The organism is Pseudomonas sp. PS1(2021) (genome assembly GCF_020405165.1).
In the GTDB taxonomy this organism is placed as follows: domain Bacteria; phylum Pseudomonadota; class Gammaproteobacteria; order Pseudomonadales; family Pseudomonadaceae; genus Pseudomonas; species Pseudomonas aeruginosa.
This window is the reverse complement of record NZ_CP084484.1, coordinates 1,633,151-1,690,821: the sequence shown is the minus strand read 5'-3', so window position 1 is coordinate 1,690,821 and position 57,671 is coordinate 1,633,151. Positions and strand designations below refer to the sequence as shown.

39 protein-coding genes and 2 pseudogenes are annotated in these 57,671 nt (G+C 64.6%); 20 read left to right on the top strand and 21 right to left on the bottom strand.

All coding sequences use genetic code 11. The features are described 5' to 3' along the window. Nucleotides 1–344: 344 nt before the first annotated feature. The 7 genes and pseudogenes from LE197_RS08110 (at nucleotide 345) to LE197_RS08080 (ending at nucleotide 8,561) form a co-directional block, all read left to right on the top strand. The gene (locus LE197_RS08110) at nucleotides 345–1,475 is read left to right on the top strand and encodes a DUF6531 domain-containing protein (protein WP_405045809.1); all 1,131 of its coding nucleotides are present in this window, start codon (nucleotides 345–347) and stop codon (nucleotides 1,473–1,475) included. A 155-nt stretch (nucleotides 1,476–1,630) separates the two neighbouring features. Further along, nucleotides 1,631–3,151 carry a DUF6531 domain-containing protein gene (locus LE197_RS08105; protein WP_226033974.1) on the top strand — a complete coding sequence of 507 codons (1,521 nt, stop codon included), beginning with the start codon at nucleotides 1,631–1,633 and terminating at the stop codon, nucleotides 3,149–3,151. Nucleotides 3,152–3,165: 14 nt separating this feature from the next. After that, a complete protein-coding gene (locus LE197_RS08100) occupies nucleotides 3,166–5,940 on the top strand; it encodes an RHS repeat domain-containing protein (protein ID WP_196752483.1) in 2,775 nt (924 codons plus the stop codon). Further along, complete coding sequence (locus tag LE197_RS08095; protein ID WP_071533930.1) at nucleotides 5,924–6,310, top strand: ankyrin repeat domain-containing protein; 387 nt, start codon at nucleotides 5,924–5,926, stop codon at nucleotides 6,308–6,310. Before LE197_RS08100 ends, LE197_RS08095 begins: the two co-directional genes overlap by 17 nt. A 182-nt stretch (nucleotides 6,311–6,492) precedes the next feature. After that, nucleotides 6,493–6,630: pseudogene (locus LE197_RS37270) on the top strand (RHS repeat-associated core domain-containing protein); the annotation flags it as partial. Nucleotides 6,631–7,003: 373 nt separating this feature from the next. After that, complete coding sequence (locus tag LE197_RS08085; RefSeq protein ID WP_128529062.1) at nucleotides 7,004–7,423, top strand: hypothetical protein; 420 nt, start codon at nucleotides 7,004–7,006, stop codon at nucleotides 7,421–7,423. Between the two features lie 760 nt (nucleotides 7,424–8,183). Continuing rightward, a complete protein-coding gene (locus tag LE197_RS08080) occupies nucleotides 8,184–8,561 on the top strand; it encodes a hypothetical protein (RefSeq protein ID WP_171885451.1) in 378 nt (125 codons plus the stop codon). A gap of 225 nt (nucleotides 8,562–8,786) precedes the next feature. On the opposite strand, the gene LE197_RS08075 is transcribed toward LE197_RS08080, so the two are convergent. The 11 genes and pseudogenes from LE197_RS08075 to LE197_RS08025 form a co-directional block, all read right to left on the bottom strand. Beyond that, nucleotides 8,787–9,338 carry a DUF6990 domain-containing protein gene (locus LE197_RS08075; protein WP_058135073.1) on the bottom strand — a complete coding sequence of 184 codons (552 nt, stop codon included), beginning with the start codon at nucleotides 9,336–9,338 and terminating at the stop codon, nucleotides 8,787–8,789. A 295-nt stretch (nucleotides 9,339–9,633) separates the two neighbouring features. Further along, nucleotides 9,634–10,089: a DUF6911 family protein gene (locus LE197_RS08070; RefSeq protein ID WP_128529064.1), complete on the bottom strand. Its 456-nt coding sequence runs from the start codon at nucleotides 10,087–10,089 to the stop codon at nucleotides 9,634–9,636. A 422-nt stretch (nucleotides 10,090–10,511) separates the two neighbouring features. After that, the gene (gene cdiI / locus LE197_RS08065; protein ID WP_058135072.1) at nucleotides 10,512–10,880 is read right to left on the bottom strand and encodes a ribonuclease toxin immunity protein CdiI; all 369 of its coding nucleotides are present in this window, start codon (nucleotides 10,878–10,880) and stop codon (nucleotides 10,512–10,514) included. 11 nt (nucleotides 10,881–10,891) lie between these two features. Then, nucleotides 10,892–27,870: pseudogene (gene tpsA1, locus LE197_RS08060) on the bottom strand (two-partner secretion system exoprotein TpsA1). Between the two features lie 112 nt (nucleotides 27,871–27,982). Then, nucleotides 27,983–29,680, bottom strand: coding sequence for a two-partner secretion system transporter TpsB1 (gene tpsB1 / locus LE197_RS08055; protein ID WP_023093482.1), 1,698 nt, complete (start codon nucleotides 29,678–29,680; stop codon nucleotides 27,983–27,985). A 311-nt stretch (nucleotides 29,681–29,991) separates the two neighbouring features. Next, nucleotides 29,992–30,516 carry a hypothetical protein gene (locus LE197_RS08050; protein WP_031692891.1) on the bottom strand — a complete coding sequence of 175 codons (525 nt, stop codon included), beginning with the start codon at nucleotides 30,514–30,516 and terminating at the stop codon, nucleotides 29,992–29,994. Between the two features lie 46 nt (nucleotides 30,517–30,562). Continuing rightward, nucleotides 30,563–31,711 (bottom strand): PepSY-associated TM helix domain-containing protein, encoded by a 1,149-nt coding sequence (locus tag LE197_RS08045; protein ID WP_019486300.1) that lies wholly within the window; start codon nucleotides 31,709–31,711, stop codon nucleotides 30,563–30,565. A 117-nt stretch (nucleotides 31,712–31,828) separates the two neighbouring features. Next, entirely contained in the window at nucleotides 31,829–34,291 is a 2,463-nt protein-coding gene (gene foxA / locus LE197_RS08040) for a ferrioxamine receptor FoxA (protein ID WP_023091724.1), read from the bottom strand. 143 nt (nucleotides 34,292–34,434) lie between these two features. Beyond that, nucleotides 34,435–35,421, bottom strand: a complete 987-nt coding sequence (foxR, locus tag LE197_RS08035; protein ID WP_031692890.1) for an anti-sigma factor FoxR — start codon at nucleotides 35,419–35,421, stop codon at nucleotides 34,435–34,437. An 8-nt stretch (nucleotides 35,422–35,429) separates the two neighbouring features. After that, the gene (locus LE197_RS08030) at nucleotides 35,430–35,948 is read right to left on the bottom strand and encodes a sigma-70 family RNA polymerase sigma factor (protein WP_003089775.1); all 519 of its coding nucleotides are present in this window, start codon (nucleotides 35,946–35,948) and stop codon (nucleotides 35,430–35,432) included. A gap of 88 nt (nucleotides 35,949–36,036) precedes the next feature. Next, complete coding sequence (locus LE197_RS08025) at nucleotides 36,037–36,951, bottom strand: LysR family transcriptional regulator (RefSeq protein ID WP_003089777.1); 915 nt, start codon at nucleotides 36,949–36,951, stop codon at nucleotides 36,037–36,039. Nucleotides 36,952–37,075: 124 nt separating this feature from the next. Between LE197_RS08025 and gtdA the strand changes: the two genes are divergently transcribed. From gtdA to LE197_RS08000, 5 genes are all read left to right on the top strand, one after another. Next, nucleotides 37,076–38,137, top strand: coding sequence for a gentisate 1,2-dioxygenase (gtdA, locus tag LE197_RS08020; protein WP_031692889.1), 1,062 nt, complete (start codon nucleotides 37,076–37,078; stop codon nucleotides 38,135–38,137). 12 nt (nucleotides 38,138–38,149) lie between these two features. Further along, nucleotides 38,150–38,848: a fumarylacetoacetate hydrolase family protein gene (locus LE197_RS08015; RefSeq protein WP_031692888.1), complete on the top strand. Its 699-nt coding sequence runs from the start codon at nucleotides 38,150–38,152 to the stop codon at nucleotides 38,846–38,848. Between the two features lie 77 nt (nucleotides 38,849–38,925). Then, complete coding sequence (locus LE197_RS08010; protein ID WP_031639319.1) at nucleotides 38,926–40,272, top strand: MFS transporter; 1,347 nt, start codon at nucleotides 38,926–38,928, stop codon at nucleotides 40,270–40,272. 12 nt (nucleotides 40,273–40,284) lie between these two features. Next, entirely contained in the window at nucleotides 40,285–40,929 is a 645-nt protein-coding gene (maiA, locus tag LE197_RS08005; protein WP_023106598.1) for a maleylacetoacetate isomerase, read from the top strand. Between the two features lie 41 nt (nucleotides 40,930–40,970). Beyond that, nucleotides 40,971–41,882, top strand: coding sequence for a transporter (locus tag LE197_RS08000; protein ID WP_031631208.1), 912 nt, complete (start codon nucleotides 40,971–40,973; stop codon nucleotides 41,880–41,882). Here the strand turns inward: LE197_RS08000 and LE197_RS07995 are convergent. The 4 genes from LE197_RS07995 to dsbD all read right to left on the bottom strand — a co-directional run bounded on the left by LE197_RS07995 (nucleotide 41,864) and on the right by dsbD (nucleotide 46,643). Then, complete coding sequence (locus LE197_RS07995) at nucleotides 41,864–43,198, bottom strand: cytochrome P450 (RefSeq protein ID WP_031692887.1); 1,335 nt, start codon at nucleotides 43,196–43,198, stop codon at nucleotides 41,864–41,866. The genes LE197_RS08000 and LE197_RS07995 overlap by 19 nt on opposite strands. Before the next feature lie 72 nt (nucleotides 43,199–43,270). Further along, nucleotides 43,271–44,041: a thiol:disulfide interchange protein DsbG gene (dsbG, locus tag LE197_RS07990; RefSeq protein ID WP_003089790.1), complete on the bottom strand. Its 771-nt coding sequence runs from the start codon at nucleotides 44,039–44,041 to the stop codon at nucleotides 43,271–43,273. Further along, nucleotides 44,038–44,874 carry a TlpA family protein disulfide reductase gene (locus LE197_RS07985; RefSeq protein ID WP_023106595.1) on the bottom strand — a complete coding sequence of 279 codons (837 nt, stop codon included), beginning with the start codon at nucleotides 44,872–44,874 and terminating at the stop codon, nucleotides 44,038–44,040. Before LE197_RS07985 ends, dsbG begins: the two co-directional genes overlap by 4 nt. Next, nucleotides 44,874–46,643 (bottom strand): protein-disulfide reductase DsbD, encoded by a 1,770-nt coding sequence (dsbD, locus tag LE197_RS07980; protein WP_003109558.1) that lies wholly within the window; start codon nucleotides 46,641–46,643, stop codon nucleotides 44,874–44,876. Before dsbD ends, LE197_RS07985 begins: the two co-directional genes overlap by 1 nt. 163 nt (nucleotides 46,644–46,806) lie before the next feature. Between dsbD and LE197_RS07975 the strand changes: the two genes are divergently transcribed. Both LE197_RS07975 and LE197_RS07970 read left to right on the top strand, forming a co-directional pair. Next, nucleotides 46,807–47,487 carry a response regulator gene (locus tag LE197_RS07975; protein WP_003103570.1) on the top strand — a complete coding sequence of 227 codons (681 nt, stop codon included), beginning with the start codon at nucleotides 46,807–46,809 and terminating at the stop codon, nucleotides 47,485–47,487. Continuing rightward, entirely contained in the window at nucleotides 47,484–48,806 is a 1,323-nt protein-coding gene (locus tag LE197_RS07970; RefSeq protein ID WP_003089798.1) for an ATP-binding protein, read from the top strand. Before LE197_RS07975 ends, LE197_RS07970 begins: the two co-directional genes overlap by 4 nt. A 188-nt stretch (nucleotides 48,807–48,994) precedes the next feature. On the opposite strand, the gene LE197_RS07965 is transcribed toward LE197_RS07970, so the two are convergent. The 4 genes from LE197_RS07965 to LE197_RS07950 all read right to left on the bottom strand — a co-directional run bounded on the left by LE197_RS07965 (nucleotide 48,995) and on the right by LE197_RS07950 (nucleotide 52,401). Then, nucleotides 48,995–49,870 carry a c-type cytochrome gene (locus LE197_RS07965; RefSeq protein WP_023125879.1) on the bottom strand — a complete coding sequence of 292 codons (876 nt, stop codon included), beginning with the start codon at nucleotides 49,868–49,870 and terminating at the stop codon, nucleotides 48,995–48,997. Beyond that, nucleotides 49,867–50,520: a c-type cytochrome gene (locus LE197_RS07960; protein ID WP_031692886.1), complete on the bottom strand. Its 654-nt coding sequence runs from the start codon at nucleotides 50,518–50,520 to the stop codon at nucleotides 49,867–49,869. The genes LE197_RS07965 and LE197_RS07960 overlap by 4 nt, the downstream gene beginning before the upstream one ends. Nucleotides 50,521–50,634: 114 nt before the next feature. After that, the gene (locus LE197_RS07955; protein ID WP_003089806.1) at nucleotides 50,635–51,636 is read right to left on the bottom strand and encodes an LLM class flavin-dependent oxidoreductase; all 1,002 of its coding nucleotides are present in this window, start codon (nucleotides 51,634–51,636) and stop codon (nucleotides 50,635–50,637) included. 150 nt (nucleotides 51,637–51,786) lie between these two features. After that, nucleotides 51,787–52,401, bottom strand: a complete 615-nt coding sequence (locus LE197_RS07950; RefSeq protein ID WP_003089808.1) for a TetR/AcrR family transcriptional regulator — start codon at nucleotides 52,399–52,401, stop codon at nucleotides 51,787–51,789. A 187-nt stretch (nucleotides 52,402–52,588) separates the two neighbouring features. Between LE197_RS07950 and LE197_RS37070 the strand changes: the two genes are divergently transcribed. Further along, a complete protein-coding gene (locus LE197_RS37070; RefSeq protein ID WP_003116878.1) occupies nucleotides 52,589–52,708 on the top strand; it encodes a PA2485 family small membrane protein in 120 nt (39 codons plus the stop codon). Between the two features lie 16 nt (nucleotides 52,709–52,724). After that, nucleotides 52,725–52,919 (top strand): type III secretion system co-regulatory protein PtrC, encoded by a 195-nt coding sequence (gene ptrC, locus LE197_RS07945; protein ID WP_003089814.1) that lies wholly within the window; start codon nucleotides 52,725–52,727, stop codon nucleotides 52,917–52,919. A gap of 26 nt (nucleotides 52,920–52,945) precedes the next feature. Here the strand turns inward: ptrC and LE197_RS07940 are convergent, their stop codons facing one another. Further along, on the bottom strand, nucleotides 52,946–53,218 hold the full coding sequence (locus tag LE197_RS07940; RefSeq protein WP_003089816.1) for a hypothetical protein: 273 nt from the start codon (nucleotides 53,216–53,218) through the stop codon (nucleotides 52,946–52,948). 97 nt (nucleotides 53,219–53,315) lie between these two features. On the opposite strand from LE197_RS07940, the gene LE197_RS07935 reads away from it, so the two are divergent. The 3 genes from LE197_RS07935 to LE197_RS07925 all read left to right on the top strand — a co-directional run bounded on the left by LE197_RS07935 (nucleotide 53,316) and on the right by LE197_RS07925 (nucleotide 55,377). Next, entirely contained in the window at nucleotides 53,316–54,080 is a 765-nt protein-coding gene (locus LE197_RS07935) for an AraC family transcriptional regulator (RefSeq protein WP_004349975.1), read from the top strand. Nucleotides 54,081–54,106: 26 nt separating this feature from the next. Then, entirely contained in the window at nucleotides 54,107–54,922 is an 816-nt protein-coding gene (locus LE197_RS07930; RefSeq protein ID WP_019485210.1) for an AraC family transcriptional regulator, read from the top strand. A gap of 80 nt (nucleotides 54,923–55,002) precedes the next feature. Next, the gene (locus LE197_RS07925) at nucleotides 55,003–55,377 is read left to right on the top strand and encodes a cupin domain-containing protein (protein WP_031692885.1); all 375 of its coding nucleotides are present in this window, start codon (nucleotides 55,003–55,005) and stop codon (nucleotides 55,375–55,377) included. A 58-nt stretch (nucleotides 55,378–55,435) separates the two neighbouring features. On the opposite strand, the gene mexS is transcribed toward LE197_RS07925, so the two are convergent. After that, on the bottom strand, nucleotides 55,436–56,455 hold the full coding sequence (mexS, locus tag LE197_RS07920; RefSeq protein ID WP_003103552.1) for an oxidoreductase MexS: 1,020 nt from the start codon (nucleotides 56,453–56,455) through the stop codon (nucleotides 55,436–55,438). Between the two features lie 220 nt (nucleotides 56,456–56,675). Here mexS and mexT point away from each other — a divergent pair, with 220 nt between their 5' ends. Next, nucleotides 56,676–57,590, top strand: coding sequence for a multidrug efflux system transcriptional regulator MexT (mexT, locus tag LE197_RS07915; RefSeq protein ID WP_003089829.1), 915 nt, complete (start codon nucleotides 56,676–56,678; stop codon nucleotides 57,588–57,590). Nucleotides 57,591–57,671 lie beyond the last annotated feature (81 nt).

Sequence of the window (57,671 nt, the reverse complement as noted above, 5' to 3'; positions counted from 1 at the left end):
CATATCCAGATAGGCGACAACCCTCGCTCGAAGCCGCTTGCGCGGCCAGCGACAGGTACTATATAGATAGCAATCTGAAGGGTGGTCACGTAGTTCTAGGGTACATCAGCAGAAAAACACTTATAGATGCCCGATACAATTCATTTTTTTGCAGCATCAGCATATTCAGAAAGTCTCCGCTAGCAGCTACATCCGGCACTGCTACCTACGGAAATCCTAACTGGTGGGGGGCCTCCGGCACGGCTGTAAACGTTACTCAGGCTCCTCCAACTGGCTGCCCATACAACCTTTTCAATGGCCGGTACGAGTGCCCCACTGACGTCTCCGATCGAAAGAACGCGGGAATCCCCAACGAGAACGGATGCCAAGGCCCCTCATCTTTCCAGGGAAACCCTATAAATGCCAGTATCGGCAATAAACTTCAACGTGAAACCGATATAGATCCGTCGCACTCCCCTCTCCAGTTCGAGAGATACTACAACAGCATTACCGGAATGTGGACGAACACCTTCCAGGAAGGCTTAAAAATAGTAGGCGAAAATATATCCCTATCTCTACCCGATGGTCGCCAGGAACTATTCAGGCTGACTGACGGCGCAATATCGTCCGACGCAACGACGGGTACACTTTCAAAAGACCAAGCAGGCTGGAGGTATGACTATAGGGACGGAACCAGTTCACTTTTCGATGTCCAGGGCCGGCTTATCCAGAGGAAAGTCAGGGGGCAGGTCATCACGATAACCTATCCGAACCTCTCCACCACCAAGGCTAAAGATGGGTTCGGAAACACCCTAACCGTTTCCTGGAACGCAACGAAACAACCCTACCTCGTCGATTACAACGGTTCCCTGAAAGTGGAATATCTATATGACGGGGGCGCCAGGCTGGTTTCGAAGAAAACCACGTCCCAAGGACTCAACCGCACCCGGAAGTATCTCTATGCTGACAGTGGCAATGCCGGGTTAATGGTTGGAATCATCGACGAACAAGGCACGCGTTACGCCACCTGGACCTACGACGACCAAGGCCGCGCCATCTCCAGCGAACACGCCAACGGCGCCGAAAAGGTCACCCTCGCCTACAACGATGACGGCTCCACCACCGTCACCAACGAATACGACAAGCAGGCCACCTACCGCTTCCAAGTGATCCAGGGCATCAAGCGCATCGTTGCCATCGAAGGCGAACCCTCTCCCAACTGCCCCAGCAGCAATTCCACCTTCACCTACGATGACCAGGGTCTGCTCACCAGCAAACGCGACAACAACGGCAACCTGACCACCTACCAGTACAACGCCCGTGGCCTGGAGACCTCGCGCACCGAGGCCGCCGGCACTGCGCAGGCACGCACCATCACAACCGACTGGCACCCGACCCTGTTCCTCCCGGTGCAGGTCAGCGAGCCCGGCCGGATCACCCGTTACCAGTACGACACCGAGGGACGGAAAACTGGCGAAACGGTTATTGAAAATTGAAGCTTCACACGGAGGAATCTGAAATGAGGTCTTACCCCTCATTTCCTTATTCTGCCAAAGGCAGAAAAAATTCCAGTAAAAGGTCCGAGCGCAGAAACCAAATCCGCGACCTGCCGGTTGCGTGTTTACGGACCCTATTGAGCGGAAAAGGAAGCATGAAAATTAAAAAATATACATCATCTATAAGAGTCTATTTTTTTACCATTTTCTTCCCGGCATTTATAATTTCTCCAAGCGCTAATGCAGAACTCTATCAGTGGTGGGTATTTCCGTATGGTGAAGCAGGCAGGGGCTTTCCTGATCCGGTGTCAGCGTGTGAATGGGTATACAGTCTAATCTCCATAAATTGGAAAAAGAAAATGGAGCCGGGCAAAGGTAGTGAAAAGGGCAAGGTACTACACTGCAAATACACCGGCAACGGTGTTTATTGGGAAGTAATTTCAGCAGTACTTAGGGGAAGCGCTTGTCCAGCGGGGGCGAGTCTTAATAATGAGACAGGAAGCTGCGATTGTCGCCCCGGTTACGAAATGGATGACGCTGGCTGTAAGCTTCCAGATAAAAATGGCCCCGACAAGGGGGCTCCGCCGCCGGAGGGTTGCGCAGGAAACCCGGTCAACATCACCAATGGCAACAAATATCAGGTCGAGCATGACTTAATAACCCCGATTCCGCTTGCCCGACACTACAATGGCCTGGACGGATTATGGCGTCATTCGTTCTCTGCGCGCATAACACGCAAGGATGATAGCTACCTACTTTACCGCGAAGACGGAAAGGTCTCGGAGTTCACTGGGGCCGGGAGAGATCTAACTTCCCTCACGGATCTGGGAAAGCTTAGTCGACTAGCAGGAAGATTTTTCTATACCTCGGAGCTCAACGAAATTATAGAGTTTGACCCGTATGGAAAACTCGCCAGGCTCACGACCAAGGAGGGTCGAAAGTATCGTGTAGAGCGAGGCGCTAGTCTTACGATTAGCGACGAGCATGGCAACAAGCTCGTTCTCTCGGAGGGAACCAACCATCAACTCCTGCGCGCTCAGACAGGGGGTATATCCATTGAGTACACATACGACAAGGAACAGCGACTCACTTCGGTAACACGAACAGATGGGCAATACAGCACGAAAATACAGTACCTCTATGACGACCCGAGGAACATAAAACTACTTACAGGCATCCAGGATAACAACAATCGCCGCTTCGCCACCTGGGCCTACGACAACCAAGGCCGCGCCATCTCCAGCGAACACGCCAACGGCGCCGAAAAGGTCTCCCTCGCCTACAACGATGACGGCTCCACCACCGTCACCAACGAATACGGCAAGCAGGCCACCTACCGCTTCCAAGTGATCCAGGGCATCAAGCGCATCGTTGCCATCGAAGGCGAGCCCTCGCTCAACTGCCCCAGCAGCAATTCCACCTTCACCTACGATGAGCAGGGTCTGCTCACCAGCAAACGCGACAACAACGGCAACCTGACCACCTACCAGTACAACGCCCGTGGCCTGGAGACCTCGCGCACCGAGGCCGCCGGCACCCCGCAGGCGCGCACCATCACAACCGACTGGCACCCGACCCTGTTCCTCCCGGTGCAGGTCAGCGAGCCCGGCCGGATCACCCGCTACCAGTACGACGCCGAGGGACGCAAGACCGGCGAGACCGTCACCACCCGCTGACAAGGACGACACCCATGCGCATCCCCCCATACTTCCCCCGCCTCGGCGCCCTCGCCCTGGCCTGCGCCCTCGCCCTGCCCGCGCAGGCGGCCGAGCGCGCCTGGAGCTACAGCTACAACGCCCTCGGCCTGATCGAGCGCGCCGACGGTCCGCGCACCGATGTGCAGGACGTCACCCTCTATGCCTACGACAGTCGCGGCAACCTGGCCCAGGTGACCAACGCCCTCGGCCAGGTCACCCGCCTCGGCGACTATGACGAGCGCGGCAAGCCCGGCAGTATCACCGATGCCAACGGCGTCACCAGCAGCCTCGCCTACACCGGCGTCGACGGCTGGCTGGCCTCCGTCAGCACCGCCGGCAGCACCACCCGCTTCGACTACGACGCGGTCGGCCAGATCACCCGCGTCACCCGTGGCGACGGCAGTTGGCTGAGCTACGAATACGACGACGCACGGCGCCTGGTGGCGATCGGCAACAACCTCGGCGAACGCCTCGAATACGACGTCGACACCAAGGGCAATCGCACCGCCCAGCGCATCAAGGACGCCAGCGGCAGCCTGGTGCGCCAGCAGCAATGGACCTACGACGAGCTTGGCCGGCTGCTCCGCGCGGTCGGCGCCGGCGGCCAGACACGCAGCTTCGCCTACGACCTCAACGACAATCCGGTCGGCGAAACCAACCCGCGCCAGTTCGCCCACAGCCAGGCCTTCGACGCCCTCGACCGGCTGGTCGGCCAGAGCGATCCCCTCGGCGGCAAGACCCAACTCGCCTACGACGCCCAGGACAACCTCACCGAGGTCAAGGACCCGCGCGGCGTCACCACCCGCTACGAATACGACGGCTTCGGCAACCTGACCCGACTGGTCAGCCCGGACAGCGGCACCACCACCTTCGAGCACGACGCCGCCGGCAACGTCATCCGCCGTACCGACGCTCGCGGTGCGGTCACCGAGTATCGCTACGACGCCCTCAATCGCCTGATCGAGCGCCACTCGCCGAGCGACCCGAGCCTCGACGTACAGTACCGCTACGACCTCACCGCCGACGGCAACCAGGGCATCGGCCGCCTGGGCGCCATCGAAGGCGCTCGCGACAGCCTGGTGTACCGCTACGACGAGCGCGGCAACCTGGTCGAGCAGGTACGCAGCATCCGCCTCGACCAGCAGACCCTGCTCGACCGCGTGACCTACCGCTACGACGCGGCCAACCAACTGCTGGAGATCGGCTACCCCTCCGGCCTCGCCATCGGCTACCCGCGCAACGCCGGCGGCCAGGTCGCCAGCGTGACCCTGGCAGTGGGCGACAAGGCGCCGAGCACCCTGGTCGGGCAGATCGCCTACCTGCCCTTCGGCCCGCTGCTGCGCCTGACCTGGGGCAACGGCATCACTCTCAGCCGCGAGTACGACCAGGACTACCAACTGCTGCGGCAGAAGGTCGGCCCCTGGCAGAGCGACTACCAGCACGATGCCAATGGCAATATCCAGCAGCACCGCCACAGCCTCTGGGGCACCCTGGACTACCAGTACGACCCGCTGGACCGCCTGACCGAGGAACGCGGCGTCCAGGGCGGGCGCAGCTATGCCTACGACGCGGTCGGCAACCGCACCCAACGCAGCGACAACCCCGCCTCAGGCGGCACCACCAGCAGCCAGGACTACCAGTACGCGCCCGGCAGCAACCGGTTGACCGCCATCGGCGCGCAAGCGGTGACCAGCGACGCCGCCGGCAACCTCACCCAGGACCGCGCCGCACGCAAACTGGCCTACGACGCCCAGGGCCGCCTGCAAAGCGTCAGCCTCGACGGCCAGCAGGTCGCCGAATACCGCTACAACGCCCTCGGCCAGCGCATCGTCAAGCTCACCCCCGAGAGCGTCACCACCTACCTCTACGGTCCCGACGGCCAGTTGCTCGGCGAAGCCGAACACGACGGCAGCGGCCGGAAACTGCGAGCCCAGTACTACCTGTGGCTGGACAGCCTGCCGCTGGCCACCATCGACGCCGACTACGACGCCCAGGGCAAGGTCGGCAACCCGACCCTGCTCTACCTCCATGGCGACCACCTCGACACCCCGCGCCTGGCCACCGACGCCAGCGGCCAGATCGCCTGGCAGTGGCAGTCCGACGCCTTCGGCCGCGGCGAAGCGCTGAGCCAGGGCAGCACCCAGGTCAACCTGCGCTTCCCCGGGCAGTACTACGATGCGGAGAGCGGGCTGCACTACAACTACTTCCGCGACTATGATCCGGAGACTGGGCGGTATGTGGAGAGTGATCCGATTGGTCTAGATGGCGGGCTGAATACTTACGCCTATGTTGGGTCCAATCCGGTAGGGCTGGTTGACCCTAACGGACTGAGTCCTACAGCTACTGCAGGCGCAGGAGCTGGTTTTGTTGTCGGTGGGCCTCCTGGTGCAGTGGTTGGGGGGCTTATTGGTCTTGGGTTGGGCGTCTGGGGAGCAAATGCTGCTTGGGATGCCTATCACGACGAGGCTAGTGAGGGTGGCAGTGCATCAGCTGGCACTAGCCCAGGAACTGCGGCAGAAAAGGCTAGGGAGCGGAAGGAATACAGCCGGATTTGCAAGACTCCCATACCGCCGACAGGGGACCAATGCAAAGACGCTAAGGCTAACTTAGAGAGGCTTCAGCAGTGTTTGGCCTTGCGTGAGAACTTCAGCAAGAAATGGTTTAACGATAATGATGCAGGCCACGTTACAGAGATTAATAACACTAGGCAGGCCATTGAAAATCTGAAGGACTTCCTGCGGAGGGTTTGCGGTGAGCAATGCAACTAATCAAGAGAAAGTTTCTCTACTGCTCGCAGAGTATTCGACTCTTCCCGAGTTCAGCGGGCTGGAGTGCGCAGATGTTAACAGCCTTAGTTTATTCGGGGATAGACCAATCCACATTGCCGCAACGCGCGGTGACATTGATGAAATTCAGCTGATATTGGGTCATGGAGCTGACATCAACTGCAAAGGAGAACATGGATATACAGCCCTGCACGATGCAGTCGAGCAGGGGCATAGCGCAGCTGTCGAATACCTTCTAAATCAGGGTGCAGACCCCGAATCACTAAATGATGATGGAGTCTCGCCTGCCGAACTTGCCAAGCTGCTCGATGAGGGTGAAATCCTTCACTTATTTGAGCGAGGAGCCAGTTAACGTGGGAAAAGGGGACAGATTTATTTTTACTACCATAATCTCAGCAACCGCTCACGCTAAACCATTCAAAGCGAATAACTCGCTAACGCCCTTACCGAGGCATCGCGGAGTCCCCCTACGGCGTCTAGAACCTCCTTTTCAGAGCATTAGAGCAGGGAAAATAAATCTGTCCCCTTTATTCCTACAACTACTTCCGCGACTATGATCCGGAGACTGGGCGGTATGTGGAGAGTGATCCGATTGGGTTGGCAGGAGGACTGAACACATTTAGTTATGCGTATGGGAATCCAGTAAATCTTATTGATCCTAATGGATTGGCAGGTACGACAGTCGATGCTTACTGCCTGAGATATGGACCACAAGCATGTGCTGATGTAACCGGCGGGTCAGCCACATCAGGATCAATCAATGCAACAGGAATCAGTCTATGGTGCTTGCTTACTAAAACCTGTTCTGCAAATGAAAGCTCCGCCCAAAATGAAAAAAAACCAAAAGACTGTCCACCTGGAACGAAAGATATCGATAAAGCCAAGAATGACTATGGCTGGGACAAAGACACACTTCATGGAATAAAGTCGGGAGCCCATGCGGGATGAGCAATGGAAAGTCCTGGACAGGAATAACACCAGACGGAGAGGTTGGAATAAATGAAGGTGGAAAGTGGCAACCTCAAGGACACTGGGAGGATCTATTGTGAATAGCTCTACATACCGGCTTACCTTTCATATACAACACCCCACTATACCCGCCTCTGAAATAGAAGCATCTCTCAGCTTTCCCACACGAATTTCTCAATCTTCAGGAGCGCGCAGAAAGACAAAATCCGGAAAGATTTTAGAGGGAACCTACGCTTGCACTAGCATTATTTTTCTTTTACATAGGACACCTTTAAAATTCGAAGAAACCCCCATAGAAAAAAAAATAGAAGAATCCATAGATAAATTAGATACCGACTACCTGAAAACCCTTGCCAACTCAGGTGGAAAATGCAGTTTTATTGCAGGAGTTTATTCCGATCAAAACATTGCCTTCTCATTAGACCTGAGAATCATTGAGAGACTGGCTGCCGATAAAATAGGTTTAAAATTCGACTTCTATGGAGGTCCAGAGTAAGGACGCTTCAAAAGGGAAAAGGGAAGATTTATTTTCCAGTTCCAACTTGGCAAAATAAATCTTCCTATTTTATTTTTTATGACTCAGGATCGAGACCTAGGCATGTATAAAGCTGACAACTTTATCAAGGATAATCCAAGTAATTAGCTTCCTTGATTTGACCATGAATGGTGACTTTCTTGACAACATAAAAGCAAAAACACTTGATGCCATCGAGAGAGAGAGCCATGGCTAAAAGAGCCTGATTTTGGAGAAAAGGGCACAGAGTTATTTTCCCTACTCTGATTTTCTGAACATGGAGGCTCCAGCGCAGACGTCGTAAGTAGGTTCACGATGCTTAGGCAGGAGCGAGTGGTTTACCGAACTACCCGCTTCACGAGAGGAAAAAGGGGACACGTGGGAAAGGGGACAGATTTATTTTTACTACCATAATCTCAGCAACCGCTCACGCTAAACCATTCAAAGCGAATAACTCGCTAAACCAATCGCCCTTACCGAGGCATCGCGGAGTCCCCCTACGGCGTCTAGAACCTCCTTTTCAGAACATTAGAGCAGGGAAAATAAATCTGTCCCCTTTCCCACGTAGTCCCCTTTCCCACGTGTCCCCTTTATTCCTTAGCCCAATTAATGAAGTTTTAGATTCAATACCGCCTCTAATACTCCCTCCTGGCGTTGAGGAAGCGTGCGAAATTAACCCTACAATGTTTGGCTGCCCAAAGCCCAAAATACCCATGTGCTAAAATCCACAGGAAAGAAGACAATGTCATTTGAGTGCACTTTAGAAATAACCGCAAACTCTAGCCAAAATTTCAGTTCATCTAAATTTCATGTAAGCCTACCTAAACAATATGCATACAAAGAAAATCAAAAGAATGGAAATATTTCAGTGTCTTCAAACGACTTTAGCTTCTCAAGCTGGCCAGAGTTTGAAAAGAACACTTACGATTTCCTTGAAAATCTAAATTTTATGAGCAGTGAAAAAGAGCTTGATGCTCTGGCTTTAAGAATTGCCATTTACTATGACATCGAGGAAACCGTCATATTTCCTTTCTGTTTTTCTAACGGCTTAATTAAAAAAGCTTACGAAATGAAACTATCTCTGGAAATCAATGGCTATCCATGCTCCAGAGAGAGCTAACAGAAGAAAAGGGAGAGGAAAAAAGGGGACAGATTTATTTTTACTACTATAATTTCAGCAACCGCCCACGCCAAACCACTCAAAGCGAATAACTCGCTAAACCAATCGCCCTTACCTAGGGCATCGCGGAGCCTCCTCACGGTGTCTGCACTGGAGCCTCTCTGCTCAGAGAATTAGAGTAGGGAAAATAAATCTTTCCCCTTTATTCGCTTTGGGTAATTAGCGTCAACGCACATTTCGCGCAATCAAGAGAGCGCGCTCTATCATGTCTTGGGTGATATACGGAACAAACCCTAATCTGTCACCCTGCTCGAAGCTGAATTGATAACTTGCAAGACAGCTAACATCTCCAGCTATCGCCAAAGCTGCCAAGTGCCGCAACGGCATAGCACCCTTCGAATTTGTTGGCAAAGCTCTATAAGCTGCCAAGCCTTTTTCTATATCTTGAGCAGAAGCCCAAGATATAGCACTTTGAGAAAGTCTAACGACATCATCCAGTGAGAAATCGACTATTTTCTCCGGCACGTCATTACTCACAATAATCGGCACATAATTACTGGCCTCACCCAAAACGAATGCAACTGCCGCCGTAAAATTCTTCGTAGAAACAGATGGCATTAATGAAACCCTAAAATGATCAGAGCGCTTCCCTATAGTCGGAATAATCTGAATCTGGACTTCACCAATGTCCATTAGGCAAAAATAATCCCCAGCCTCATCTTTGTCGCATCTCCAGCCAAGCCCTTCTAGAGCTGACAATATCTCTATTTCTTTCACTACTTAGCACCTGGAAAATTCATGACCTCAACCGGAATTCCATTGGGATAGCCTTGCTGAGAAAAGGGGACAGATTTATTTTTCCTACTCTAATTTTGACTAGTGTTTATATTTTTCATTCCCACTGTATACCACTGCCGATCTTACCACACTGAACCACGTGAAGCGGATAGTTCAGTAAAACCACTCGCCTCTGCCTAGGCCTCGCGGAGCCTCCTTACGGCGTCTGCACTGGAGCCTCCCTGCTCAGAAAATTAGAGTAGGGAAAATAAATCTGTCCCCTTTATGTATGTGGTCATGGCCTGGGGTTCCAGGGCGAACGCATTTGAGCCAGACCTACATCCAGGCCACCTGTTTCATAAAGCTCTTTAAAGACCGCTTCAGCTATTGAAATATCTGCACACACAGTTCTAGAGTCGAATTCATCATCACCAAATCTTACACCTCCTCTGAAAGGAGAGCCCCCAGACTCCCACCATTCAAGATACTCTTCTTTAGGGTTAGGTGAACTTGTTAGAACTGCCAATTTGAACCTCCCTGGCAAAGAGTCCATCGAGAGCTCTCTAACTAGGGAACTCTGGGGCTCATTTACCGAGAGCCTGACAAACCCGCCAAATTTGTATACTTTTCTAATACCTTCAGAAATACTCTCCCAAACAGGACTTTTGACAATTACCGCAGGGGGAGAATTTGACCTATCCAAATAGCAAAGCTCTAGACAGATAGGTCTCTCATCTTCAAAATCAAACATTATTTCCACCCTTCTATTCCGCGAGTCCAAGTAAAAATCTTGCCACTTTCTGCTTCAACAAGCTTCAAACTATTCAATCCCGAACGATCAGCTGCGGCTAAAATATTATTAGAAGATCGACAGAACGAACACACTCGCTCTCCGAAGGAAAAAGAAGGAAAAAGGGGACAGATTTATTCCTCCTACTCTAGTTTTGGCTAGTATTTATACTTCTCATTCCCACTGTATACCACTGCCGATCTTACCCACACTGAACCACGTGAAACGGATAGTTCAGTAGAACCACTCGCCTCTGCCTAGGCTTCGCGGAGCCTCCTTACGGCGTCTGCACTGGAGCCTCCCTGCTCAGAGAATTAGAGTAGGGAAAATAAATCTGTCCCCTTTATGCTCTGGTCCCCTTTATGCTCCAAGATCTGTCCCCTTTACGGCCAGAAAGAGAGTTTATCTAAAAGCTCTTTTACTTTCTCAGTATCTTCAGGATGGCGCTGAAGATACTTTTCACAAGCGAGCCGAATGAACTTAGAACAAACAGCCTCGCTCACAACAATGGTGTCTTCATCCTTAGGGGGATAGCCATAAGAAAACTCAACCCCCTCAAAGTGCTCCTCATCAAACGGACTGTTTTCATCAGGAAAATTACAGTACGCCCCATCCGTGCTATAGCCCCACCTATTTACAATGCACTCAATGGCTCTAATAAACCTACCATCCGAGTACATTATATCCATGTAGCACATAACTACCCAGCACGGGTCAGCCTCGTTGTATGGCTGACCAAATAATTCATTCATAGAACCACCTATTATTTCGGATGAAAATTAAGGACAGCTCCTGTTCTTTCATCCAGATAAACTCTAAAGGTGATACCTCCAGCCGTACTATCATAATAACGATCACCACTAGCTACCGCTTTTACATAACCACTGGCAGCAGCTTGCTGCCCGAGATCTAGAACCTTCTGATCAGAAATAACTTTAGGATCATATACAGTTTTAGTAAAAGGCTGCGCTTTATAGCCAATTACATTCCCAGCACGATCATATGCAGGAATCTGATATTCAATCGTCGTAATTCCCTTAACCGAGCCAGGAGTTTCACTAAGTACCTTCACCCCATTACTGGATGCCGCCTGAGAGAAAGCATCTAGGTTATGAGTACCGCTAATCCCACTCTTCTGCGTCAGGCCATCAAAATTGCTGAGGTGATTCTTGATGTTGGGATTGAAGCTCATCCCTTCCGGGAAATTAGCAGTTCCTTTTGCGACCCCACCCAGCTTACCCAAGTCCCCCACTGCCCCGAGCTGCGAACTCATACTACCGGAAACAGGTGACTCCGCAATCGCGTTGACCAGGTTCTTGGCTGCTGTTGGCAGCTTGGCGGTTATCTGCGCGCCACCTTTTACTGCCGTCAGAACGCCAACAAGTTCCGCAGCGAACCTACCGCCCTCGACACCAGCTGTGACCGAACCTTGCCAGCCGGCATCCTCGTAAGCCTGGGTCAAGAATGCGGCGCGCTCCTCCAGCCCCTTCAGGTAGTTATCGCCAAACTGCTGCCGGAACTCTGGCGAAGTGGCCAACTGCTCCAGAGCTGCGTAGGTTTCCCTCCAGTTCTTGACCAGCTCATAAACACCCACTGCGGTTTCAGCTGTCGAAAGACCGATGCCTCCTCCAACACCTACGACGATACCGACATCCTGCTGGGCCGAAATAATTGCCCATTTGGCTTCTATTCCGGTTTTGCAGAGCTGTTTGTCCTTGCAGCCATCGACCTCCTGCCGCTTCTTCTCCTCCTGCCAATGACTGAGGTAGTTGTGTTGGGTGGCATTCCCCGCCACCCAGGCTCCCGTCTGCAAGTTCTTGGCGTCCGCATCGCCCTGCGTCGAAGCCGCCAGCACGCCGATCAACTGCGAACTCATGATCAGCAGGCCCTTCTTGTCATCGATGGGCAGGCTGGCGTATTGCTTGGCGAGGCTATCCACCAGCGCCTCGTTGACTCCCGCAGCCAGGGCTCCGGTACGGAAATCGCCACCGACCGCTTCGGCGGCCAGACCTCCCATCAGGGCGTGCAAGCCGATCTTGCCGAGGCTGCCGTCGTCCAGTACGCCATGGGTGGTGTCGCCAATCAGCTTGAAGCCGTAGGCCGCAAAGGCATTTGCCAGGCTGTTTTGCAACGCATCGCCCAGGCTGCCCTTGCCGCCCAGCGCCCGGTCCAACAGCACCGAAGTGCCATTCTGCAGCAACTGGTTCGAGGTGAACTGGCCCACACCTTGCCAGGTGCCCAACCCTGCGGCGGGCGCCACGGCCCCGGTGTTCGGTAGAGCGGTCGAGGTGCCGGTCTGGGTCGAGGTCCATTTGTCGTAGACGCCGGCAGTCAGCCCCGCAGTCGTGCCAGCGACTACATAGCCCCTCAGCGCATCGCTGGAGGTCACGTCCTTGACGACATCCCCCAGGTTTCCCCGGTTGTTGATGGTGCTGATCGCTCCATTGCTGGCCATGCCCATAGCCACGGCAGTTCCAGCGGCATTCGCCCAGCCGGCGGCAGCTGTTCCTACTGCTGTACCGGCCTGGACCATTGCAGTGCTACCGGCAGCAGCCATCATGCTTCCTGAGCCCGCCCCCACACCCGCCATCGATCCCAATGCCGCACTCGCCGCACCCGCCGTGAAGTAAGTCACGACAATCGCTATCGCCAACTGCGCGCCGACGCCCAGCCCGGAGTTGCTGTACTTCCAGCTGTCATGCAGTTCCTGCACGCGCCGCCAATCCACATCGCCGCGCTGCTCCATCTGCTTCAACCAGGCCAGTTGCGGATCCGCCTGCACCATCGCGTCGATGGTCTGGCTCACGGTCTTCTGGTCGATGTGCTTGAGGTCGATCTTCAGCCCTTCCACGGCCTTGATCGCCAGGTTGCCCTGGGCGACGAGCTGGCTCTGGCGTAGGGTTTCGTCGGTCTGGCCCTTGCCCTTCGACGACTGCCACGCCAGGTCGCCCTTGCTCTTCTCGTGGCTCTCCTGGTGCAGGTCCTTCACCGCCTCGAAGGTCACCGCGCCGCCGCTGACGATGGCCAGGTCGTTGCCCGATGCCAGCTTCGCGCCTTGGTAAGTCTGGTCGCCGCCACTGAGCAGGGTGAGGTCGCCGCCGCTGGATATTTGGCTGCCCACTGCCGTCACATCGGTGATTTCGTCGCGCCGGGTCTTCTTGCTACCGAAGCTGCCTTTGCTCTTCTTGTCGTAGAGGTAGTAACTGCTGTCGTTGGCGGCCAGCAGCTCCAGCTTGTCGCCGGCCACCAGGTAGGCTTCGTCGCCGGCGCTGGCCTGGCTCGCGACCAGCCGCAGGTCCTGTCCGGCATTGATCGCCAGGTCGCCGCCAGCGTCCACGCGAGTGGCCTGCTGGGTGATCTTGTCGTCCTGGAAAGTGACCTTCTTGGTCTTGCCATAGGCATGCTCTTCGTTGGCAGCCGCGACCAGGCCCACATCGCGACCCGCCTCGAATGTCACGTCGCGACGAGCGTCGATGCGGCTGCCCACGACGCTGATATCGCGTCCGGCGCTGACGCTGATATCGCGCCCCGCCACGACCTCGGCGCCCATCTGGGTCGTCTGGGTCTGGTATGCCTGGCTTCCTGCCGTCCAGCCCCGCTCCGCTACCGCAGCCGAAACCAGGACATCCCTGCCGCCTTGCAAAGCGAGGTCACCCTTGCTGTCGATGACACCGCCAATATTGGCTACATCGCGTGCTGCCGAAACGGTCAGCTTCTGCGCAGCCTCGATACGCGCGGCGCTATCGGCAAATGCCTCAGTGGTACCGGTTCCCCTGTAGGAGGACTGGTGCTGGGTCACCGTCCGTTCATTGATGACGTCTCCGGTAAGGGCGGAGAGGCTTACCTCGCGCCCGGCAATGATGCCGCCCTGGTCATTGCGGATGGAGCCGCTGGCCAGCAGGTCGAGGCGGTTGCCGGCCTCGATCAGGCCGCTGTTGTCGATGTTGCCGGCTGTCGCGCTGAGGTCGTTCTGCGCGCGCAGGGTGCCGGCGTTCCTCAGGTCCCCGCCGGTGATCAGGTTCACGTCGCGCCCCTGGATCAGCGCGCCGTTCGGGCCCAACCGCCCCTCGGCCTGGGCCAGGTAGACCACGGGGGCGAGGACCTTTTCGCCATTCACCTCGACTTCTTCCAGCCAAACGATGTCGTGGGTCAGCGCCGCCACCTGGGCGGCGCTGAGGGTGACGCCAGGGGTCAGTCCCAATACGTCCTTGCTGGCGATGGCGTTGTCCATCAGATAGCGGAACATCGCTTCGTCGCTGTTCAATCCGGCGATGAAGCGCTGCCCCGTACGCTGGACGATCGCTTCGCGTACCAGGCGCTGCTCGTATAGACCGTCGCCCAGGCGCTTCTTGCTGTCATCCGGATTGATACCCAGGCCACCGAGCAGGTAGTCCGAGTTGAGGAACTGCTTCAGCTCGGTGAGCGCCGGGTTGGTCTCGATCAGATACTTGTGGCTGTTGCTCGGTGTGGCATTGCTGGGCACGCCCTCAACGCGCACAACCGACGGCAGGGTTTGCAGCGCCGGCTGCCCAACCGGAGGCTCGGCAAGAACGGCGCTCCGCTCTTCGAGGTGAGGCAGGCTGCCCTGAGCCCTAACGGCCGAAGGCAGTGCCTGCACCGACGACTGCTCAGCCGGCAGATCGGCAAGGATGCTGCCATTGCCACCTGGACTGGAGGCTACCCCCTCTACACGCACTGTCGAAGGCGAGGCCTGGACCGTCGCCTGCGCGCCCTGCCAATTGGCGAGAATAGTTCCATTCCCATCGTGACCGGGCACTGTGCCTTGAACACGATCAGCCGCGGGAAAGCTTGAGAACGAGGGTAGACCACCGCGCAGATCGGCGAGGATGACGCCATTGCCGCTGTGACCCGATGCATTGCCCTCGACGAGTCCACCCAGTCCCGTGGTCGCCTGGTGCTCACCGGCCTGGAAACGGCCAGTGTTTCCCCCGTCGCCCGAGATTGGCGCGGAAGCCCGTAGCGCATCGATAGCCTCAGCTACCCGGCCTTGATAGGCGGAACCGGTAAGCGAGGTGACCCGATCATCGCCGACACGACGCGCCTGGGTACTCCAGCCACTTGCGCCACTGCCTGTCTGTGCGGATACAGATACGCCATGGCCGCTCTGGGTGAGATCGCTGGCGGATTTCAGAGCACCACTTGCCTGGTTCACCTGGGCTCCTTGGGACGCCAGGCGGAAGAGCCCATTCTGGCCTTGAGGCAGGCTGAAGCCCGGCAGGGTGAGCGGATTGATCTGTTGCCTTGCCAAATCCGCTGGCAGTTGACTCTTCAGAGTCACTACGGCGCTCGTCGTGCTTGAAACAGCTATGTCCTGATGAGGTAACTGGGTTTCCTGAACGGCCTGAAATCCCTGTAGGACAGAATTATTGAAACTCTCCGCAGCATTCACCGTTACACGACCGCCAGCTTGCACGACAGCACCAACCGTTGAGTTCGCCCCTTTGTTAATCGTCAACTCATCGAGAGGAGCCAATCCCTTAAGTAGATCTGGAATAGCATCCGTTTTTTTCGATGAATAATTCGGCGCCGGTATTCGTCCAATAGCCTTGTTCCAGCGATCTGTGTCCGGATACTCAACATCTAAGGTACCGAAGTACAGGTGCCAACCCGGCCCACCATTTTTCCCGTTTCCATGAATGACCTCCAGCGGAGAGACTTTTTCATTAAAATTCTTGTCGAAATAATGAATATTCGGAAGTCTCCCTCCTGTGCTCGCATATCCCTCCCCATAACTGGGATCGTTGACAGCGTTATACGCCAATATGCGCATAAGCAATTCTTCGCCAAATTTACTCGGCGGCGAATAAACGCCCCTGACCGCATATTCCCCTAACGCATAACCTTTGTTTTCGAAATTATTCAGAGATAGCGTGGCGTCTCTTACAGCACTTATATTAGAAGCAATATTCTGCAGGCTTGCACCTACAACAAGCAGATCTCGACCAGCCGTAATTGAAGCAGCAGCAGAAGACTCTCCCAATGTAGACTTATATTCCCTGATCCAGACAAGCTCGCTCGAAGACCTAGTTTTTCCCCACCTCTCAGAAAGCTGACACCCCGTACAGCGGACGCCAATAGCGCTATTCTGCAAGTCACCTTCAATCTCTAGAGTTTCCCTTCTATTGAGAAGTGAACTCACGGAGAAACGCATATCACCTGTGCTCTCTAAATTCCCGGAAATGTTCTCCAAGCGATTTGCCCAGCCCCCGCATCGTCGCGGGCGATATCCAGCCTGCCGAGGCTGTACACATCCCCGTAGAGGTTGGTGATGTCGCCGGCGCGCAGGGTCATGTCGGCGCCACTGAACAGCAACCCGCGCTCGTTGAGCAGGGCGGGCGCGTTCAATCGCAGGTTGCCGCCGCCGCCCAGGGTGCCGTAGTTGTTCAGGCTCGCGGCGCTGGCCACGAGGTCGCCGGCGGCGGTGATCCGCCCACGGTTGACCAGCAGGTTGCCGGCGCCGAGCGTGACATTGGCACCGCCAGCGAGGCTGGCGGCGTTGCCGAGGTCGAGACTGGCGGCGTTCAGGGCGAAGTCGCCGAGGCTGGTGGCGCGGCCGTTGCCACGGTAGCCGCCGCTCAGCTCGAGGCGCAAGCTGCCGTCGCTGGCCAGCAGGCCGTCGTTGCTCCAGTCGCCGCCGCGGCCAGTGAAGGACTGCACCGCCAGCAGCTTGCCCTCGGCCGTCTGGCGGAAGGTGCCGATGTCCAGGTTCAGGCGTCCGGCTTGCAGCACGCTGCTGTTGGTCCATTCGCTGGCGCGGATGTCCAGCAGGCCATTGGTGGTCAGTTCGCCGCCGGCGCGGATCACCTGCGCGGAATCCAGACCGAAGGTGCCGTTGCCGGTATGGAGGATGCGCCCGCCGGCGTTGGCCAGGCTGCCCAGTTGCAGGTCGAGGTCCTGGTTGGCGCTTTCCAGCACGCCGTAGGCGTTGTTCAGGTCGCCAGCGACCAGCCGCGTGCTACCGCTGCGACCGAGGGCGCGCAGGCTGCCGCCGCTGTTGTCGATCGCGGCGGCGCGCAGGTGCAGCTCGCTTTCGCTTTCCAACTGGCCGAAGCGGTTGGCCAGCGCGCCGGCCAGGCTGAAGTCGATGCGCCCGGCGCCGACCTTGCCACCCTGGCCCGCCGCCGCGCCCTGGTTGAGGAAGCGCTGGCCGTCGAGGCTGAGCAGGCCGCTGGCGTAGAGGCCGCCGCCCTGGTTGTCGAAGTCGGCGGTGACGATGCGGTTGTCGCCGCCCAGCGCCGAGAGATGGCCCTGCTGGTTGCGCACGCCTTGCCCGGCGCGAATCTCCAGCGACTGCGCCTGGGTGACGCCGGCGCTGTTGTCGAACAGCCCGGTGACCAGCTTCAGCCAACCCTTGGCGCTGTTGAGCACGCCGCCGGCGCCGTTGTCGAGGCTGCCGCTCTGCAGGTCGAGGTTGCCGGCCCGGCTGTCCAGGCGGCCGCCCTGGTTGTCCAGCGCGCCGCCGATACGCAGCCGGTTGTCGCCCTGGGCCTGTAGCGTGCCCTGGCGGTTGTCCAGGCTGCCGGCCTGCACCTCGAGGGCACCGGCCTGGCTGAAGATCAGGCCGTCCTGCTGGTTGCGCAGGGCGCCGCCGCCCAGGCGCAGGCTCATGCCGGCCTGGCTGGCGAGGGTGCCGGAGGCGCTGTTGTCGAGGCTGCCGGCGCTGATCTCCAGCAGCCCCTGGCTGACCAGCTTGCCGCCGCGGTTGTCGACGCTGGCGCTGCGCAGCAGCAGGTCGCCGCCGCTGGCCAGGCGCGCCGCACCGGTGTTGACCAGGGCGCCGCCGAGGATGGCGTCGAGCCGGCCCTGGCTGATCAACTGGCCGTCGCTGTTATCCAGGCTGGCGCCCTTGAGCAGCAGGCTGCCGCCGTTGATCCGGCCGCCGGCGTTGTTCAGCAGCGTATCGTCGCGCTCGAAGCTCAGCGCGCGCTGCGCCGAGACCAGGCCACCCTGGCCGTTGTCCAGCTTCCCGGCGATGCTCAGGGTCACGTCGCTTTCGCCGGAGACGATGCCCTGGGCGTTATCCAGGCTGGCGGCGTCGATCCGTTGCGCGCCCTTGCTGACCAGCGCGCCCTGGCCGTGGTTGTCCAGCGCGCCGCCGAGGCTGATGGCCAAGTCGCCGTCCTTGCTCGAAAGGGTGCCGCCGGCGCTGTTGTCCAGGCTCCCGCCTGTCACCGTCAGGCCCTGCCATCCGGAGAGCAGGCCGGCGCCGGCGTTGCCCAGCGCGTCGGCGTCCAGGCGCAGTTTCCCGGCGCTGATGATGCGCCCCTGCTGGCCGTTGTCGATGCGCCTGGCCAGCAGCTCGAAGCCCTGCTGGCTGGAAATCTCGCCGCCCTGGCGGTTGTCGAGGACGTTCAGCCGCTCGATGCTCAGCGGGCCGCGGGCACTGATCAGGCCGCCCTGGTTGTCCAGGTCGCCGCCTCGCAGGTCGAGACTGACGCCGCGCTCGCCGATCAGCCGGCCCTGGCGTTGCACCAGGCGCTCGACCGTCAGGCGCAGGTCGCCCCGGGCGGAGATTTCGCCACCGTCGGCGGAATCGACGCGCCCTGCCGTCAGTTCCAGTTCGCCGTCGCTGGTGAGCAGGCCGCCACGGTTGTCCAGGTTGGCGGCGCTCAGGCGCAGCGACTGCTTGCCACTGAGGGCGCCGCCACGGTTGTCGAGGTCGGCGCTGCTGACGTCCAGCACGCCCTGGCTGATCAGTTGGCCACCCTCGGCGTTGTCCAGCGCACCAGTGACGACGCTCAGGCCGGCGTTGCCGGAGAGCAGGCCCTTGCCGCTGTTGTCCAGCGAGGCGCTGGCGAGCGTCAGGCGGGCGCCGGAAACGGTGCCTTCGGCGTGGTTGTCCAGCGCGCCGTCGACGCGCAGGTCGATGCCGGCGCGGCTGGCCAGGGTGCCCTTGGCGCTGTTGTCCAGGCGAGCGGCCGCGATGTCCAGGCCGGCGGCGCCGGAGATCACCCCGGCCAGGCTGTTGTCCAGGGCCTGGGCGATGCGCAGGGTCAGGCTGGCGGCGCCGATCAGGCGCCCGCCGCGGTTGTCCAGGCTGGCGGCGGCGAGGGTGAAGGCGCGGTCGCTGGAGATTTCCCCGCCGGCGCCGTTGTCCACCGCGCCGAGCTGGCGCAGCAGCAGCGCGCCGGGCGTGGCGATCAGGCCGCCATCGCGGTTGACCAGCGTGCCGCCATTGAGGTCGAGGGTGACGCCGGTTTCGCTGACCAGAACGCCGCCTCCGCGCTGGTCGAGGCCTTTCAGGTTGGCGTCGAGCAGGCCCTTGGCGCTGATCCGGCCCTGCTGGCCGTTGTCCAGCCGGGCGGCCACCAGGGTGATGCCGGCGTTGCTGCCGATGCCGCCGTTGCGGCTGTTGTCCAGCGCGCCGGTGCGGATATCCACCGCACCCTTGGCGCTGATCACGCCGGAACGGCTGTTGTCGAGGCTGGCGCCCTTCAGCGTCACGCCGGCATCGCTGAGCAGCCTGCCACCCTGGTTGTCCAGCGCGGCCTGGCTGGTCAGCGCCAGCGCACCGGCGCTGGAGAAGGTCCCGCCACGGTTGTCCAGGCGCGCGGCGCGCGCCGTCAGGCTGCCTTCGCTGACCAGCGCGCCGCCCTGGTTGTCCAGCACGCCGCCGAGGCTCACGCTCAGGCTGTTCTGGCTGTCGAGCCGCCCGCCGTCGCCGTTGAACAGTTCGCCGCCGTCCAGGCTCAGGCCATCGCGCCCGGCCAGCACCCCCTTGGCCTGGTTCAGCAGGCGCTGCACGGTGAGGCGCAGGCCGCTGTCGCCGATGACCTTGCCGCCGCGGTTGTCCAGTTGCTCGCGGGCGTTCACGGCGACCTTCGAGGTGCTGGAAATCTCGCCGGCGCGGTTGTCGACCTGCCGCGCCTCGATAGCGATGCCGCCATTCGCGGCGATCAGCCCGGACTGGCTGTTGTCGAGCACGTCGGCGCGAAGGTCCAGGCTCCCCTGGCTGACCAGCTCGCCGCCTTGCTGGAGCAGCGTACCGACCGCCGCCTCCAGCACGCCTCTGGCGGCGATACGGCCTTGGTTGCCGTTGCTCACCTGGTCGGCTACAAGCTCCAGGCGGCCTTCACTCACCAGGCTGCCTTGTTCGGCGTTGTCCAGGCTGGTCACGCTGATACGGGCATCGCCCTTGCTGCCGATGGTTCCCGCACGGTTGTCCAAGACCTGAGACTCGATGGCCAGTCCGTCGGTCGCCAGGACCTGCCCCTTGAGACTGTTGTCCAGTGTCTTGGCGATGCGCAGGGTCAAAGCTTCGCTGCTGATCAGCCGCCCGCCCTGATTGTTCAGTGTGTTGGCGGCGAGGGTGAAAGCACGGTCGCTGGATATCTCTCCGCCGACGCTGTTGTCCACCATGCCGAGTTGGCGCAGCAGGAGCGCGCCAGGCGTTGAAACCAGACCGAGGTCGTGGTTGTCCAGGGTGCCACCGTTGAGGTCGAGGGTGACACCGCGCTCGCCGACCAGCGAGCCTCCCCCCTGCTGAAGCAACCCTTTCAGGTTGGCGTCGAGCGTACCCTTGGTGCTGATCCGTCCTTCCCGGCCGTTGTCGACCAACCCGGCGACCAGGGTGACGCCCGTATTGCCGCCAATGGATCCCTTCTGACTGTTGTTCAGGGCTCCGGTACGAATGGCCACAGCCCCTTTCGCACTGACCAGGCCCGCACGGCTGTTGTCGAAGCCAGTGCTGTTCAGGGTGGCTCCAGCATCGGTCACCAACCTGCCACCCTGGTTGTTCAACTCGCCCCGGCTGGTAACGAGCAGGCTACCCGCACTGGAGAAAGTCCCCGCCTGGTTATTGACCTGGTCGGCCTTCACTGTCAGCGACCCTTCGCTGACCAGTGCACCGCTCCCCTGGTTGTCCAATGCACCACTGAGCGTTACATCCACCAGGCGTTGGCTGCTGAGCAGGCCGCCATCGCCATTGAGCAGTTCAGCGCCGTCCAGGTGCAATCCATCGCGACTGGCGAGCACACCCTTGGCCTGGTTCAGCAGGCGCTGCACGGTTAGGCTCAGCTCACTGTCGCCGATCACCTTGCCCCCCCGGTTGTCCAGTTGTTCCCGGACAGCCAGAGCCACCTTGGCCACGCTGGATATTTCCCCACCGCGGTTATCGATCTGGCGTGCCTCGGCGGTGACCCCGCTATCGGCGCTCACCAGGCCGCCATTGCGGTTATCCAGGCTATCGGCGTCGAGAGTCAGCGTCCCCTGACTGGCCAGTTCTCCACCCTGCTGCTCCAGGGTGCCAACCGTGACCTGCAGATCGCCCTTCGCGGCAATGCGCCCCTTGGCGCTGCTCACCTGCTTGGCGGTCAGATCCAGGGCGCCTTCGCTGACCACGCGGCCTGCCTCGTTCTCCAGGCGGTTCACCCCGATGCGTGTATCGCCCTTGCTAGCAACGATGCCGCTATGGTTGTCGAAGACGAGTGCAGCGACATCCAGCCCTCCGCTTGCGGAAAGAACGCCTTGGAGGCTGTTGTCCAGTGCCTGGGCGATGCGCAGGGTCAGGGAGTCGCCGCTGATCACGCGGCCACCCCGGTTGCTCAGCGCGGTCGCGGCGAGGGTAAAGCTTCGATCGCTGGAGATCTCGCCACCGCCACTGTTGTCCACGACACCCAGTTGCCGCAGCAGCAAGGCTCCAGGCGTGGCGATCAGGCCCTGAGCACGGTTGACCAGTTCTCCCCCGCGCAGATCGAGCGCGATGGCCGTATCGCTGACCAGCCTGCCGCTGCCCTGCTGATCCAGCCCCTTCAGGTTGGCATCGATCGCACCCTTGGCAGTGATCCGGCCGTTCTGGCTGTTGTCCACCAGGTCCGCGACCAGCGCGAGCCCGGCACCGCTGCCTATGCCGCCCTTCTGGCTATTGTTGAGGCTGCCAGTACGGATCTCCGCGGCCCCCTTGGCGCTGACGATGCCGCCCTGGCTGTTGTCGAGGCTGGCGCTGCGCAGGACGGCACCGGCGTCGGTGACCACCCTGCCCCCCTGGTTGTTCAACGCACCCTGGCTGGAAAGCGACAGGGTCCCGGCGCTGGAGACTGCACCGCCCTGGTTGTCCAGCCGACCGCTCTTCACGCTCAGGCGTCCCTGGCTGCTCAAGCTGCCCGCCTGATTGCCCAATACGCCGTCCAGAATGACGTCGATGCTTTGCTGGCTGCTGAGCAGGCCGCCGTTGCCATTGAACAGTTCGGCGCCATTCAGGCGCAGCCCATCACGACTGGCGAGTACCCCGCCGTCCTGGTTGAGTACCCGTGGCGCGACGAGGCGAAGTCCGCTATCGCCGATGGCCTTGCCGCCTCGGTTGTCCAACTGCTCGGCGACGTCCAGTGTCACCTGGCCCGGGCTGGCGATTTCGCCCGCACGGTTGTCGATCCTCCGGGCGGAAACGGTCAGGTTGCCATCAGCACTGACCAGACCGCCGCTGCGGTTGTCGAGGCTATCGGCCTCGAGCATCAGCGCACCCTCGCTGCTCAATTCGCCACCCGCCTGGTTAAAGGCTGTCACGCTGGCGTGCAGGTCACCCCTGGCCGCGATCCGTCCCCTGACACTGTTCGCTCGCTCGGCAGTCAGTTTCAGACGACCTTCGCTAAGCAGGTCGCCGTCATCGTTTTCCAAACGGGACACGTCGATATCGACGGCGCCCTTGCTGCCGATGGAGCCACTGCGGTTGTCCAGGGCAAGCGCCCGGATATCCAGGCCTCCGGTGCCGGAGAGAACACCTTCGAGGCTGTTGTCCAGAGCCTGGGCGATGCGCAACGTCAGTACACCGCCGCTGCGCAGGCGGCCACCCTGGTTGGTCAGCGCGGAGGTGGTGAGTGTGAAGGCTCGGTCGCTGGAAATTTCCCCGCCGCTGTTGTCCACCATGCCGAGTTGGCGTAGGAGCAAGGTTCCAGGCGTGGCGATCAGGCCCTGAGCGCCATTGGCCAGGGTTCCCTCGTTCAGGTCGAGTATGATGCCGGCATTACTGACCAGCCGCCCTTTGCCCTGCTGATCGAGTCCCTTGATATTTGCGTCGATCATGCCTTTGGCAGTGATCCGACCTTCCTGGCTGTTATCCACCTCAGTAGCAATCAGGCCGAGCCCGTCATTACTGCCAAGATTGCCTTTCTGGCTGTTGTTCAGAACCCCGGTATGGATCTCCGCCGCAGCGTTGGCACTGATGATCCCTGATCGGCTGTTGTCCAGGCTGGCGCTGGTCAGGCGCAGGCTGGAGTCCGTCACCAACTTGCCGCCACGGTTGTCCACCGCCTCCTGGCTGCTCAGTCTCAGCGCACCGGCGCTGGACAGAGTGGCGTCCTGGTTGTGTATGCGCCCGGCGCTCACCGTCAGGGTACCGTCGCTGAGCAGCGCGCCCTTGCCCTGATTGTCCAGCACGCCGTCCAGAGTGACCTCTATATGTCTCTGACTGCTGAGCAGTCCGGCATTGCCATTGAACAATTCGGTACCACTCAGGCGCAGCCCATCGCGGCTGGCGATTACTCCCTTGTCCTGGTTGAGCACGCGTGGCGCGGTGATGCCCAGACCACTGTCACCGACGACTTTGCCGCCACGGTTGTCCAGTTGCTCAGTGAGATTCAGCGTCGCCACGCCCTGGCTGGCAATCTCGCCGGCACGGTTGTCCACCTGCCGGGCATCGATGACCACACCTCGGTTGCCGGCGATGCGACCAGCGCCGTTGTCGACTTTGTCGGCGTCGAGGGCCAGCGCGCCCTGAGTCGTCAGCTCTCCCCCGTTCTGCACCAGCGCACCGAGTTTGGCACGCAGATCATCCTTGGCGACGATACGCCCCTTGGAATTGTTCGCCTCATCGGCCGCCAGCTTCAGGCCGCGTTCGGCGATCAGCGTGCCAGCGTCGTTTTCCAGGCGGGTCACACCGATATCGATGGCGCCCTTGCTGCCGATGGAGCCACTACGGTTGTCCAGGACGAATGCCTGGATATCCAGACCTCCGGCGCCGGAGACAATCCCCTCGAGGCTGTTGTCCAGGGCCTGCGCGATACGCAAGGTCAGGGCTCCACCGCTGAGCAGGCGTCCACCCTGGTTGTTCAACGCGGAGGTGGCAAGAGTGAACGCGCGGTCGCTGGAGATTTCCCCACCGCTGTTGTCCACCACGCCGAGTTGGCGCAGGAGCAAGGTGCCAGGCGTGGCGATCAGGCCTTGAGCGCGATTGACCAGGCTTCCCTTGTTCAGATCGAGCGTGATGCCGGTATCGCTGACCAGGTTGCCCCTGTCATGCTGGTCCAGCCCTTGGAGATCCGCATCGATCGCACCTTTGGCAGCGATCCGGCCCGCCTGGCTGTTGTCTACCCGAGCGGCGACCAGGGTGAGTCCCGCATCGCTGCCGATACTGGCTTTCCGGCTGTTGTTCAGGTTGCCGGTACGAATCTCCACGGCCCCCTTGCCACTGATCGCACCGGCCTGGCTGTTGTCGAGGCTGGCGCTGCTCAAGCTAAGTCCGGCGTCGCTCGCCAGTCTGCCGCCCTGATTGTTCAGGGCGCCCTGGCTGGTCACTGCCAATGCCCCTGCGCTGGATAGCGTACCGCCCTGGTTGTCGAGCCGGGCTGACTTCACCGTCAGGAAGCCCCGGCTGTCCAGGCTGCCGGCCTGGTTATCGAACGCACCGGCCAGGGAGACGTCGATACCCTTCTGGCTGGACAGCAGGCCCCCCGCGCCGTTGAACAACTCCGTAGCACTCAGGCGCAGCCCATCGCGGCTGGCGAGTACCCCCTTGTCCTGGTTGAGCACGTGCGGCGCGGTGATGCCCAGACCACTGTCACCGACGATCTTGCCGCCACGGTTGTCCAGCTGCTCAGTGAGGTTCAGCGCCACCACGCCCTGGCTGGCAATCTCGCCGACGCTGTTGTCCACCTGCCGGGCCGTGATGTCTACGCCCTGGTTGCCAGCGATACGGCCAGCGTTATTGTTTAGGATGCCCAGGTCGAGAGTCAGCGAGTCCTGACTGGTCAGTTCTCCTCCCTTCTGGCTCAGCGTGCCAACCTTGGCATGCAGGCTACCATTGGCGGCGATACGCCCCTTGGAACTGTTCGCCTCATCGGCTACCAGCTTCAGGCCGCGTTCAGCGATCAGTGTGCCAGCGTCGTTTTCCAGGCGGGTCACACCGATATCGATGGCGCCCTTGCTGCCGATGGAGCCACTACGGTTGTCCAGGACGAATGCCTGGATATCCAGACCTCCGGCACCGGAGACAATCCCCTCGAGGCTGTTGTCCAGGGCCTGTGCGATACGCAAGGTCAGGGCTCCGCCGCTGAGCAGGCGTCCCCCCTGGTTGTTCAACGCGGAGGTGGCAAGAGTGAACGCGCGGTCGCTGGAGATTTCCCCACCGCTGTTGTCCACCACGCCGAGTTGGCGCAGGAGCAAAGTGCCAGGCGTGGCGATCAGGCCTTGAGCGCGATTGACCAGGCTTCCCGTGTTCAGATCGAGCGTGATGCCGGTATCGCTGACCAGGTTGCCCCTGTCATGCTGGTCCAGCCCTTGGAGATCCGCATCGATCGCACCCTTGGCGGCGATCCGGCCCGCCTGGCTGTTGTCTACCCGAGCGGCGACCAGAGTGAGTCCCGCATCGCTGCCGATACTGGCTTTCCGGCTGTTGTTCAGGTTGCCGGTACGAATCTCCACGGCCCCCTTGCCACTGATCGCACCGGCCTGGCTGTTGTCGAGGCTGGCGCTGCTCAAGCTAAGTCCGGCGTCGCTCGCCAGTCTGCCGCCCTGATTGTTCAGGGCGCCCTGGCTGGTCACTGCCAATGCCCCTGCGCTGGATAGCGTACCGCCCTGGTTGTCGAGCCGGGCTGACTTCACCGTCAGGAAGCCCCGGCTGTCCAGGCTGCCGGCCTGGTTATCGAACGCACCGGCCAGGGAGACGTCGATACCCTTCTGGCTGGACAGCAGGCCTCCCCCGCCGTTGAACAACTCCGTAGCGCTCAGGCGCAGCCCATCGCGGCTGGCGAGTACCCCCTTGTCCTGGTTGAGCATGCGTGGCGTTGTGATGTCCAGGCCACTGTCACCGACGATCTTGCCACCGCGGTTGTCCAACTGTTCGCGAGCGCTCGCCACCACCCTCGACGTGCTGGAGATATCGCCCGCTCGGTTGTCGATCAACCGAGAGCTCAAGTCGAGATCCTGGCCGGCGACAATGCGACCGCTGCGATTATCGAGCCGATCCGCCTTCAAGAGCGTACGGCGCTCGCTGACCAGCTTGCCGCCCGCACTGTTGTCCAGACGAGCGACCTCGATGTCCATGTCTCCCTTGCTGGAAAGGAGACCGGCACTGCGATTGTCCAGTGCGGCAGCCTGGACCTGCAGTTCGTTCAGACCGACGACCTGGCCGCCACGGTTGTCGAGATCGCCACGGGTCTTGACCACGGCGCGGTCCCGGCTCTGCAACAGGCCGTCCTGGCGGTTGTCCAGGCTGCTCGCCTCGACCCGCAGTTCGCCCTCGGCGAGCAGCTTGCCGCCACGGTTGTCCAGGTGCCCGGCGTCGACCCGGACGGTCGCCCCCTTCAGGCTGCCGCCCTGGTTGTCCAGCGCCTGGCTCGCCTTCGCTTCCAACGCGCGGCTGGCCACCAGGCTGCCGGCGTTGCGCAGGGTGCCGCTGCGCAGCTCGAGGTCGCCGCGCGCGTTGCGTCGCTCGTCTGGCTCGACGCCGGCTTCGATCACCCCGGCGTTGTCGATATGCGCCGCCTCCAGCGCGATGCGTTCGCGCGCCGCCAGGCTCTGCCGGTTGACCAGTTCCTCCACGCTGCGAATCTCGGCGCTGCCGCCGGCGTAGGTCTTGCCGTTCAGCTCCACGGCCTGGGCCGCGATCTTCAGGTCGCCCTGGCTGGAGGCCTGGGCCAGGCTCAGCTTGCCGCTGGCGTCGATGCGGATGTCGCCGCCGCTGGCGGCCATGTCGCCGGCCAGCTTCACCCCCACGCCCTGCTCGGTGCCGACCAGGCGGATCGCCCCGGCGTACATCCCGCCCAGCGCCGAGCTGTCGATCGCCAGCTGCGGCTTCTCGCTGCCATCGGCGGCGCGCGGCGTGGCCTGCAGGCTGTCGGCCTGGACGTCGTTGCGGCCGGTGACGATGTTGAGGTTCTTCGCGTAGAGCTTGGCGTTGAGCTTGGCGCTGCGGGTGATCAGGTCGAACTGTTCGAGGTTGCCGACGTTCAGTTCGGCGCCTTCGACGACGATGTCGCCGCCGTCCACCTGGAAGCGCTCCAGGCGCTGGCCGTCCATGATCGGCTTGCCGGTGGTGAGGGTCGCGCGCGGCGTGTTGATGAAGCCGCAGCCCTGGCAGGTGATGCCGTGCGGGTTGGCGACGATCACCCGCGCCGACTGCCCGGCCACCTCGGTGTAGCCGGCCAGGGTGCTGCGGTTGCCGCCAGTGACCTGGTTGAGGATCACCTGCGCCGCCTGGCCCTTGAGGTTGGGGTTGCCGAGGATGATCCCGCCGAGCTGGGTACCCTGGGTCTTGCCGGTGGCGTTGTTGAGGATCAGCCCGTTGGCGCCGACGTTGTAGTCGCGGAAATGGTTGTTCGACAGCCCGGCGCCGTTGGGCGTGGCGATATTGACGATGGGCACGCCGTTGCCCGCCTGGCCCAGGCCGGTGTTGCCGCCGGCGGCCTTGTCCAGCGCCAGCCCCGCCGCCGCGGCGACGATCGGGTTGAGGAACAGGATGCCGGCCAGGGACAGGGCGATGCACTGGTTCAGCGGGCTGCGGATGTCCATATCGTTACTCCTTGGCGGGTAGGGGCCCGGCGAGGTTAAGCAAGGTTTTCCAAGGAAAGGGCCTCGATGCAGGTAGGCGCTTTCCTAAAGCGTTCAGGAGGTCGCCGCGTCTTCAGAAGAACGCGTCGACCCGGAAATAAATCGGGTGCTCGCGCCGCTCGATGGCGCTGGGCCGCTCCAGCGAGCGGGCGAAGCCGACGCTGGCGGCGAAATAGCGGCCGCGGGCATCCAGTTCGATGGCGTTGCCGCTCATGCGCCCGCTGGCGCCGTCGTTGTAGCGGTCGTGGCGGATCACGCCGACGTCGTAGGCGAAGGCCACGCCGTATTCCTGCAGCCAGGGCCGCAGCGGCGCCCATTCCACCGCACGCCGCCAGCGCAACTGGTTGCGCCAGTAGCCGCCGCTGTCGCCGGTCAGGGTCTGGTCCTTGAAGCCGCGCACCGAGCTGTTGCCGCCGAGGCTGATGCGCTGCGGGCTGAACAGCACGTCCTCGCTCCTCTGCCCGGTGGCCAGGCTGTCGAAGCTGAAGCGCTCGCCCCATAGCTGGAACGGCTGCAGGTAGCTGAGGGTCAGGCTGTACTTGTCGTAGCGCGCATTCGGATCGCCCGCCTGCGGGTGGCCGCGACCCTGCGCGCCAAGGGCGCCGATGCCCTGCTGCCAGCCGAGGTCGAGGTTGACGAAACCGCTGCCGATCCGCCGACCGTGGTTGAAGCCGAGCTGGGTCTCGGTGATCCGCGTGCTCTGGTCTTCCAGGCGGGTGTCTTCGACATAGTTGTTGGTGCGCTGGTGGCTGAGCCCCAGGCTCATGGCGGTCTTGCTCACACCGTCGCGGTGCAGCACGCGTTCGGCGCGGAACTGATGGCTGCGGCTGTCGCCATCGAGCTTGAAGGGGAAGCCGCTGGCCTCGTTGCGCGTGCGGTAGTCGCTCTGGCTGTAGCCGTAGGTGAAGGTCCACCAGCCCCAGGGCAGGCTGTAGAACAGGCTCTGGCTGTCGGAATGGCGCCAGCGGTCGGTCACCGCGTCGCGGTTGGCGCGCAGGTTGAGCTGGTCGGCCAGGCCCAGCGGGCTGTCCCAGTCCAGACCCAGGCCCATCTGCTGCTCGCCGGTGCTGACGTCGCCGTCGTTGTTGCGCGTGGCGGAGACCCGCCAGGGCTTGTCGCGCTCGCCCTTGAGACGCACTCGGCTGCCGCCGACCTCGCTGCCGGGCACCAGCTCCAGTTGCGCCTGGCGCGACGGCAGGCGACTCAACTGGTCGACCAGTTGCTCCAGTTCGCGCAGGTCTAGCAACTCGCCGGTCCTGCCCGGAAAGCTCATCGTCAGTTCGCGCGGGCTGGCCAGCGCGGAGCTGTCCAGGCCCTCCAGGCGGCCTTCGACGACGATGATGCGCAGGGTCCCGGAGGCCAGGTCCTGCTGTGGCAGGTAGGCGCGGGTGGTGACGTAGCCGCGATCCAGGTAATGGTCGGTGACGGCCTTGAGCAGCGCATTGAGCTGGCCGACGCCCAGGCAGCGCCCCTGGTAGGGCGCCAGTAACTGGCGACGCGCGCTTTCGCCGAGGTGCCCGGCGCCTTCCAGCTCGATGCGGCGAATCTCGAAGCAGCGCTCGTCGTCGCCGGAGGCATCCGCAGCGGCGGGCGCTCCCTTGCCGGGCAGTTGCTGGAGTTCCTCCAGGCGCTTGCGCTGTTCGTCCAGCAGGCGCTGCTGGCGGTCGCGGATCAGGTCGCGGTCGCCGGGGGAGGTGAAGGGGGCGGCGCTGGCAAGAAGCGGCAGTAAAACCAAGCCAGCGACAACCGCTCGATAGCTAGAACGCAACATCCGATGTCCTGCGAGTTCCCTTCAATATCCACCGCATAGCTAAACGACATGGGCGTGTTGAGGGGGATTAGTCCAAAAGTAGGAATGCTAATCCAAACAGGGACAGGAGGGAATGGCACTTTGCCTTCATTGCGTCGTCCTGGCTGTACGGACGTTTCAGGATCGATGCGATGTCGTCATTTTCGTAATGGGAAGGACCTATCGGTCTCCAGGCAGCGCTCGGCCGGGTTCTGGTGAGCTGATTATTTGCGCTCGTGGCCCGGCAGAAAGAAGCCCCGCCAAGGCGGGGCTGCTTTGACGCAGACTCGAATTCACTTCACCGGCAGGTCCTTGCCCCACAGGCGCACCGCCTTGATCCCTTCCGCGCCGCCTTCGAAGACGAAGGTCTGGCGGATGCCGGCCTTGGCCGGGACGGTGACGTCGTCGGGGTTGGCGAGGGCGACCAGGGCGTTGGAGTAGCCGTCGTTGTCGATCACCAGCAGCGCGCCGGTCTGGGTCAGGTTGATCAGGCGCACGGTGGCGTCGCCGTCGTTCCTGAAGCCGAGGGTGACGGCCAGTTGCTGGTCGCGCGGCTCGGTCTTGAGCACTTCGACCTGGCCGATCTCGGCGAAGCCGGCGTTGTCGGAGACCACCTTGGCGCCATCGGCGCCCTGGGCCGACTGGCGGCCGCTGGTGATGCCCTCGCTGACCCCGCCGAGGAGGTTCTTGCCGGTCTCGATGGCCGAGGACACCGCGGCCTTGGCCGCATCCTTGACCGAGCTGCCCTCCTCCGCGGCCACGGCGCTGCCGGCGGCCAGGGACAGGAGCAGTCCCAATGCGGCGATCCTTGCGTTCATTCGTCCATCCTCTGGTGGTGTGGGAGGCAGCCAGACTAACAGCCGTCTAGCGGCCGTTCCAGTGGCGCGCCCGGCGCTTGCGCCACCAGATGTAGACACCGGTCAGCGACAGCCCGGCGATGGCCAGGCCGAGGGCGGCGATGGCGATGCGTCCCGGCAGGCCGGCGATGCGCCCGCCGTGGATCGGGTACTGCAAGCGGTAGAAACGCTCTCCCCAACTGCCCTGCCCGGCGACTTCCTGGCCGAGCAGGCGGCCGTCGCTGCCGTGGAAGAACAGCCAGGACTTGCCCATGGGGTCGTCGTGGTCGCCGAAGCCGGCGCCGAAGAAGTTGTATTCGAAGCTGTAGTACAGCTCGCCGATCGGCTCGGCGATGCCCAGCCGCGCCGCTTCGGCGCTGGCCAACTGGAAGGTGCGGTCGTAGTCCAGGCGGGTCTCCCCCAGTTGCTCCCTGGGCAGCCGCCCGCGCGCCTCGTAGACGCTCGGTTCGATCGGCGAGAACAGCGATACCAGCGGCTTGAACACCTGGCTCGGCAGGTTCAGGGCGACGCTGCTCAGCGCCACCGGCGCCAGCAGCAGCCAGAGCCAGAGGCCGCCGGCGCGATGCAGGTCGAAGTTGAAGCGGTAGGCGTTGCCGCGCTTGATCTTCCAGGCGGTCGCCCACTTGCTCCAGAACGGCCGGCCGCGCGGCAGGGTCAGCCAGGCGCCGACGAAGCAGTCGAGGAACCAGAACATCGCCACCCCGCCCATCAGGTACAGGCCCCAGTTCCCCGGCAGGGTCAGGTTGTGGTGGAACTCCAGGACCCAGGGAACCAGGTTCGCCGGCTGGAAGCAGCAGGCCGCCCAGAGGCGCTTGCCGACTTCCTCGCCGCTGACCGGGTCGAGGTAGAACACGTCGTGCTCGACCTTGGCGCCGGCCTCGCGCGGCACGGTGGCGAGCAACGCCGGATGCCCGCCCGCCTCGGGATACTCCATGTACCACACCAGTTGTCGCGGATAGCGTGACTCGACGCGTTGCACCAGGCTGCCCGGGGAAAGGCGCTCGCCGCCCTCGCCCACGGCGTAGAAGCCGGGGTTCAGCCATTCGTCGATTTCATGATGGAAGGCCAGCAGGCTGCCGGTGAGACCGGCGAGGAAAAGGAACAGCGCGGTAGCCAGGCCGACATAGCGGTGCAGCAGGACCAGGACGGGGCGCATGGGGGCTCCAGGTAACCAGGGTGCGGCCGGCGACGCCGGCGAATGCCCGGCGCGTACGTTGCGCGCCGGGCTGCTTGGCCGGTACCGCGGCGCTGGCGCCGGGGCCCGGGTGGACGGTCAGAACTGGTAGTTCACCGTCGCGGTGACGTTGCGCTTCTCGCCGAAGTAGCAGAAGTCCAGGCTGTAGCAGGACGCCACGTAGTCCTTGTCCAGCAGGTTGTTGGCATTGAGGCTGACGTCCAGGCCTTTCAGGCCGAGCTTGCCGAGGTCGTAGCCGATCCGCGCGTCGACCAGGGTGTAGTCCGGCACCCGCAAGGTGTTTTCCTTGTCCGCCCAGGTCTCGCCGACGTAGCGTGCGCCGCCGCCGATGCTCAGGCCGCTGAGCGGGCCGGCGTCGAAGGCATAGTCGGCCCACAGCGAAGCCATGTGCTTGGGCGCCTGGTTCGGCGTATGGCCCTGGTTGCCGTCCAGCGACTTGGTGTAGGTGATGTCGGTGTAGGTGTAGCTGCCGAGCAGTTTCAGGTTGTCGCTGAGTTGGGTATGGGCCTCCAGTTCGAGCCCCTGGGAGCGCACTTCGCCGACCGAGGTGTAGAAGTTGTCCTGGGGTTCCTTGGAGGCGACGTTTTCCTGGGTGATATGGAACAGCGAGGCGGTGTAGAAGCTGTTGCTACCCGGCGCCTGGAACTTCAGGCCGAGTTCCCACTGCTTGCCCTCGGTGGGCGCCAGGGGCGTGCCGGAGGCGTCGGAGTAGGCGTTCGGGTTGAACGACTCGGAGTAGCTGACGTAGGGCGCCAGGCCGTTGTCGAACAGGTACAGCGCGCCGATCCGCCCGGTGAATTTCTCCCAGTCGTCGTCGGCCTTGCTGCCGGTGCTGCGGTTCTTGTCGGTGACGCTGACCCAGTCCTGGCGCAGGCCGAGCGAGAAGCGCCACTGGTCGATGTCGATCAGGTCCTGGAGGTAGACGCCGGTCTGCTCCAGGCGGCGGGTGTGGTTGTCGTCCGGGAAATAGCTGATGGCGTCGTCGCCGTAGATCGGGTTGAACGCGTCCAGCGCCGAGGCCGAGCCGGAACGCCAGTCGACCACGGTGCGCCGGCGCTGATAATCGAGGCCGGTGAGCAGGGTGTGGCGCGCCGCGCCGGTGGCGAATTCGGCCTGCAGCATGTTGTCGACGATATACGCCTGCAGGTGCTCGCGGGCGCCGCTGAAGTAGCGGTTCAGCTTGTTCGGCTCGCTGGCGCTCCAGCCGTAGGCGTAGACCTGCGACAGGTCGACGTCGGAGTCCAGGTAGCGGAAGTTCTGCCGCGCCGACCAGACGTCGTCGATGCGGTGCTCCAGCTGGTAGCCGAACATCCGCTGGGTGCGGTCGAAGTCGTCCTTGCTCGGCTCGCCATCGAAGAACTCGCGGGAGATGTGCCGGCCGTTGTGGTGCGACAGGGTGCCGTCGGCCGGTACGCCGCCGTGGTAGCCCCCGTTGGGATCGTGTTGCAGGTAGCCTTGCAGGGTCAGGGTGGTGTCGTCGCTGAAGTCGATGGCCAGGGTCGGGGCGATGGCGTAGCGCTCCTCCTTGACGTGATCGAACTGGGTGTCCGAGCCCTTGCCGAGACCGACCAGGCGGTAGGCGATGCGCTTCTCCTCGTCGAGCGGCCCGCTGAAATCGAAGCCCATCTCCTTCTGGCCCATGTTGCCGATGCTGCCGGTGATCTGGCGGTAGTCCTCGTACAACGGCTTCTTGCTGGTCAGCGCCACCAGGCCGCCCGGCAGGCTACGGCCGTAGAGCACCGAGGACGGGCCCTTGAGCACATCGATGCGTTCGAGGAAGTACGGGTCGACCTGCATCGAGCTGAAGGTACCGCTGTCGCCCATGGCCTTGAGGCCGTCGAGGTAGATGTTGTCCACGCTGTTGTCGGCGAAGCCGCGCATCACCACGTAGTCGTAGCGGTTGGAGGCGCCGACCTGGCCGGTGAAGATGCCGGGGGTATAGCGCATCGCCTGCTGCACGGTCTTGGAGGCGGTGTCGTCGATCTGCTCGCGGGTGATCACCGAGACGGTCTGGCTGGTTTCCAGCAGCGGCTTGCTGGTCTTGGTGGCGATCTGGCTATGGGTGGCCAGGTAGCCATCGGTGCTACCCAGGTTGTTGCCGAGGGCGAAGACTTCCACCGCCTGCATGTTCAGCACGTCGCCGTCCTTTGCCGGCGCCTCGCGCAAGACGAAGCTGCCGTCGCCCTGGTCTTCCGCTTCCAGCGGGGTGTCGGCGAGCAGCCGGGCCAGGCCCTGCTGCACGGTGAAACTGCCGCGCAACCCCTGGGAGCTGTAGCCACCGGTCTGCGCCGGAGTGGCCGAGAGGGTGATGCCGGCTTCGCGGGCGAAGCGGTTGAGCACGTCGCCCAACTGTCCGGCGGGGATCGCATAGGGCCGTGCCTGTTCCGCCGCCGCTTCGGCGGCCGAGGCGCAGAGCGGCGCCGCGCCGGCCGCCATGGCCAGCGACAGCAGGGCCGCGCGCACCGAACGGCTCAGGCGCGAGGCGCGGGGGAAATCGAGGGACGACGGGGCATTGCGGAGGACGACGGCGGTGGCGGTCATGAACGGGATCCGTTGGAGTCGTTGAAGGGTGTTCAATCGGTAAAGCCGGACCAGTCGCGGAAAGCCGACAAAAATAATGAAAATAATTTTCAGTGCGTTTCGCTCCGGGCGGAAGCAAGCGTCCACGCGGCCGCCGGCGCGACTCAGGCGGCGACCACCCTCACCCACCAGCGGGTATGCCGCTGCAGGCGCACCGGCAGGGTCCGCGCGAGCACCTGCAACAGCTTGTCGGTGTCGTCCAGGCGGTAGACCCCAGACAGACGCAGGTCGGCGACCTCCGCGGCGCAGCCGAGGTAGCCGTTGCGGTAGCGGGCGACCTCGGCGAGGAAGTCGGCCAGGCGCATGTCGCGGGTGACGATCAGGCCATCGGCCCAGGCCACTGCGTCCATCTGCGGCCGTTCGAGGCGCCGCACGCCGTCGGCGGCGATCCGATAGCTCTGCCCCGCCTCGGCCACCGGAGCCTGCAGCGGACGCGCGCCGAAGGCATCGATGCGCACCGAACCCTCGCTGACGCTGAGACAGGTGGCGGCATCTTGCAGGCGTACGTTGAAACGGGTGCCGAGGGCCTCGAACAGCCCTTGCGCGGTACGTACCCGCAGCGGCCTGTGCGTGGGCGATTGCGTATCGGCGCCGCTGGCGAGGAAGATCTCGCCGCGGGCGAGGAGGATCAGGCGCTGGCCGGCGTCGTAGCGCACGTCGACCGCGCTGTCGGTGTTCAGTTGCAGGCGGGTGCCGTCGACCAGCTCGATACTGCGTCGCTCGCCGGTGGCGGTGCTGTAGTCGGCGCTCAGGCACTGCCAGGGCAGGCTGTCGCGACCGACCCAGGCCACGGCGCCGCCAGCCACCAGCAGCGACAGCAGTTTCAGCGCCTGGCGCCGCTGCAGGCGCTGCGCGCTGCTGTCCAGGGTGCCGTAGGCGACCCCGCCGGGCAGCGCCTTGAAGCGTCCGTGCAGTTCTTCGTTGAGCGCGCTGACCTGCTGCCAGGCCCGCTCGTGCTCGCCGTGCTCCGCGCGCCAGGTCGCGCAAGCGCGCTGCAGGCGATCGTCGGCCGGCTGCGAGCGCAGGCGGACCAGCCAGTGGATGGCCTGCCTGACCACCGCTTCGTCGACCCTACCGCGCGTCCCGTCCACGGCTCCGCTCATTCGCCGTAGCGCAGCAGGTAGCAGTGGTACAGCGCCTCGGCCACGTAGCGCTCGACGCTACGCTGGGAAACCCCCATGCGTTCGGCGATCTGCCGGTGGCTGAGGTCTTCGCACTGGGCCAGGAGGAAGGCGGTGCGGACCTTCGGCTTGAGCCCGTCGAGCATCCGCGAGATTTCCTCCAGCAGTTCCAGCACCAGTTCCCGCGCCTCGGGCGACGGCGCCTGTGCCTCGGGCAGGTGGGCGATGCTTTCGAGGTAGGCGCGCTGCAGTTCCTCGCGACGCCAGTGGTCGATCACCAGGCCGCGGGCGATGGTCCGCAGGAACGCGCGCGGCATGCCGATCTCGCGCAGTTCGCGCTTGAGCAGGATGCGCAGGAAGGTGTCCTGGGCCAGGTCCGCCGCGTCCGCCGCGCAGCCCAGCTTGCCGCGCAGCCAGTTCTGCAACCAGCCATGGTGCTCGCTGTACAGCGCATGCATGGCGCGATGGTGGGCGCTGAGAAGGATCGGGGCGGACATGGGAAAGTCGGGGCGACACATGAATGATAATGAATCGCATTGTCGAGAAGCCGCGGCCTTTTTGCAATAGCACCCGCCGGCCGGCGCCCTACTCGGCCGCCGCGCCTTCGCGCAGGCAGGCCAGCAGGTCTTCGCTGGCACGGTCGCGGTGCGGTTCGTCGCGCCAGCACATGCCCACCGCGCCCTCGCCGGGAATCTCCAGCGCCAGCCTGGCCACCAGGCCGAGCCCGGCAAGGTGCTCGACAACCCGCGCCGAGCCGATGGATAGCATGTCGCTGCCACGCAACAATTCGATGTTGGCCAGCATCGACGATGACTCCAGGCGGTAGGCCGGCGGCTGCCGGCCGCCCTGGGTCAGGGCCATGTCGAGCTTGCTGCGGATCGGCGAGCCGGGCGGCCAGACGATCCAGTCGTAGCGCCGCACGTCTTCCCAGTCCAGCGCGGCGGCCTGGGCCAGCGGGTGACCGGGCCGCGCCATCACCACGATCGCCTCGCTGTAGAGCACCTCGCAGCGCAGGCTGGCGCGCGGCGCATAGTTGTCCAGGCGCCCCACCACCACATCGAGCTGGCGTTTCTCCAGCCGTTCGAGAAGGCCGTTCATGGTGCCTTCGAGCAGTTCCACCTGGGCCCCGGGGTAGCGTCCGAGGAACGCCCGCAATGCGCGCGGCACCAAGCTCGGCGCGGAGGCCGGCGACGTGCCGAGGAGCACCCGGCTGCCGCTGCCGCTGCGCATCGCCTCGAGGTTCTGCCGCGCCCGCTCCATCTCGGTGAGCACGCGCTGGGCGTGGTTGAACAGGGTCATGCCGTAGGGCGTCGGGCGCAGGCCGCGGGCGTGACGCTCGAACAGCGGCGCGCCGACGTCCTCCTCCAGTTCCTTGAGCCACTTCGACAGGCCCGGTTGGGTGGTGTGTGCGGCCCGGGCGGTGCCGCTGAGGTTGCCGGTCTCCATCAGGCTGACCAGCAGTTGCAGGTGTTGCAGGCGCAGGCGGCGGGTCCAGTCCATCGCAAGCCATCCTCGAATACGTATAGGTCGATGTCTAAATATCATTATTCGGTTATGCCTGCACCTCGAATAATGGCTGCCAGACCGAGGCGGCCCCGCCTCCTCCCGCCGGAGATTCATCGGTATGCATAGCGACAATTCCACCGAGAAGCGCGCCGACTTCTATCGACGCATCCGCCAGCAGCACCTCACCCCGCTCTGGGAAGCCCTGCACAGCCTGGTCCCGGCGCAACCCGCCGGCGGCTGCCAGGCGGCGCTGTGGCGCTATCGCGAACTGCGCCCGTTCCTGCTCGAGGCAGGCGACCTGATCAGCGCCGAGGAAGCGGTGCGCCGCGTGCTGGTGCTGGAGAACCCGGACCTTCCCGGCCAGTCGGCGATCACCCCGAGCCTCTACGCCGGCCTGCAACTGATCCTGCCGGGCGAGATCGCCCCCAGCCACCGGCACACCCAGTCGGCCCTGCGCTTCGTCGTCGAGGGCTACGGCGCCTACACCTCGGTGGACGGCGAACGCACCCGCATGGAGCCGGGCGACTTCATCATCACTCCGTCCTGGACCTGGCACGACCACGGCAACCGCCCCGCCGCGGAAGGCGGCGAGCCGGTGGTCTGGCTGGACGGCCTGGACATCCCGATGCTGCGTTTCTTCGGCGCCACCTTCGCCGAGAGCTACGGCGAACCGGTGCAGCCGTTGCGACGTGGCGAAGGCGACAGCCTCGCCCGCTACGGCAGCAACATGCTGCCGCTGCGCCACCAGCCGACGACGCCGACCTCGCCGCTGTTCAGCTACCCCTACGCGCGCAGCCGCGAGGCCCTCGAGCGCCTGGCGCGCCTCGAACGGCCCGATCCCTGGGAAGGCCACAAGCTGCGCTACGTCAACCCGGCCACCGGCGGCTGGGCCATGCCGACCATCGCCACCTGCCTGCAACTGCTGCCGGCCGGCTTCCTCGGCCAACCCGCGCGCAGCACCGACGCCAGCGTCTATTCGGTGGTGGAAGGCAGCGGCGTGGCGCAGATCGGCGGCCGGCGCTTCGCCTTCGAGGCCAAGGATCTGTTCGTCGTGCCCTCCTGGGCCGAGCTGCGCCTGGAAGCCGGCGCCACCGACTGCGTGCTGTTCAGTTTCTCCGACCGTCCTGTGCAGCAGGCGCTCGGCATCCTCCGCGAATCCCGCGAACCCCTCGCCCACTGAAGGACCCGTCCCATGAGCCATCTCTTCGCGCCCGAAGCGCCCGTCAGCCTCACCATCCATGGCAGCGACCAGACCTTCCCGGTGCGGCGGGTCTACTGCGTCGGCCGCAACTACGCCGCCCACGCCCGGGAAATGGGCTTCGATCCCGAGCGCGAGCCGCCGTTCTTCTTCTGCAAGCCGGCCGACGCGGTGGTCCCGGTCGCCGTCGGCAGCACCCTGGAGCTGGCCTACCCGAGCCAGACCGGCAACTACCACTACGAGATCGAACTGGTGGCGGCGATCGGCAAGGGCGGCTGCGACATCCCCCTGGAGCAGGCCGAGGAACACGTCTGGGGCTACGCGGTGGGCCTGGACATGACCCGCCGCGACCTGCAGATGCGCATGCGCGAGATGGGCCGGCCCTGGGAGATCGGCAAGGCCTTCGACCGCTCGGCGCCGATCGGCCCGCTCTACCCTGCCAGCCAGGTCGGCCATCCGCGCCACGCCGCCATCAGCCTCCAGGTCGACGGCGAGGATCGCCAGCGCAGCGACATCGACCAGTTGATCTGGTCGGTGGCGGAAACCGTCAGCTACCTGTCGCGCTTCTTCGAGCTGCGCCCCGGCGACCTGGTCTTCACCGGCACCCCGGAAGGCGTCGGCGCGGTCGAGCGCGGCGAGCGGATGCTCGGCGCCATCGACGGCCTCGGCGAACTCAGCGTCCGCGTGGTCTGACCCACCGCCCGCGCACGGCGCGGGCCCACCCTGCCCTTCATCCGGGCTGTCGCCACGGCGACGGCCGAGGAACGCTCATGCCTACGCCCGACAAGAACAACAAGATCGACGTCCAGGCCTTCATCGATGCGCAGGCGGTATCCGCCTTCCAGTTGCGAGTCCTGTCGCTGTGCTTCCTGATCGTCGCCATGGACGGATTCGACACCGCCGCCATCGGCTTCATCGCCCCGGCCCTGGCCCACGACTGGCAACTGAGCCCGGCGCAACTCAGCCCGATCCTCGGCGCCGCGCTGGCCGGCCTGGCACTCGGCGCCTTCGCCGCCGGCCCGCTGGCCGACCGTTTCGGACGCAAGAGCGTGCTCCTGCTCTCGGTGCTGTTCTTCGGCGGCTGGAGCCTTGCCTCGGCCTACGCCGGTTCGGTGGAAACCCTGGCCCTGCTGCGCTTTCTCACCGGCCTCGGCCTGGGCGGGGCGATGCCCAACGCGATCACCCTGACCTCCGAATACTGCCCGCGCCGGCACCGCGCGCTGATGGTCACCGCGATGTTCTGCGGCTTCACCCTCGGCTCGGCGCTGGGCGGCCTGCTCGCCGCGCGGATGGTCCCGGCGCTGGGCTGGGAAAGCGTGCTGCTGCTCGGCGGCGGCCTGCCCCTGGCGAGCCTGCCGCTGCTCTGGGCATGCCTGCCGGAATCGGTGCGCTTCCTCGCCCGCCGCGCACCGGACGCGGCGCGCCTGCGGCGCATCCTCGAACGCCTGGGGCGCCTGCCCGACGGCTGGGCCGGGCGCCTCGAACTGCCCGCCGACGAGTCCGACGGCACCTCGCCCCTGCGGCAGATCCTCGGCGCCGAGCTGCGCGGCGGCACCCTGCTGCTCTGGGCCACCTTTTTCATGGGCCTGCTGATCATCTACCTGCTGACCAACTGGCTGCCGACGCTGATCGGCGGCACCGGCTTCAGTCTCGGCGAGGCGGCGACGATCAGCGCCATGTTCCAGCTCGGCGGCACCCTCGGCGCACTCCTCCTGGGCAGCGCCATGGATCGCTTCGACGCGCACCGGGTGCTGAGCCTGGCCTACGTCGGCGGCGCCCTGTTCATCCTCGGCATCGCCAGCCTCTATCACAGCTTCACCCTGCTGGCGCTGTGCGTCGCCGGCGTCGGTTTCTGCATCAGCGGCTCGCAGGTCGGCGCCAACGCCCTGGCCGCCGATTTCTATCCGACCCGCAGCCGCGCCACCGGGGTCAGCTGGGCCCTCGGCCTGGGCCGTATCGGCTCGATCGTCGGCTCCCTCAGCGGCGGCGCCCTGCTCGGCCTGGGCCTGGGCTTCAGCGGCATCCTCGCCCTGCTGGTGATCCCGGCGCTGCTCGCCGCCGTGGCCGTGCATCGCCTGGGCCGGCGCCGGGCCAGGCCTTCTTCCGTCACTCTCTGAACAGGACTTCCCATGCAGCTCTACAGCTTCTTCAACAGCTCCACGTCCTATCGGGTGCGTATCGCATTGGCCCTGAAAGGTCTGGATTACCAGGTAGTGCCGGTCAACCTGCGGCAGGGCGAGCAACTGCGCCCGGCCGACCGCCAGCGCAACCCGATGGGCGCGCTGCCGACCCTGGTCGACGCCGACGGCCGCCGGTTCAGCCAGTCGCTGGCGATCATCGACTACCTCGACGCCGTGCAGCCCGAACCGCGCCTGATCCCTCTCGACCCACTGCATCGCGCCCAGGCGCTGGAACTGGCCCTGCTGGTGGCCTGCGACATCCATCCGCTGAACAACGTGCGGGTGCTCAAGTACCTGACCCAGGTCCTCGGCATAGACGCCGAGGACCGCCAGCGCTGGTACGCGCACTGGGTCGCCGAGGGCCTGGCGGCGGCGGAGACCCTGCTGAACCGACACCGTCGCGGCGCCTTCTTCGCCGGCGCCGCAGCGGGCATCGTCGAGTGCTGCCTGGTGCCGCAACTGGCCAACGCCCGGCGCATGGGCTGTGACCTGGTGCCCTACCCGGCGTTGCTGGAACTGGAGGGGCGCTGCCTGGCGCTCGAAGCCTTCCAGCGCGCCAGCCCCGAGCGCCAGCCCGACTACCTCCCGGACTGACGCGCTGCCCCGTGGAAAACAACAACAAGAAGGACACGCCCATGACCACCCGCACCCGGGCCAGCCTGCTGGCCCTGCCCCTGCTGCTGCCTCCGTTCCAGGCTATCGCCGCGCTGCCGGGGATGAACCTCGGCCAGACCTCCTTCCTCGACGGCAAGGCCCTGCCCGGCACGCTGTTCCAGCAGTTCGTGAATATCTACGAGGCCGACGACTTCATGGACGCCAACGGTCACCGGCGCCCGCTCGACAATCGCCTGCGCACCCTGCTCGCCACCAGCCACTTCGCCCACATCAGCCAGCACCAGCTGTTCGGCGCCTACTACGGCGCGGAAATCCTCGTCCCGGTGCTGCTCGCCGATCCCGACTTCGAACCCCACGCTGGCAGCGCCAACGGCCTCGGCAACCTGATCGTCAGTCCGTTCATCCTGCAATGGCCGCAGACCGAGCTGTTCGGCCGGCCCTACTGGCAGCGCCTGAACCTCGCCTTCCAGTTACCCACCGGGCGCTATGACAGGCATCGGGCGATCAATCCCGGCAGCAACCACTGGAGTTTCAACCCGCACTACGCGCTGACCTGGGAATTCGCCGAAGGCTGGGAAGCCAGCGCTCGCCTGCAGTACCTGTTGCCGGGCAAGAATCGCGACCCGGCGCCGCCGTTGGCCGACGACTACCTGCAACCGGGCCAGGCGTTCCACGCCAACTACTCGGTATCGCTGGCGCTGGATGCGCATTGGCGGCTCGGGTTGTCCGGCTACAGCCTGCGACAGATCACCGACGAGCGGGTCGACGGGCACGACCGCCCGGACTCCCGCGAGCGGGTCGATGCCATCGGCCCGGCGCTGATGTTCGGCTGGGGCAAGTCGCGGCTGTTCCTCAATGCCTATCACGAATACGGCGCACGCAACCGCAGCGAGGGCAGCCGGCTGATCCTGCGCTACTCGCAGGTCTTCTGAGCGTCGCCTTCCGGGACGAGCGGCAAGCGCTCCAGGGTGCGGAACACCGAGCTGCGTCGCCAGCGCAGGTCCGTCGGTTCCGAGGCCAGGGCGAAACGGCGACGCACCAGGCCGCGCAATGCGCATTGCAATTCGAGCCGGGCCAGGTACGCGCCCAGGCAGTAGTGCGGACCATGGGCGAACGCCACGTGCTGCTTGGCGTTCGCTCGCTGCAATTGCAAGCGGTCGGGGGCGGCGAACATCTCCGGGTCGCGGTTCGCCGCGAGGAAGCTCAGCCAGACCTTCTCTCCAGGCGGAATCCGCTGGCCGCCGATCTCCACCTCCTCCAGGGTGCAACGCACGCCGCCGCGCACCGCGCCGTCGAAGCGCAGCAGTTCCTCCACCGCGTTCGCCGCCAGCTCCGGGCACCGCCGCAGCAGGTCGAGCTGGTCGGGATGGGTGAGCAGCGCCAGCGTAGCGTTGCCGACCATGCTGATGGTGGTTTCGAACGCGGCCATGAACACCATGGCATAGGCCGCCACCAGGTCCTCGAGGCCCAGTCCGGCCTCCAGCATCGCGGCGCCGTCGAGGATGCTCGGCGCCGCGCCGGGCGGCGGGCGCGAAGAGCCATCGCTCCAGCCGCGCGCCTGGCGTTGCAGGTAGTCGCTGAAGGCGGCCGCGCTGCGGTTGATCTGCCCGGCATCGCCGTGGCTGGCGGCGAGATCGAGCCCGGCGGCCAGATCGCGGCCCCAGGGCAGCAGTTGCCCGGTGTCTTCGCGGGGAAAGCCGAACAGCTCGGCGGCCACCCGGATCGTCAGCGGTTCGGCGAAATCCCTGAGCAGATCGGGCTCACGGCGCTCCAGCAAGCTGTCGAGGAGTTCTTCCACCAGCGCCTCGATGCACGCCTCCCAGCGGCGCACGGCGTCGGGGCCGAAGGCCGGAGCGAACAGCCTGCGCAGGCGGGTGTGCCGCGGCGCGTCATTGAACAGCATGAAGTTGTCGTAGAAGCGCGCCAGCGGTTGCAATTGCTGGTGGCCGAACCAGCTGGCGCCGCCCTGGCGGACGCCGGCGGCGCCAAGGCGAGCGGGGTCGGCGGAGAAACGGCGGTCGCGCAGGCACGCCGAGACATCGGCATAGCGACTGATCCACCAGATCGAGGCCTGGTCGCGGCAGACCGGCGCACGGGAGCGGATCAGCCGCAACAGCGGATAGGGATCGGCGACGAAGTCGGGATGGTAGGTGTGGATGTCGAAACCGTCGCTCCGCGGGGCGAGCGCCGGACGCTGAGCGTCATGGCGCGGCTGCGCGCTGCCTTCCTCGCTGAATGCGTCGTCCATGGCCCTCGCTCCGCTGGGTTGGCGTAACACAGGGAGTATAGATGGCCGGCGGCTCGGCGCCGGCCCGGAGGATCAACGCGGACCGAGGATCTCCGCCAACTGGTCCGGCTGCGGCGCGCCCTGTTGCTGCTGCATGCGCCCCTCGGCATTGAGATAGAAGATCGCCGGGGTCGCCGCGGCGCCCATCGACTCCATCAGTTCCATGTTGCCGGCGAGCTGCTTGCGCACCGCCGCCGGGATCTTCGCCAGCGGCTTCAGGGTGCTTGCCTTGCCCGCCTGCTCATGGTCGTGCAGGGCCTTCTGCGGGTCCTTGCTGGCCAGCAGCGCGGCGGACTTGGCTTCGCTGTCCTCGCGGATGATGCCGACCATGATATGCCGCAACTGCACCTTGCCGGCGTCCACCCAGGGCCGCGCCTGCTCCCAGAACATGGTGCAGTACGGGCAGTTCGGGTCGCTGAACAGGTAGACCACGCGCGGCGCGTCGGCACGGCCATCGGCGATCCAGGCGCTCTGCTCCATCTTCTGCCACATTTCCTTGGCCAGCGGCGCATACACCAGGCGCTCCAGCGGTTCGCGGCTGAGGTCCTTGCCCTGGGCGTCGAACAGGTGGCCGGTGAGTACGTGCTTGCCGTCGGGCGTCAGGTACAGCGCCATGCCCTGGTTCTGGTATTCGGCGGCGTAGCCGCGCAGGCCATCCGGGGCGTCGAAGCTGCCGAGGATGCGGGCGCCCTTCTCCTGGACCATGCGGATCGGCGCCGGCAGCTCCTCCGCCGCCGTGGCCAGGCCGGCGTTGAGGAGGGTCAGGCCCAGGCCAAGGGTGATCAGGTTGCGCGGCAGTCTCATTCGGAACTCCTGGTTGCGGGGGCGGCAGCGGCCGGCTCGAAGGCTTCGAGGTAGCGCGCCAGGCTGCCGCGGGACAGTTCGCCGAGATGGCTGCCCAGCAGGCGGCCCTCGGCGGTGTAGAAAACGGTGGTGGGCAAGGCGACCGAGCCGACCTGCTGGCCAAGCTGCCCGCCGTTGTCGAACAGCAGGTTGTCCAGGCGCAGGTTCTCGCCCTGGAGGAAATGGCGCACGGTCTCGGCGCTCTCGCCCTGGTTGGCGAAGAGGAACACCACGTCGGGATTCTCCGCCTGCGCCTGTTGCAGCACCGGCATCTCGCGCCGACACGGCGGGCACCAGCTGGCCCAGAGGTTGATCACCAGCGGGCGGCCCCGGAAATCGGCCAGTTGCACCGACTCGCCGGCGGCGTTGCGCAGGCTCAGTTCGGGCAGGCGCGTACCGCGCTCGTAGATGCCCAGGCCCAGGCTGCCAAGCAGCCAGAACGCCAGCCCGAGGCTGGCGCCGACACCCAGCGAGCGACGTAGCGCCGGTCGCCGCCAGGCCCAGAACAGCGCGCCGAGCACGGCGGCGAGCAGGCCTGGCCAGGCGAGGAAACCGCCATCGCGGATATCCAGCATCTGTACGAAGTCGCCACGGTACTGCGGCCAGTAGCGCACCACGAAGGCCAGGCGCGCCACCAGCAGGCCGAGCAACAACAGGTTGAACAGCACCGGCTCGGCGTTGCGCCCGCCGCCGCGCGCCGCCAGCCAACCACCGAGCAGCGCGGCGCCGAGGGCGAGGAACAGCAGCAGGTGTTGCAGCGAGACCACCAGCGGCCCCAGGGAAAAACTCAGCATCAGCCGCGCTCCCGGGTCGCCTGCCAATGGGCGAGGAAGCCGCCGGCGTCGACTTCGCCGGTCAACCGGCGCGCGCGGCGCTCCTCGCCTTCCGGGCCGATCCAGATCAGGCTCGGCGGGCCGGGTACCTGGTAGCGGCGCAGCAGCTCGCGGCTGGCGGCGTTGTCCGCGGTCACGTCGAGCCGCAGCAGGCGCACGCCCTGCAGGGCGGCGAGCACATCGGGTTTGGCGAACACCTGTTTCTCCATGATCCGGCAGGACACGCACCAGTCAGCGTAGTAGTCGAGCAGCACCCATTGTCCCTCGGCCTTGGCCGCAGCCAACTGACGGTCCAGCTCGGCCGGCTGGCTCACCGTGAGGAACGCCTCATGCGCGCTGGCCGTCGGCGTAGCGCCCCGGTTCGCCGCCGCATACACCTGTAGCGGACGCCAGGGGTCGTCGGCCCCGGCCGCGGCGCCCAGCAGCATCGCCGCGCCCCAGAGACCGAAGATGCAGCCCGCCGCGCCGAACAGCACCGCGTGCCGTGCCAGGCCTCGCGCCGTGTGCAGCGCGGCGTAGGCCAGGACCAACAGCAACGCGCCGCCAAGGCCGATCCACAGCGCCTCGCCGAGCAGCGGACGCAGGAGTATCCAGGCGGTGCCGAGGAAAAGGAAGCCGAACACGCCCTTGACCAGGTTCATCCAGGGACCGGGCTTGGGCAGGAAGCGGCTGCCGACCGTCACCAGCAGCAACAGCGGCATGCCGATGCCGAGGCCCAGGCTGAACAGCACCAGGCCGCCATGCAGGGCATTGCCGGTCTGCGCGATATAGAGCAAGGCGCCGGCCAGCGGCGCGGTCATGCACGGCCCCACCAGCAGCCCGGACAACGCGCCGAGCGCGGCCGCGCCGGCCAGGCTGCCGCCCTTGCGGCCGCGACTGAGACCGTCGAGGCGGTCGCGCAGGGCCGCCGGCAGTTGCAGTTCGAAGAAGCCGAACATCGGCAGCGCGAGGAACACGAACAGCGCGGCGAAGCTGCCCAGCAGCCACGGCTGTTGCAGCCAGGCCTGCAGGTTGCCGCCAAGCAGCGCCGCGACCACCCCGAGTCCGGCGTAGACCAGCGCCATGCTCAGCACGTAGCTACCGGCCAGCAGCAGGCCGCGACGAGGGCCGGCGCCGCTGCCGACCACCAGCCCGGCGAGGATCGGCAGCATCGGCAGCGAACAGGGAGCGAACGCCAGCAGCAGGCCGAGGCCGAAGAACAGCAACAGGCTCCAGGCCAGGTTGCCGGCCTGCAGGCTGCCGGCCAGGCCCTGGTCCTCGGCGACTTCGCCGCTCGTCCCGGCGACGGCGGCGGCAGGGCCGGTACCGCCCAGGTCGAGCGCCTGGCTCTGCGGCGGATAGCACAGGCCGGCGTCGGCGCAGCCCTGCCAGCCCAGGCGCAGTTGTCCGGCGGCGGCCGCCGGCAGGGTCAGTTCCAGGCTCTGGCGATAGACCTGCGACTCGCCGAAGAACTCGTCGCTGTGGCTTTCGCCCGGCGGCAGCTGCGGCTGCAAGGCCGGGTCGAGTCCGTCGAAGCGCAGGCGCTTCTGGTACAGGTAGTAGCCCGGCGCGATCTGCCAGCGCAGTTGCACCTGGCCGTCGTCGAGGCGCTCCCAGGTGAAGCGGAAGGCTTTCTCCACCGGCAGGAAATCCGTCTGCGTCGCGCCGCGCGGCGCGAACAGGTCGTCGCCCGGTTGCGCCTGGGACAGGCCCGGCAGCAGGAGCATCAGGAGCAGGATCAACACACGCATGGATAACGCCTTCTACGATGAACTCGGCGGCAGCATGGCCAGCGACGATTAACAGGCCGTTAACGCGGCCACGGGGAAAACCCCGGCGACGCGCCGGGCGGGGCATAATCCTGGCTTAATTCGCCCGCTTCAGACTCCTATCCCTTTAACCAGCGATACCGCCATGCATGTACTGCTCACCGAAGACGACGACCTGATCGCCAGCGGCATCGTCGCCGGCCTCAACGCCCAGGGCCTGACCGTGGACCGGGTGGCCAGCGCCGCCGATACCCAGGCGCTGCTCCAGGTGGCGCGCTTCGACGTGCTGGTCCTCGATCTCGGCCTGCCCGACGAGGACGGCCTGCGCCTGCTGCAACGCCTGCGCCAGCAGGGCGTCGACCTGCCGGTGCTGGTGCTGACCGCGCGCGACGCGGTGACCGACCGGGTCGCCGGGTTGCAAGCCGGCGCCGACGACTACCTGCTCAAGCCCTTCGACCTGCGCGAACTCGGCGCCCGCCTGCATACCTTGCAACGGCGCTCCGCCGGGCGCTGCGTCAACGTCATCGAACACGGTCGCCTCAGCTACGATCCGAGCACCCGCGAAACCTGGCTCGACGGTCGCCCCGTGGAGCTGTCGCGACGCGAACAGGCGCTGTTGCAGGCATTGCTCAACAACCGCGGGCGGATCCTCAGCGGCGAGCAGCTCAAGGACAGCGTCTATGGCTTCGGCGACGAGGTCGAGAGCAACGCCCTCAACGTCCACATCCATCACCTGCGGCGCAAGCTCGGCAACGCCATCGTGCAGACCGTGCGCGGCCTCGGCTACCGCCTCGGGCCGGCGCGCGGCGACGGAGACGACGCATGAGCCTGCGCCTGCGCCTGACCCTGATCCTCGGCTCGGCCTTCATCCTGCTCTGGTCGCTGGCCGCGGCCTGGATGCTCTGCGACCTGCGCGGGCAGATGATGCGCTCCTTCGACCAACGCCTGGCGGCCTCGGCGCGGATGGTTGCCGGCCTGCTCCAGCAGTTGCCGCAGCCGCAGCCGGCGGACGGCCAGACCACGCGCCTGAGCGCGGAGCAACTGGGGATTCCCAACGGTATGGCCTGCCAGGTCAGCTCATTGCGCGGCGAAGTCCTGGCGCAGAGCCATGCCACCCCGGAGCGGGCGCTGGACAGCACCGCCAGCGGCTTCCGCGACCAGGAAATCAACGGCGTGCTGTGGCGCAGCTTCACCGTGCAGGCCGGCGACCTGCGGGTCAGCACCGCCGACCGCCTGGAAGAGCGCGACGTGCTGCAACGCTCGGTGGTGGTGGCCGCCGCGGTGCCGGTGACGGTCGCCCTGCTCGGCAGCCTGGCCCTGCTCTGGCTCGGCGCCGGCCAGGGCCTGGCGCCGCTCAAGCGGATTCGCGACGCCCTCACCCGACGTGGCGCCGACTCGCTGGAGCCACTGGAGCTGGCGGCCCTGCCGAGCGAACTGAAGCCGCTGGTGGAAACCCAGAACCAGTTGTTCCAGCGCATCGCCCAGGCCATCGAACGCGAGCGACGCCTGACCGGCGATGCCGCCCACGAACTGCGCAGCCCGCTGACCGCGATCAAGACCCACCTGCAGGTCGCGCGCATGACCGAGGGCGCCGCCGCCGAGCAGGCCCTGGCCCACGCCGAGGAAGGCGCCGACCGTCTGCACCGGACACTGGACCAGCTGTTGCTGCTGGCGCGGGTGGAAGGCAGCCTGTCGTTCGACGACGGCGTGCAGTGCAGCGCCGAGGACGCCGCCCGGGTGGCCATGCACGACGCCGGCCACGGCGACGTGCGGATGTTCGAACTGAAGCTGGCCGACGGCTTGTCCGAGGCGCCGCTGGAAGTCCCCTCGGTGCTGGCCATCGCCGCGCTGCGCAACCTGCTGGACAACGCCCTGCGCCACACCGCCGCCGGCACCCGGGTGGAGCTGGCGGTGGAAACCGCGCAAGGCTGCGCGCGCTTCCACGTCCGCGACCACGGCCCGGGCATCGCCGAAGCCGACCTGCCGCACCTCACCCGGCGCTTCTGGCGCCACGGCAAGAGCGGCGGCAGCGGGCTCGGCCTGGCCATCGTCCAGGCCATCGTGCAACGCTGCCAATGCCGGCTGGACTTCGACAGCCGCGCGGACGGCCTGCGGGTGACGCTGGAAATGCCGCTGCGCGAGTGATGCGCGGGCACCACGCGCCCCACCCACTCGCCAACCGACTCCGTAGGGCGAATAGCCGCTCCGCGGCTATCCGCCGGACCCAGGCCCAGGCATCGGCGGATAACGCCGTGGCGTTATCCGCCCTACCCAGGCGCCGACCTGCTTCCGCCGGACCGGGTCTCCGTCCTGCGGACGCCAGGCCACGAGGGTCAGATTCCCTGTCCCAGCAGCACGCCGTTGACCTTCTGTCCATACAGGTTGACGCCGTCGTTGGCATGGAACTTCTGCCGCGTCTTCTCCACCGAACCGTCCACCAGGCGCGGGTCCTGCGGGCGCTCGTGGCTGTTCATGAAGGCGGCGACGTCCCAGGCGTCGCGGTCGCTGAGGGTACCGGGCTTGCCCAACGGCATGTTGTACTTGATGAAGGAAGCCGCGGTGTTGATGCGGTGCATGCCCGCGCCCCAGTTGAACGACTGCGCGCCCCACAGCGGCGGGAACACCGCCTGCCCCAGAGCCATCTGGCCCTGGCCGTCGGCGCCGTGACAGATAGCGCACTGCGCGGCATAGACCTTGGCGCCGCGCTCGATGCTGTAGCCGCCTTCCGGCGGGGCCACCTCCGGATAGCCGCGTCCGGGCAGGCTGACCCCGGTCGGCGCCTGGCTCGCCAGCCAATAGGCGTAGACGGTCAGGGCCTTGATCTCCGGGCTGTCGGCCGCCGGCACCTTGCCGTTCATGCTGAACTGGAAACAGCCCTGCAGGCGCTCGGCGAACGTATTGACCTTGTTGTTCTTGGCGCGGAACGCCGGATAGACCGGGTAGGCCGCCCACTGCGGCGCGGAGTTGGCCCGGCGGCCCTGTTCGAGATGGCAGTTGACGCAGTTGAGCTGGTTGCCGACCAGATGCGGCGCGTTCTTCCGGGTTTCCACGAACAGCGCCTGGCCCTGGCGGACCATTTCGCCGAAGGCGTTGTCCGGGAGGCTGCTTTCCGCCGGCGGCTGGAACGGCTCCGAGGGCGCCGCTGCCGCGTGGACGGGGGCAACCAGCAGGCCGGCAACGGCCAGGGAGAGGATCGACGGCATGTTCATGGCTGGCCTCCCGCCTGACCGAGGGTGGCGAAGAACTGGCTGACGCTGCGGATCTCCTCTTCGCTAAGGGATTTGGCGATATGTCCCATCAGATCGTTCGGGTCGTTGCGGCGAGTGCCAAGCTGCCAGGCGCGCAACTGGTTGCTCAGGTACATCTCGCCCTGCCCCTGCAACGGCGGGAAAGCCTCCCCCACGCCGCTGCCAGCCGGACCGTGGCAGGTCACGCACTCTGGAATGTTGCGCTCCCAGGCGCCACGCACCGCCAGGGTCTCGCCGGGGCTGTGCGGGGTGGCCACGCGCGACAGCGCCACCGGCTTGGGCGCCGGCATTGCCGCGAGGGTAGTGGCGAGCGCCTGGATCTCGTCGTCGCCGAGGGCATCGGCTATGCCCTTCATCACCGGGTGCTCGCGACTGCCGCCCTGCTTGAGGTCATGCAGTTGCTTGCTCAGGTAGGCGGCGGGAAGGCCCGCCAGGCGTGGAAAGCCGGCGGCGGCCAGGCCCATGCCATCGGCGCCGTGGCAGGTGACGCAGGCCGCGGCGGCCGGGTTGGCGCCGCCCAGGGTATAGAGTTTCTGGCCGTCGACGGCGGCCTGGGCCGTCGCCGCCAGCAAGGCGGTCAATGAAAACAGCAGTCGGTGTGCAACCGGCATGGCAGGGTTCCTCTCTGGCTTATTGTTTTTAGTTCTAAGTTTAGAACCAAAAAACCTATCGCCGAAAGACCCTACCGCACGCAGGTCTACATCATTTTCCCTACAGGCCCCGGATCACGCCCCTTTCAGCCCCGCGACGATTTCGCAAGAGCGCAGCCGATGGGCGTGCTCGTAGAAGTCGCTGGTGAAGATAAGCTCGTCGGCGCCGGTCTGCTCCAGGAGGATCTCCAGGCGCGCGCGAACCTTCTCCGGACCGCCGATCACCGCCAGGCCGAAGAAGCTGCCGACCGCATCCTGCTCGTGGGGCAGCCACAACGGCGCCATGCTTTCCACCGGCGGCTTCTGTTTCAGGCTCTCGCCGCGGATCAGCGCCAGCACGCGCTGGAAGGCGGTAGTGGCGAGGAACTCGGCCTCTTCGTCGGTAGGTGCGGCGATCAGCGGCACGCCGATCATCGCGTAGGGTTTGTCGAGTACCGCCGAGGGCTGGAAGTTGCTGCGGTAGATGCGCAGCGCCTCGTGCAGGTAACGCGGTGCGAAATGCGAAGCGAAGGCATAGGGCAAGCCTTTCTGCGCCGCCAGGTGGGCGCTGAACAGGCTCGAACCGAGTAGCCAGATCGGCACCTGGGTACCCTCGCCCGGCACCGCCAGAAGGCTCTGCTGGGAACGGCGCGGGCCGAGCAGCATTTCCAGCTCGGCGACCTGCTCGGGGAAGTCGTCGCCGTTGCCCAGGCGATCGCGACGCAAGGCGCGCATGGTCGCCTGGTCGGCGCCGGGGGCGCGGCCAAGGCCGAGGTCGATGCGGCCCGGGTAAAGCGTCTCCAGGGTGCCGAAGTTTTCCGCCACCACCAACGGCGCATGGTTCGGCAGCATCACCCCACCCGAGCCGACGCGGATCCGCGAGGTACCGCCGGCGATATGGCCGATCAGCAGCGCGGTGGCGGAGCTGGCGATGCCATCCATGTTGTGGTGCTCGGCCAGCCAGAAACGGTTGAAGCCCAGGCGCTCCACATGGCGCGCCAGGTCCAGGGAGTTGTGCAGGGCTTCGGCCACGCTGCCGCCGGTGCGCACCGGCACCAGGTCGAGCATGGACAGGGGGATATCAGCAAGCGTTGTCATGAAGGCTCCAATCGGCAGCGGGCGATGGCCAGGGCGCGAGACACGCGCGGAAGGACCTCGCCCGGGGTTTGGATCAATTCTATATCACGCGTTATAGTTTTTGCCCACGGAGAATCCATGGGCTTTTTCCAGCCAAGGAGCGCTGTGGCGTCAGGCGGCCTCGACCGCCAGCAGGGAATCCCAGGCCGCCATCGCGCAGCGGCCGATGGCCAGCAACTGCTGGCGGCTGGCGCCGTCGCGGGCCTGGATCGACAGGCCCTGGAGCACGCTGCTGTAGAAACTGGTGAGCGCGTCGAGATCGGCTCCGGCCGGCACGTCGCCGTCAGCCACGCCTCGCGCGAAACGCTCGCGCAGCAGGCGCGCGGCGCGCCGCCGGTGATCGCGCAGGTAGTCTTCGACGCCTTTGTTGGCCGGCGAGAAATTGGTCGTGCTGAGGTCGACCAGGCAACCGCGCGGCTTGCCTTCCGTGGTGTAGCTGACGGCGGCGCTTTCCAGCAGCGCGGCGATCGACTCGCGCGCCGTCGGCAGGGCGAAGGCGCCCTTGGAAAGCTGGCACTCCTGGCTCAGGTAGAGTTCCACCGCCGAACGGAACAGCGCCTCCTTGGAACCATAGGCGGCATACATGCTCGGCGCGCAGATGCCACCCATGGCCTCCTTCAGCGCAGCCATGGTCGCGCCTTCGTAACCGGCCTCCCAGAACACGTCGAGCGCCCGGCGCAATGCCTGTTCACGATCGAAGCCGCAGGGGCGTCCACGCTTGGCCATGGGAATTCCTGAGAAAAAAACACGTCATATGGTAACACCGGCGAACAGTCGCAAGGCTGGAGGGGGTCGCTTGATCCATCACCGCGCTCGATATACACCATGCAGGCTTTTTACTTCTGCCGGTTCTCCCGCTGGGCAAACATGCTCTCCAAAGGCAAACGCCCACCCTTCCTCAGGAGAACCGATCATGTCCAGCTTCAGCGCCCTCGCCAGCTACTTCGCCGCTTCCGCGTTCTACAGCAATGCAGTGACCCCTACTCGCCCGGTTCAGGCCAGCGCGCCCGCATCGACCAGCGAGAAGAAATGAGCCCAAGGAGGCATCCATGCTCTCAGCCCGCTCCCGCAAGGCCCCGACCTATGGCGTCACCTATGTGAGCCTCGAGGATTGCACCCTGCACTTCGAGACCGAGTACATCATCGAGCGCCGCGACGGCAGCCTCGCGCACATGCCGATGCGCACGCCGGTCAGTGAGCGCGAAGCCCTGCAACGCCTGATCGAAAGCTGCATCGACGACTGATACCTCCAAGTGCCCGTGTGCCGCTCTCAGGAGCGGCCAGCGGCGTTTTCCCAATCCGCCACCAGCGTCCGCAGTCGCGCGTCGCGCAGTTCGAAGAGTTCCAGCAGCCCCAGTGCCCGGATCGCCGGCAGCAGGGCGCGCAGGTCTTCTTCGGCCTGCCGCCGTTGCGCCGCGGGCAGTTCCTCCTCAAGCAGCAGCCGGGCGTTGGCGATGAACGCGCCGACGCTGCCCTTGCGTATCTCCACGCCGCCCAGGCGGATGCGGTCCTGTCGGTCGGGAAGGATGTCTTCGGCTTTCATGGCGTGCTCCAGGCAAGAATGATGAGCCGCCAGGCTACATCCGCAGTCGAATGGCCTATTATCCATTCCAGGCCAATCATCGTCGTTTTTCCGCCAAATGCTTCCGGAACCCCTGCCCGTCCCGCTCTTCGCCCTGCGCATCGACCGCGCAGCCAGCCGCACGGCCTCCCACCGCCATGCCTGCGGCCAGCTCTACTGCCTGGAGCGCGGCCTTCTGGTGGTCGAGGACGAGCATGGCCGCCAGGCCCTGCCTCCGCGCCAGATCGCCTGGATCCCACCGGGTCACCCACACTCGGCGCACTCCCACGGCAGCCTGGCGGGCTGGAGCGCCTACCTCGCCGCCGAACACTGCCGCGACCTGCCCCGGCACCCCGGCGTGCTCGCCTGCTCGGCTTTCGTGGCGCTGATCGTCGAACGCGCCACCCGCTGGCCGACCGGCTCCGCCTGGAACACCGAACGCGAGAACCTGCTGCGCGTGCTGCTGGACGAACTGCGCCACGCCGTGCCCCAGCGGACCCGCCTGCCCTATCCGGGGGATTCGCGCCTGCGCAGGATCGCCGAGGCATTGCTGGCCAACCCCGGCGATCCGCGGCCGGCGGCCGAATGGGCACGCTGGGCGGGCCTCAGCAGCCGTAGCCTGAGCCGGCTGTTCGGCGCCGAGACCGGTATGAGCTTCGCGCAATGGCGGCAACTGGCGCGACTGCACGCGGCCGTCGAACGGCTGGCAGCGGGCCAGGCGGTCGGCGAGGTCGCCTGGTCGCTCGGCTACGAAAGCCCGAGCAGCTTCGCCAGTGCCTTCCGCGCAGTATTCGGCGAGACGCCGTCCGGCTATTCCAGTCGCGCCAACGAAGCGCTAGCCTGAACCTTCCGCGCCACGAGCCTTTCCCCATGAGCCACGCCAATACGCCCCGCGACTGGGTTCGACGCGCCCCGCAACACGGTGCGGTGGAACGCATCGAGGCTTACTTCGCCGGCCACGGCTACGATCCGCATCGCCACGACACCTATGCCATCGGCCAGACCCTGGCCGGAGTGCAGAGCTTCCGCTATCGCCGCAGCCAGCGCCACAGCCTGCCGGGCGGCTGCCTGGTGCTGCATCCCGACGAGCTGCACGACGGCGAGGCCGGCAGCCAGGAAGGGTTCCGCTACCGGATGCTCTACGTCGAGCCGGCGCTGATCCAGCAGGCCCTCGGCGGCCGGCCGCTGCCGTTCGTGCGCGGGGGCTTGTCCGACGACCCGCGCCTGATCGCCGCCAGCCGGGCCCTGCTACAGGCCATGGATACCCCGCTGGAGCCGCTGGAAGAACAGGACGCCCTGTTCGAACTGGCCCACGCCCTCGACGCCGTGGCCGGCAACCGGGCGCGCGGCAGGCGCCACTTCGACTTCGTCGCCGCCGAGCGCGCCCGGCAGTACATCCACGCGCACCTGGAGCGCCCGCTGAGCCTCGACGAACTGGCGCAGGTCGCCCAGCGCGAACGCTGGAGCCTGTCGCGCGATTTCCGCGCGCTGTTCGGCACCAGCCCCTACCGCTACCTGATCCAGCGCCGGCTGGACATCGCCCGCCGGCTGATGCTCGGCGGCCAGACGCTGGCCGAAGCCGCGCTTGCCGCCGGTTTCGCCGACCAGAGCCACATGACCCGCCATTTCGGCCAGAGCTACGGCCTGCCGCCGGCACGCTGGCTGCGTATGCTCGGCCGCGCCTAGCCAGGTTGCACGATCATCCAAGACCGCCCGCTCCGTAGCCGCCTACCCTGGCGCCAGAGACCAACCACCGGAGCGCACCGATGTCCACCAGCACAACCCAAGCGATCAACTTCGCCGCCAAGCTCGCCCTGTTCGACGACCGCTGGCAACCCAGGGTGATCGCCCAGATGAACGACTACCAGTTCAAGCTGGTGAAGATCGAAGGCGACTTCGTCTGGCACAGCCACGCCGACACCGACGAGACCTTCATCGTCCTCGCCGGTCGCCTGCGCATCGATTTCCGCGACGGCGCGGTGGACCTGGGCCCCGGCGAGATGTATGTGGTGCCGCGCGGCGTGGAGCACAAGCCGTTCGCCGAGAGCGAGGTGCGCATGCTCCTGGTGGAGCCCTGCGGCGTGCGCAATACCGGCGACCAGGGCGGCGAGCGGACGGCCGTCAACGATCTGTGGATCTGAAACCGCACCCATGAAAAAGCCCGGCTCGATGGCCGGGCTCTTTCGCTGCGGGTCGTCCTCAATCGGCGACGTGGATCACCACCCGGCCGCGCTTCGGACAGGTTTCCATGTAGCGGTGCGCCTCGACCACCTGGTCGAACTCGAATACCCGGTCGACCACCGGTTTGAGCAGGCGATCGCGGGTCAGTTGCTCGATGTGCGCGAGGGCCTTGCTCACCGACTCGTCGTTGCGTTCCAGGCCCATCTCCGGATGACCGGTGAAATCCATCAGGCAGTGGCGGTAGAACTGCAGGTGCTTCTTGAACGCGGCGCAGGCCGGGAACGCCGACTCGTTGCCGCCGTTGCAGCCATACAGCACCAGCTTGCCGCGGGTGGCGGAGACATCGCCGAGCAGGGTCATCTGCGGGCCGCCCAATTCGTCGAGGATGACATTGACGCCCTTGCCCTCGGTGAAGCGCTCGACTTCCAGGACCAGGTCCTGCTCGTCGGTCACCACCACCTTGTCGGCGCCCTGCTCGCGGAGGAACTCGCGCTCCTCGGCGGACTTGGTGGAAGCGATCACCCGCGCGCCGAGAGCCTTGGCCAACTGGATCGAGACCGGTCCGTACATGCGCGCCGCCTCGGTGATCAGCACGGTCTGCCCGGCCTTCAACCCGGCCAGGTCGACCAGGCCGAAATAGGCCACCAGCAGGCCGGTGTAGTAGACGCTGGCCTCCACCGGGGTGAGTACCTCGGGGTAGACCGCCAGGGCCGCGCGTGGCATCAGCACCACGTCGCCATAGGCCGGATAATGATCGGGGGTATGGGCGGGGAAACTGGCCACGCGGGAACCCAGCGGCAGGTCGCCGACGCCGGCGCCGACCGCCAGCACCTCGCCGGCCAGTTCGAAGCCGAGACCGGACGGCAGCGCAGCCTGCTCCGGGGCCAGGTTCTGACGCCAGAGCACATCCTTCCAGCTCACGCCGATCGCCTGGACACGCACCAGGACTTCCCCTGCGGCCGGCGCCGGGGTCGGCAGCTCTTCGCATTTGAGGACCTCTGGCGGGCCAAACTGATGAAAACGGATCACTCGGGACATCGCAAACCTCTGCAGTGCATCACGGGGTGAATAACCTCATGGGTTGTGACTGTATCCGCCCATGCCTGACAAAACCACCCGTCGTTATTGATAATGGCTATGCCTGTCAGTGATCCTATGCCCCTCCGGCACCTCGCCAGGCCCCGCCCCGTCTCGCACGCAAGGCTTGACGGCGAGCCCCCGCGGTTGCAGCCTCTAGCCCCTGGAAACGAGGAACGCCATGAACCGAAACGACCTGCGCCGCGTCGATCTGAACCTGCTGATCGTGTTCGAGACTCTGATGCACGAACGCAGCGTGACCCGCGCCGCAGAGAAACTGTTCCTCGGCCAGCCGGCCATCAGCGCCGCGCTGTCGCGCCTGCGCACGCTGTTCGACGACCCGCTGTTCGTCCGTACCGGACGCAGCATGGAGCCCACCGCGCGAGCCCAGGAAATCTTCGCCCACCTGTCGCCGGCGCTGGACTCCATCTCCACCGCCATGAGCCGCGCTAGCGAGTTCGATCCGGCGACCAGCACCGCGGTGTTCCGCATCGGCCTTTCCGACGACGTCGAGTTCGGCCTGTTGCCGCCCCTGCTCCGCCGCCTGCGCGCGGAGGCGCCGGGGATCGTCCTCGTCGTGCGCCGCGCCAACTATCTATTGATGCCGAACCTGCTGGCCTCGGGGGAGATCTCGGTGGGCGTCAGCTACACCGACGAACTGCCGGCCAACGCCAAGCGCAAGACCGTGCGCCGCAGCAAGCCGAAGATCCTCCGCGCCGACTCCGCGCCCGGCCAGCTGACCCTCGACGACTATTGCGCGCGACCGCACGCGCTGGTGTCCTTCGCCGGCGACCTCAGCGGCTTCGTCGACGAGGAACTGGAGAAATTCGGCCGCAAGCGCAAGGTGGTCCTGGCGGTGCCGCAGTTCAACGGCCTCGGCACCCTCCTCGCCGGCACCGACATCATCGCCACCGTGCCCGACTACGCCGCCCAGGCGCTGATCGCCGCCGGCGGCCTGCGCGCCGAGGACCCGCCGTTCGAGACCCGCGCCTTCGAACTGTCGATGGCCTGGCGCGGCGCCCAGGACAACGACCCGGCCGAACGCTGGCTGCGCTCGCGGATCAGCATGTTCATCGGCGATCCGGACAGTCTCTGAGCCATCCGGCGGCTACCTGCACGAGGCGTCGCAACGGGGAAATCGATCGCGCACCGCGAGCCTGTGGCTTATTCCATCGAA

Bases quoted from the DNA above. Each gene is read 5' to 3' on its own strand.
- LE197_RS07960 (WP_031692886.1), bottom strand. From the start codon at position 50,520: ATGCCGGTTGCACACCGACTGCTGTTTTCATTGACCGCCTTGCTGGCG.
- cdiI (WP_058135072.1), bottom strand. From the start codon at position 10,880: ATGAATGAATTATTTGGTCAGCCATACAACGAGGCTGACCCGTGCTGG.
- LE197_RS07925 (WP_031692885.1), top strand. From the start codon at position 55,003: ATGTCCACCAGCACAACCCAAGCGATCAACTTCGCCGCCAAGCTCGCC.
- LE197_RS07930 (WP_019485210.1), top strand. From the start codon at position 54,107: ATGAGCCACGCCAATACGCCCCGCGACTGGGTTCGACGCGCCCCGCAA.
- gtdA (WP_031692889.1), top strand. From the start codon at position 37,076: ATGCATAGCGACAATTCCACCGAGAAGCGCGCCGACTTCTATCGACGC.
- dsbD (WP_003109558.1), bottom strand. From the start codon at position 46,643: ATGCGTGTGTTGATCCTGCTCCTGATGCTCCTGCTGCCGGGCCTGTCC.
- LE197_RS08050 (WP_031692891.1), bottom strand. From the start codon at position 30,516: ATGAACGCAAGGATCGCCGCATTGGGACTGCTCCTGTCCCTGGCCGCC.
- ptrC (WP_003089814.1), top strand. From the start codon at position 52,725: ATGCTCTCAGCCCGCTCCCGCAAGGCCCCGACCTATGGCGTCACCTAT.
- LE197_RS08105 (WP_226033974.1), top strand. From the start codon at position 1,631: ATGAAAATTAAAAAATATACATCATCTATAAGAGTCTATTTTTTTACC.
- LE197_RS08030 (WP_003089775.1), bottom strand. From the start codon at position 35,948: ATGTCCGCCCCGATCCTTCTCAGCGCCCACCATCGCGCCATGCATGCG.
- LE197_RS07935 (WP_004349975.1), top strand. From the start codon at position 53,316: ATGCTTCCGGAACCCCTGCCCGTCCCGCTCTTCGCCCTGCGCATCGAC.
- tpsB1 (WP_023093482.1), bottom strand. From the start codon at position 29,680: ATGTTGCGTTCTAGCTATCGAGCGGTTGTCGCTGGCTTGGTTTTACTG.
- LE197_RS08080 (WP_171885451.1), top strand. From the start codon at position 8,184: ATGTCATTTGAGTGCACTTTAGAAATAACCGCAAACTCTAGCCAAAAT.
- LE197_RS07965 (WP_023125879.1), bottom strand. From the start codon at position 49,870: ATGAACATGCCGTCGATCCTCTCCCTGGCCGTTGCCGGCCTGCTGGTT.
- LE197_RS08100 (WP_196752483.1), top strand. From the start codon at position 3,166: ATGCGCATCCCCCCATACTTCCCCCGCCTCGGCGCCCTCGCCCTGGCC.
- LE197_RS08045 (WP_019486300.1), bottom strand. From the start codon at position 31,711: ATGCGCCCCGTCCTGGTCCTGCTGCACCGCTATGTCGGCCTGGCTACC.
- LE197_RS07970 (WP_003089798.1), top strand. From the start codon at position 47,484: ATGAGCCTGCGCCTGCGCCTGACCCTGATCCTCGGCTCGGCCTTCATC.
- LE197_RS07950 (WP_003089808.1), bottom strand. From the start codon at position 52,401: ATGGCCAAGCGTGGACGCCCCTGCGGCTTCGATCGTGAACAGGCATTG.
- LE197_RS07940 (WP_003089816.1), bottom strand. From the start codon at position 53,218: ATGAAAGCCGAAGACATCCTTCCCGACCGACAGGACCGCATCCGCCTG.
- LE197_RS07985 (WP_023106595.1), bottom strand. From the start codon at position 44,874: ATGCTGAGTTTTTCCCTGGGGCCGCTGGTGGTCTCGCTGCAACACCTG.
- LE197_RS08070 (WP_128529064.1), bottom strand. From the start codon at position 10,089: ATGTTTGATTTTGAAGATGAGAGACCTATCTGTCTAGAGCTTTGCTAT.
- LE197_RS08010 (WP_031639319.1), top strand. From the start codon at position 38,926: ATGCCTACGCCCGACAAGAACAACAAGATCGACGTCCAGGCCTTCATC.
- LE197_RS08000 (WP_031631208.1), top strand. From the start codon at position 40,971: ATGACCACCCGCACCCGGGCCAGCCTGCTGGCCCTGCCCCTGCTGCTG.
- dsbG (WP_003089790.1), bottom strand. From the start codon at position 44,041: ATGAGACTGCCGCGCAACCTGATCACCCTTGGCCTGGGCCTGACCCTC.
- maiA (WP_023106598.1), top strand. From the start codon at position 40,285: ATGCAGCTCTACAGCTTCTTCAACAGCTCCACGTCCTATCGGGTGCGT.
- LE197_RS07955 (WP_003089806.1), bottom strand. From the start codon at position 51,636: ATGACAACGCTTGCTGATATCCCCCTGTCCATGCTCGACCTGGTGCCG.
- mexT (WP_003089829.1), top strand. From the start codon at position 56,676: ATGAACCGAAACGACCTGCGCCGCGTCGATCTGAACCTGCTGATCGTG.
- LE197_RS08015 (WP_031692888.1), top strand. From the start codon at position 38,150: ATGAGCCATCTCTTCGCGCCCGAAGCGCCCGTCAGCCTCACCATCCAT.
- LE197_RS08025 (WP_003089777.1), bottom strand. From the start codon at position 36,951: ATGGACTGGACCCGCCGCCTGCGCCTGCAACACCTGCAACTGCTGGTC.
- mexS (WP_003103552.1), bottom strand. From the start codon at position 56,455: ATGTCCCGAGTGATCCGTTTTCATCAGTTTGGCCCGCCAGAGGTCCTC.
- LE197_RS07975 (WP_003103570.1), top strand. From the start codon at position 46,807: ATGCATGTACTGCTCACCGAAGACGACGACCTGATCGCCAGCGGCATC.
- foxA (WP_023091724.1), bottom strand. From the start codon at position 34,291: ATGACCGCCACCGCCGTCGTCCTCCGCAATGCCCCGTCGTCCCTCGAT.
- LE197_RS37070 (WP_003116878.1), top strand. From the start codon at position 52,589: ATGTCCAGCTTCAGCGCCCTCGCCAGCTACTTCGCCGCTTCCGCGTTC.
- LE197_RS07995 (WP_031692887.1), bottom strand. From the start codon at position 43,198: ATGGACGACGCATTCAGCGAGGAAGGCAGCGCGCAGCCGCGCCATGAC.